General features: G+C 66.9%; 52 protein-coding genes (2 of these 52 running past the window's edge). 19 read left to right on the forward strand and 33 right to left on the reverse strand.

Annotation, left to right across the window (positions count from 1 at the left end; genetic code table 11):
* Window positions 1-1,118: the 3' portion of a dihydroxy-acid dehydratase gene (gene ilvD, locus ACODTJ_RS23160; protein ID WP_454656998.1), read on the forward strand. The gene continues 613 nt to the left of window position 1, outside the view; the window shows 1,118 of its 1,731 coding nt (coding positions 614-1,731); the start codon falls outside the window, past its left edge; the stop codon is at window positions 1,116-1,118.
* A 25-nt stretch (window positions 1,119-1,143) separates the two neighbouring features.
* Window positions 1,144-2,055: a tetratricopeptide repeat protein gene (locus tag ACODTJ_RS23165; RefSeq protein WP_454656997.1), complete on the forward strand. Its 912-nt coding sequence runs from the start codon at window positions 1,144-1,146 to the stop codon at window positions 2,053-2,055.
* 156 nt (window positions 2,056-2,211) lie between these two features.
* On the opposite strand, the gene xth is transcribed toward ACODTJ_RS23165, so the two are convergent.
* Complete coding sequence (gene xth / locus ACODTJ_RS23170; RefSeq protein ID WP_454656996.1) at window positions 2,212-2,991, reverse strand: exodeoxyribonuclease III; 780 nt, start codon at window positions 2,989-2,991, stop codon at window positions 2,212-2,214.
* Window positions 2,992-3,126: 135 nt separating this feature from the next.
* The gene (locus ACODTJ_RS23175; protein ID WP_454656995.1) at window positions 3,127-3,597 is read right to left on the reverse strand and encodes a BA14K family protein; all 471 of its coding nucleotides are present in this window, start codon (window positions 3,595-3,597) and stop codon (window positions 3,127-3,129) included.
* Window positions 3,598-3,840: 243 nt separating this feature from the next.
* Here ACODTJ_RS23175 and ACODTJ_RS23180 point away from each other — a divergent pair, with 243 nt between their 5' ends.
* Complete coding sequence (locus ACODTJ_RS23180; protein ID WP_454656994.1) at window positions 3,841-4,416, forward strand: TIGR00645 family protein; 576 nt, start codon at window positions 3,841-3,843, stop codon at window positions 4,414-4,416.
* 74 nt (window positions 4,417-4,490) lie between these two features.
* Here the strand turns inward: ACODTJ_RS23180 and trpE are convergent, their stop codons facing one another.
* Together trpE and ACODTJ_RS23190 are read right to left on the reverse strand one after the other, a co-directional pair.
* Window positions 4,491-6,005 carry an anthranilate synthase component I gene (gene trpE / locus ACODTJ_RS23185; protein ID WP_454656993.1) on the reverse strand — a complete coding sequence of 505 codons (1,515 nt, stop codon included), beginning with the start codon at window positions 6,003-6,005 and terminating at the stop codon, window positions 4,491-4,493.
* A gap of 2 nt (window positions 6,006-6,007) precedes the next feature.
* On the reverse strand, window positions 6,008-7,921 hold the full coding sequence (locus ACODTJ_RS23190) for a peptidylprolyl isomerase (protein ID WP_454656992.1): 1,914 nt from the start codon (window positions 7,919-7,921) through the stop codon (window positions 6,008-6,010).
* Between the two features lie 188 nt (window positions 7,922-8,109).
* Between ACODTJ_RS23190 and tpiA the strand changes: the two genes are divergently transcribed.
* The 7 genes from tpiA (at window position 8,110) to ACODTJ_RS23225 (ending at window position 14,693) form a co-directional block, all read left to right on the forward strand.
* Window positions 8,110-8,874 carry a triose-phosphate isomerase gene (gene tpiA / locus ACODTJ_RS23195; RefSeq protein ID WP_454656991.1) on the forward strand — a complete coding sequence of 255 codons (765 nt, stop codon included), beginning with the start codon at window positions 8,110-8,112 and terminating at the stop codon, window positions 8,872-8,874.
* 144 nt (window positions 8,875-9,018) lie between these two features.
* Window positions 9,019-9,432, forward strand: a complete 414-nt coding sequence (gene secG, locus ACODTJ_RS23200; RefSeq protein WP_454658998.1) for a preprotein translocase subunit SecG — start codon at window positions 9,019-9,021, stop codon at window positions 9,430-9,432.
* Window positions 9,433-9,586: 154 nt separating this feature from the next.
* Window positions 9,587-11,215 carry a CTP synthase gene (pyrG, locus tag ACODTJ_RS23205; protein WP_454656990.1) on the forward strand — a complete coding sequence of 543 codons (1,629 nt, stop codon included), beginning with the start codon at window positions 9,587-9,589 and terminating at the stop codon, window positions 11,213-11,215.
* 331 nt (window positions 11,216-11,546) lie between these two features.
* Entirely contained in the window at window positions 11,547-11,948 is a 402-nt protein-coding gene (locus ACODTJ_RS23210) for a DUF350 domain-containing protein (protein WP_454656989.1), read from the forward strand.
* A 7-nt stretch (window positions 11,949-11,955) separates the two neighbouring features.
* Window positions 11,956-12,570: a DUF1190 domain-containing protein gene (locus ACODTJ_RS23215; protein ID WP_454656988.1), complete on the forward strand. Its 615-nt coding sequence runs from the start codon at window positions 11,956-11,958 to the stop codon at window positions 12,568-12,570.
* 1 nt (window position 12,571) lies between these two features.
* Window positions 12,572-13,741, forward strand: coding sequence for a glutathionylspermidine synthase family protein (locus ACODTJ_RS23220; RefSeq protein WP_454656987.1), 1,170 nt, complete (start codon window positions 12,572-12,574; stop codon window positions 13,739-13,741).
* Between the two features lie 70 nt (window positions 13,742-13,811).
* Window positions 13,812-14,693 carry a VOC family protein gene (locus ACODTJ_RS23225; protein ID WP_454656986.1) on the forward strand — a complete coding sequence of 294 codons (882 nt, stop codon included), beginning with the start codon at window positions 13,812-13,814 and terminating at the stop codon, window positions 14,691-14,693.
* 189 nt (window positions 14,694-14,882) lie between these two features.
* Here ACODTJ_RS23225 and mdoH read toward each other — a convergent pair whose 3' ends face one another.
* Both mdoH and ACODTJ_RS23235 read right to left on the reverse strand, forming a co-directional pair.
* Window positions 14,883-17,033, reverse strand: coding sequence for a glucans biosynthesis glucosyltransferase MdoH (gene mdoH, locus ACODTJ_RS23230; RefSeq protein ID WP_454658997.1), 2,151 nt, complete (start codon window positions 17,031-17,033; stop codon window positions 14,883-14,885).
* A gap of 20 nt (window positions 17,034-17,053) precedes the next feature.
* Window positions 17,054-18,613 carry an OpgD/OpgG family glucan biosynthesis protein gene (locus ACODTJ_RS23235; protein ID WP_454656985.1) on the reverse strand — a complete coding sequence of 520 codons (1,560 nt, stop codon included), beginning with the start codon at window positions 18,611-18,613 and terminating at the stop codon, window positions 17,054-17,056.
* A gap of 308 nt (window positions 18,614-18,921) precedes the next feature.
* Here ACODTJ_RS23235 and glmU point away from each other — a divergent pair, with 308 nt between their 5' ends.
* Together glmU and glmS are read left to right on the forward strand one after the other, a co-directional pair.
* A complete protein-coding gene (gene glmU / locus ACODTJ_RS23240) occupies window positions 18,922-20,289 on the forward strand; it encodes a bifunctional UDP-N-acetylglucosamine diphosphorylase/glucosamine-1-phosphate N-acetyltransferase GlmU (protein WP_454658996.1) in 1,368 nt (455 codons plus the stop codon).
* A 120-nt stretch (window positions 20,290-20,409) separates the two neighbouring features.
* Window positions 20,410-22,236 carry a glutamine--fructose-6-phosphate transaminase (isomerizing) gene (gene glmS, locus ACODTJ_RS23245; protein ID WP_454656984.1) on the forward strand — a complete coding sequence of 609 codons (1,827 nt, stop codon included), beginning with the start codon at window positions 20,410-20,412 and terminating at the stop codon, window positions 22,234-22,236.
* Between the two features lie 185 nt (window positions 22,237-22,421).
* Here the strand turns inward: glmS and ACODTJ_RS23250 are convergent, their stop codons facing one another.
* A complete protein-coding gene (locus tag ACODTJ_RS23250; RefSeq protein WP_454656983.1) occupies window positions 22,422-22,808 on the reverse strand; it encodes a YbaN family protein in 387 nt (128 codons plus the stop codon).
* 128 nt (window positions 22,809-22,936) lie between these two features.
* On the opposite strand from ACODTJ_RS23250, the gene ACODTJ_RS23255 reads away from it, so the two are divergent.
* Window positions 22,937-23,653 (forward strand): DUF502 domain-containing protein, encoded by a 717-nt coding sequence (locus ACODTJ_RS23255; protein ID WP_454656982.1) that lies wholly within the window; start codon window positions 22,937-22,939, stop codon window positions 23,651-23,653.
* Here the strand turns inward: ACODTJ_RS23255 and ACODTJ_RS23260 are convergent.
* Window positions 23,643-24,563, reverse strand: a complete 921-nt coding sequence (locus ACODTJ_RS23260; RefSeq protein WP_488850214.1) for an AraC family transcriptional regulator — start codon at window positions 24,561-24,563, stop codon at window positions 23,643-23,645. The two genes, ACODTJ_RS23255 and ACODTJ_RS23260, sit on opposite strands and share 11 nt — an antisense overlap.
* A gap of 33 nt (window positions 24,564-24,596) precedes the next feature.
* Here ACODTJ_RS23260 and ACODTJ_RS23265 point away from each other — a divergent pair, with 33 nt between their 5' ends.
* Window positions 24,597-25,151: a hypothetical protein gene (locus ACODTJ_RS23265; RefSeq protein WP_454656980.1), complete on the forward strand. Its 555-nt coding sequence runs from the start codon at window positions 24,597-24,599 to the stop codon at window positions 25,149-25,151.
* 6 nt (window positions 25,152-25,157) lie between these two features.
* Here ACODTJ_RS23265 and recG read toward each other — a convergent pair whose 3' ends face one another.
* Window positions 25,158-27,257, reverse strand: a complete 2,100-nt coding sequence (recG, locus tag ACODTJ_RS23270) for an ATP-dependent DNA helicase RecG (protein ID WP_454656979.1) — start codon at window positions 27,255-27,257, stop codon at window positions 25,158-25,160.
* A gap of 158 nt (window positions 27,258-27,415) precedes the next feature.
* Here recG and ACODTJ_RS23275 point away from each other — a divergent pair, with 158 nt between their 5' ends.
* Both ACODTJ_RS23275 and mfd read left to right on the forward strand, forming a co-directional pair.
* Window positions 27,416-27,712, forward strand: coding sequence for an FAD assembly factor SdhE (locus ACODTJ_RS23275; RefSeq protein ID WP_454656978.1), 297 nt, complete (start codon window positions 27,416-27,418; stop codon window positions 27,710-27,712).
* A gap of 179 nt (window positions 27,713-27,891) precedes the next feature.
* On the forward strand, window positions 27,892-31,440 hold the full coding sequence (mfd, locus tag ACODTJ_RS23280; protein WP_454656977.1) for a transcription-repair coupling factor: 3,549 nt from the start codon (window positions 27,892-27,894) through the stop codon (window positions 31,438-31,440).
* A 167-nt stretch (window positions 31,441-31,607) separates the two neighbouring features.
* Here mfd and pcaG read toward each other — a convergent pair whose 3' ends face one another.
* From pcaG to ACODTJ_RS23330, 10 genes are all read right to left on the reverse strand, one after another.
* The gene (gene pcaG / locus ACODTJ_RS23285; protein ID WP_454656976.1) at window positions 31,608-32,324 is read right to left on the reverse strand and encodes a protocatechuate 3,4-dioxygenase subunit alpha; all 717 of its coding nucleotides are present in this window, start codon (window positions 32,322-32,324) and stop codon (window positions 31,608-31,610) included.
* Window positions 32,308-33,027: a protocatechuate 3,4-dioxygenase subunit beta gene (gene pcaH, locus ACODTJ_RS23290; protein WP_488850218.1), complete on the reverse strand. Its 720-nt coding sequence runs from the start codon at window positions 33,025-33,027 to the stop codon at window positions 32,308-32,310. Before pcaH ends, pcaG begins: the two co-directional genes overlap by 17 nt.
* 13 nt (window positions 33,028-33,040) lie before the next feature.
* Window positions 33,041-34,948 (reverse strand): bifunctional sugar phosphate isomerase/epimerase/4-hydroxyphenylpyruvate dioxygenase family protein, encoded by a 1,908-nt coding sequence (locus ACODTJ_RS23295; RefSeq protein WP_454656974.1) that lies wholly within the window; start codon window positions 34,946-34,948, stop codon window positions 33,041-33,043.
* Window positions 34,949-34,961: 13 nt separating this feature from the next.
* On the reverse strand, window positions 34,962-35,792 hold the full coding sequence (locus tag ACODTJ_RS23300) for a shikimate dehydrogenase family protein (protein ID WP_454656973.1): 831 nt from the start codon (window positions 35,790-35,792) through the stop codon (window positions 34,962-34,964).
* Entirely contained in the window at window positions 35,789-36,853 is a 1,065-nt protein-coding gene (locus tag ACODTJ_RS23305) for a Gfo/Idh/MocA family protein (protein ID WP_488850221.1), read from the reverse strand. Before ACODTJ_RS23305 ends, ACODTJ_RS23300 begins: the two co-directional genes overlap by 4 nt.
* A gap of 11 nt (window positions 36,854-36,864) precedes the next feature.
* Window positions 36,865-37,314, reverse strand: a complete 450-nt coding sequence (aroQ, locus tag ACODTJ_RS23310) for a type II 3-dehydroquinate dehydratase (RefSeq protein ID WP_265059422.1) — start codon at window positions 37,312-37,314, stop codon at window positions 36,865-36,867.
* Between the two features lie 44 nt (window positions 37,315-37,358).
* Window positions 37,359-38,090, reverse strand: coding sequence for an amino acid ABC transporter ATP-binding protein (locus ACODTJ_RS23315; RefSeq protein WP_454658995.1), 732 nt, complete (start codon window positions 38,088-38,090; stop codon window positions 37,359-37,361).
* Window positions 38,091-38,158: 68 nt separating this feature from the next.
* The gene (locus ACODTJ_RS23320; RefSeq protein ID WP_454656971.1) at window positions 38,159-38,992 is read right to left on the reverse strand and encodes a transporter substrate-binding domain-containing protein; all 834 of its coding nucleotides are present in this window, start codon (window positions 38,990-38,992) and stop codon (window positions 38,159-38,161) included.
* A 49-nt stretch (window positions 38,993-39,041) separates the two neighbouring features.
* Entirely contained in the window at window positions 39,042-39,683 is a 642-nt protein-coding gene (locus ACODTJ_RS23325; RefSeq protein ID WP_454656970.1) for an amino acid ABC transporter permease, read from the reverse strand.
* Window positions 39,684-39,690: 7 nt separating this feature from the next.
* Window positions 39,691-40,359, reverse strand: coding sequence for an amino acid ABC transporter permease (locus ACODTJ_RS23330; protein WP_454656969.1), 669 nt, complete (start codon window positions 40,357-40,359; stop codon window positions 39,691-39,693).
* 326 nt (window positions 40,360-40,685) lie between these two features.
* Between ACODTJ_RS23330 and ACODTJ_RS23335 the strand changes: the two genes are divergently transcribed.
* Entirely contained in the window at window positions 40,686-41,351 is a 666-nt protein-coding gene (locus tag ACODTJ_RS23335; RefSeq protein WP_454656968.1) for a TetR/AcrR family transcriptional regulator, read from the forward strand.
* A gap of 35 nt (window positions 41,352-41,386) precedes the next feature.
* Here ACODTJ_RS23335 and aroQ (ACODTJ_RS23340) read toward each other — a convergent pair whose 3' ends face one another.
* Window positions 41,387-41,854 carry a type II 3-dehydroquinate dehydratase gene (aroQ, locus tag ACODTJ_RS23340; protein ID WP_454656967.1) on the reverse strand — a complete coding sequence of 156 codons (468 nt, stop codon included), beginning with the start codon at window positions 41,852-41,854 and terminating at the stop codon, window positions 41,387-41,389.
* Between the two features lie 180 nt (window positions 41,855-42,034).
* Here aroQ (ACODTJ_RS23340) and ACODTJ_RS23345 point away from each other — a divergent pair, with 180 nt between their 5' ends.
* Together ACODTJ_RS23345 and ACODTJ_RS23350 are read left to right on the forward strand one after the other, a co-directional pair.
* Complete coding sequence (locus tag ACODTJ_RS23345; RefSeq protein WP_454656966.1) at window positions 42,035-42,727, forward strand: GntR family transcriptional regulator; 693 nt, start codon at window positions 42,035-42,037, stop codon at window positions 42,725-42,727.
* 373 nt (window positions 42,728-43,100) lie between these two features.
* The gene (locus ACODTJ_RS23350; RefSeq protein ID WP_454656965.1) at window positions 43,101-43,883 is read left to right on the forward strand and encodes a helix-turn-helix transcriptional regulator; all 783 of its coding nucleotides are present in this window, start codon (window positions 43,101-43,103) and stop codon (window positions 43,881-43,883) included.
* A gap of 6 nt (window positions 43,884-43,889) precedes the next feature.
* Here the strand turns inward: ACODTJ_RS23350 and maiA are convergent, their stop codons facing one another.
* From maiA to fahA, 13 genes are all read right to left on the reverse strand, one after another.
* A complete protein-coding gene (maiA, locus tag ACODTJ_RS23355; RefSeq protein ID WP_454656964.1) occupies window positions 43,890-44,522 on the reverse strand; it encodes a maleylacetoacetate isomerase in 633 nt (210 codons plus the stop codon).
* Between the two features lie 14 nt (window positions 44,523-44,536).
* Window positions 44,537-45,307: an SDR family NAD(P)-dependent oxidoreductase gene (locus ACODTJ_RS23360; protein ID WP_454656963.1), complete on the reverse strand. Its 771-nt coding sequence runs from the start codon at window positions 45,305-45,307 to the stop codon at window positions 44,537-44,539.
* A gap of 13 nt (window positions 45,308-45,320) precedes the next feature.
* On the reverse strand, window positions 45,321-46,151 hold the full coding sequence (locus ACODTJ_RS23365; RefSeq protein ID WP_454656962.1) for an SDR family NAD(P)-dependent oxidoreductase: 831 nt from the start codon (window positions 46,149-46,151) through the stop codon (window positions 45,321-45,323).
* A 24-nt stretch (window positions 46,152-46,175) separates the two neighbouring features.
* Complete coding sequence (locus tag ACODTJ_RS23370; RefSeq protein ID WP_454656961.1) at window positions 46,176-46,796, reverse strand: glutathione S-transferase family protein; 621 nt, start codon at window positions 46,794-46,796, stop codon at window positions 46,176-46,178.
* A gap of 13 nt (window positions 46,797-46,809) precedes the next feature.
* Window positions 46,810-48,507, reverse strand: a complete 1,698-nt coding sequence (locus ACODTJ_RS23375; RefSeq protein ID WP_488850227.1) for an FAD-dependent oxidoreductase — start codon at window positions 48,505-48,507, stop codon at window positions 46,810-46,812.
* 10 nt (window positions 48,508-48,517) lie between these two features.
* Entirely contained in the window at window positions 48,518-49,261 is a 744-nt protein-coding gene (locus tag ACODTJ_RS23380) for an SDR family NAD(P)-dependent oxidoreductase (RefSeq protein WP_454656959.1), read from the reverse strand.
* Between the two features lie 32 nt (window positions 49,262-49,293).
* Window positions 49,294-50,007 carry an ABC transporter ATP-binding protein gene (locus ACODTJ_RS23385; RefSeq protein WP_454656958.1) on the reverse strand — a complete coding sequence of 238 codons (714 nt, stop codon included), beginning with the start codon at window positions 50,005-50,007 and terminating at the stop codon, window positions 49,294-49,296.
* Entirely contained in the window at window positions 50,000-50,791 is a 792-nt protein-coding gene (locus ACODTJ_RS23390) for an ABC transporter ATP-binding protein (protein ID WP_488850230.1), read from the reverse strand. Before ACODTJ_RS23390 ends, ACODTJ_RS23385 begins: the two co-directional genes overlap by 8 nt.
* Window positions 50,781-51,764, reverse strand: a complete 984-nt coding sequence (locus tag ACODTJ_RS23395; RefSeq protein ID WP_488850232.1) for a branched-chain amino acid ABC transporter permease — start codon at window positions 51,762-51,764, stop codon at window positions 50,781-50,783. The genes ACODTJ_RS23390 and ACODTJ_RS23395 overlap by 11 nt, the downstream gene beginning before the upstream one ends.
* A 5-nt stretch (window positions 51,765-51,769) precedes the next feature.
* On the reverse strand, window positions 51,770-52,672 hold the full coding sequence (locus tag ACODTJ_RS23400; RefSeq protein WP_257732842.1) for a branched-chain amino acid ABC transporter permease: 903 nt from the start codon (window positions 52,670-52,672) through the stop codon (window positions 51,770-51,772).
* A gap of 92 nt (window positions 52,673-52,764) precedes the next feature.
* Complete coding sequence (locus ACODTJ_RS23405; RefSeq protein WP_454656955.1) at window positions 52,765-53,973, reverse strand: ABC transporter substrate-binding protein; 1,209 nt, start codon at window positions 53,971-53,973, stop codon at window positions 52,765-52,767.
* A gap of 127 nt (window positions 53,974-54,100) precedes the next feature.
* Window positions 54,101-54,841: a GntR family transcriptional regulator gene (locus tag ACODTJ_RS23410; protein ID WP_454656954.1), complete on the reverse strand. Its 741-nt coding sequence runs from the start codon at window positions 54,839-54,841 to the stop codon at window positions 54,101-54,103.
* Between the two features lie 86 nt (window positions 54,842-54,927).
* Window positions 54,928-56,082, reverse strand: partial view of a fumarylacetoacetase gene (gene fahA / locus ACODTJ_RS23415; protein ID WP_454656953.1) — the 3' portion only. 210 nt of this gene lie beyond the right edge of the window; only the last 1,155 of its 1,365 coding nucleotides appear in the window; its start codon lies beyond the right edge, outside the window — the gene reads right to left on this strand; the stop codon is at window positions 54,928-54,930.

A 56,082-nucleotide genomic window follows, 5' to 3' on the forward strand; every position in this document is an offset into this window, starting at 1 on the left:
TCACCGCCAACACCATGGCGACTGTCGCCGAGGCGATCGGTCTGGCGCTGCCCTATAGCTGCGGCGCGCCGGCCCCCTACGATGTCCGCGACACCTTCTGCTACACCGCCGGCGAGATGGTGATGGAGCTGATCGCCCGGAACATCCGCCCGCGCGACATCGTCACCCGCAAGGCGCTGGAGAATGCCGCGATGGTCGTCGCCGCGACCGGCGGCTCGACCAATGGCGCGCTGCACCTGCCGGCGATCGCGCATGAATGCGGCATCGATTTCGATCTGTTCGAGGTCGCCGAGATCTTCAAGAAGACGCCCTATATCGCCGATCTGAAGCCGGGCGGAAAATATGTCGCCAAGGATATGTTCGAGGTCGGCGGCATCCCGCTCGTGATGAAGAGCCTGCTCGATGCCGGCTATCTCCACGGCGACTGCATGACCGTCACCGGCCGCACCATCGCCGAGAACATGGCCTCGGTGAAGTGGAACGACCAGCAGGACGTGGTCTACCGCGCCGACAAGCCGATCACGGTCACCGGCGGCGTCGTCGGGCTGCAGGGCAATCTGGCGCCGGAAGGCGCGATCGTGAAGATCGCCGGCATGCCCGAGGACCAGCTCGTCTTCACCGGTCCGGCGCGCTGCTTCGACCGCGAGGAGGACGCCTTCGAGGCCGTCCGGAACCGGACCTACAAAGAAGGCGACGTGCTGGTCATCCGCTACGAGGGCCCCAAGGGCGGCCCCGGCATGCGCGAGATGCTGTCGACCACCGCCGCGCTCTACGGCCAGGGCATGGGCGACAAGGTCGCGCTCATCACCGACGGCCGATTCTCGGGTGCGACCCGTGGTTTCTGCGTCGGCCATGTCGGGCCTGAAGCCGCTGTCGGCGGCCCGATCGGCCTGATCCGCGACGGCGACATCATCGAACTCGACGCTATCACAGGAAAGCTCGCAGTCCGCCTTTCTGATGCCGAACTTGAAGCGCGTCGTAAGGACTGGAAACCACGCAAGACCGACTACAATTCCGGCGCGCTGTGGAAATACGCGCAGACGGTCGGCTCCGCCAAAGGCGGTGCCGTCACCCACCCAGGAGGGGCGGCCGAGACCCATTGCTATGCGGATATCTAGCCCAACCATAGCATGCCTGTTCCTGTTGCTGGGCGGACATCAGGCCGTCCTGGCGCAGGACTTTTCAGGCACCAAGCCGCTGCCGCCGCGCGCCATCCCCAGCGCGGCGCTGCCGGAGCCGGACGATTCCGTGCTTGGCCCGGACGCGGCAGCCGTCGCTCCCGGCCCTGACACGCCCACGGCCCATGCCGCGCTGCCGCTCGTGCCCTTCACCAGCGCGCGCGACGCGCTCAAGGCCTGGATGCGCGATTCCACCGCCGGCAATAAGGTCGGCGCCGTCCGCGCGCTCGAGTACGCGGCTTCGCAAGGCCATCTCACGGCGCAGTACAAGCTCGGCCGGATGTATGCCGGTGGCGAGGGCGTCCCGACCAATGATCTCAAGGCTTTCGAGTATTTTTCGAAGATCGCCGACGAGAACGCCGACGCGATGCCCGGCACCGCCGACGGGCGCCTTGTCGGCAGCGCCTTCGTGGCGCTCGGCAACTATTTCTCGGACGGGATCAAGGGCAGCTATGTGAAGCCCAACCCGGACCGCGCCTTCGACATGTTCCACTACGCCGCCTCCTATTTCGGCGACCCGGACGGCCAGTACAACCTCGCCCGCCTCTACATGACCGGGCAGGGTGCCAATCGCGACCGGCGCCAGGCGGCGCGCTGGATGAAGCTGGCGGCCGAGAAAGGCCATGCGCCCGCGCGTGCCGCCTTCGGCGAGATGCTGCTGCGCGGCGGCGAGGGCGTGCCCCGCCAGCCGGTTCTCGGCCTGATGTGGCTAGCCATGGCGCGCGAGGGCGCCGATCCGACCCGTGAGGCCTGGATCATCGAGCGGCACGACGTGGCTTTCGCATCCGCCTCGGCGGGCGATCGTTCGGCGGCGCTGGCCTTGGTCGAGCGTCATCATCCGGCGAGCTCGCGCAGCGTCGTCGCCCCGCAGAACTGAGCTTTGGCTTTCAACGGACCGGCTACGTCATTCCGAGCTTGACCCGGAATCCATCATAGAACGCAACACCCTTCGATGGATTCCGGATCGGCGCCGCTGACGCGGCTTGTCCGGAACGACGGCAGCAAACGATGCTGCCGAACTTCGCGTTCGTCCTCAGTGCAAGTCGATCATCACCGGGACATGGTCCGAGGGCTTGTCCCAGCCACGGACATGCTTGGCGATCTTGACGCCCGATAGCCGGTCCGCCGCCTGCGGCGACAGCAGCAGATGGTCGATGCGGATGCCGTTGTTCCGCTGCCAGGCGCCGGCCTGATAGTCCCAGAAGGTGTAGAGCCCCGGCGCATCGGTCGTGCTGCGCAGGGCCTCGGTCAGGCCGAGATTCGTCAGGCCCCGGAAGGCGGCGCGCGTCTGCGGCAGGAATAGCGCATCGCTGACCCAGGCGGCCGGATCGCGGGCGTCGCGCGGCTCGGGAATGACGTTGTAGTCGCCGGCCAGCACCAGCGGCTCCTCATGCTCCAGCAACATCCGCGCATGGGCTGTGAGCCGCTGCATCCAGCCGAGCTTGTAGGGGTATTTCTCGGTATTGGGTGGGTTGCCGTTCGGCAGGTAGATCGAGGCGACGCGCACCACACCGTCGCCGAGCGGCAGCACGCCTTCGAGATAGCGCGCCTGCTCGTCGCCATCATCGCCCGGCAGGCCGCGCCGGACATCCTCCAGCCGCGTGCGGCTGATGATCGCGACCCCGTTGAAGGTCTTCTGCCCGTGGGTCTCGACCTGCCAGCCGGCGGCCTCGATCTCGGCGCGCGGGAAATCGGCGTCCACGCACTTGATCTCCTGCAGGCAGAGCGCGTCGGGCTCGGCCTCCCCGAGGAAGTCGAGGAGATGGCCAAGGCGCTGCCTGACCGAATTGACGTTCCAGGTGGCGATCCGCACGAGACGCTCCGATTCAGACGAGCCGCAGGATAAGCGGCACGGCCGCCGCCAAGGCAAGCCGGTTTCGACCGCAAACGAAAAACTCCCCGCATCGCTGCGGGGAGTCCTTGTCTGCGATGGTGCTGTCGCCTCGTGTCAGGGGCAGGCGCGGACGACGCCGCGCGCGGCGATATAGGTCCCGGTCTCCGGGTTGTAGCTCTTGTAGCGGCGCGAGCAGTAGGCGACCGCGTCGGTGTCCTCGACGCTGTAGCCATAGGCGCGGGGCACGGCCGGGGCATAGACCACCGGCGGCTCGACATAGACCGGGGCCGGCGGGGGATAATAGTAGACAGGCGGCGGAGGCGGGGCGGCCAAGGCGCCGGCAGCGAGCGCTCCGCCGATGACGCCAGCCGCAATGCCGGCGCCGATCGCCGGGCCACGGCGGTAGCCGTAATAGCGCGGGCCATAGCCGTAGCGGCCATAGTACTGCACGGTCTGGACGAGATCGCTGCCGGGCTGCGCCGTCGCTACGGCGGCAGTTGCAGGAGCCAGCGGGGCGGCCACGGCCGGCAGGGCGAGTAGGGTGCCACCGACAAGGGCGGCGGCGACGGCGAGCGTCCTGATCACGACGAAACTCCTCTGCGATTCCTGGCGAGCGGAACTCCGCATGTTCCCCCGTTTGGATTCGAATGTAGCGGCCCACTGACCTCAGGGGAAGTTAGCAGTCAATCCGGGCATAAATGGGCCGTCACGCTCCCGTCGCTTTTACGCTCGAAAGCAACGCCGAAGCGCTTGCGCAGACTGAATTTCCTCGCCATCTAGCGCTGCGAGCGCATAGCGACAATTTATTCGAAGGATCGGAAACCGACCATGGCGCAACCGCGCGACCCGTCCGCCCAACCCGCCGCGCTTGGCCCGATGAAGCCGCTGCCGGCCATCATCTTCAGCTCGCGCTGGCTGCAGCTGCCGCTCTATATCGGCCTCATCGTGGCGCAGTGCGTCTATGTCTTCCTGTTCCTCAAGGAGCTCTGGCACCTCGTCACCCATGCCTTTGACTTCAGCGAGCAGCAGATCATGCTGGTCGTGCTGGGGCTGATCGACGTGGTGATGATCTCGAACCTGCTGATCATGGTGATCGTCGGCGGCTACGAGACCTTCGTCTCGCGCCTGCGGCTCCAGGGCCATCCCGACCAGCCGGAATGGCTGAGCCACGTCAATGCCAGCGTGCTCAAGATCAAGCTCGCCATGGCGATCATCGGCATCTCGTCGATCCACCTGCTCAGGACCTTCATCGAGGCCGGCAATATCGGCATCGCCGGCAAGACCGCGAGCTACACCGAAGCCGGCGTGCTGCTGCAGACGCTGATCCATGTCGTCTTCATCCTCTCGGCCATTGGCATCGCCTGGGTCGACAAGATGACGGCGGCCCCCGGCAAGGCGCACTGACCCGGACGCCGAAACAGAAACGCCCCGCCGATCCGGCGGGGCGTTTTGCATTTTAGGCGGGGTCTCTGTGCGGCTTACTGGCCGCGCCCGCTGCGAGCGGCGAAACGGATCGCCTCCTCGGCGGCGCGGAACAGGGCCTTGGCCTTGTTGATGCACTCCTCCTGCTCGGAGGCCGGGTTCGAATCGTAGACGATGCCGGCGCCGGCCTGGACATGCATGCGCCCGTCCTTGACCACGGCCGTGCGCAGAACGATGCAGGTATCCATCTCACCATTGGCGCCGAAATAGCCGATGCAGCCGGCATAGGCGCCGCGCGCATCGCGCTCCAGCTCGTCGATGATCTCCATCGCTCGGACTTTTGGCGCGCCCGAGACCGTTCCGGCCGGGAAGCCTGCGATCAAGGCACCGAGCGAATCGTGCTTCGGGTCGATCTTGCCTTCGACATTCGAGACGATGTGCATGACCTGGCTGTAGCGCTCGATGAAGAACGAATCGGTGACCTTGACCGTGCCGATCTCGGCGACACGGCCGACATCGTTGCGCCCGAGATCGAGCAGCATCAGGTGCTCGGCGCGCTCCTTCGGGTCTGCCAGCAGCTCTTCGGCGAGAGCATTGTCCTCGGCTTCGGTCGCGCCGCGCCGCCGCGTGCCGGCGATCGGCCGGATCGTGACGGTGTCGTCGCGCAGGCGCACCAGGATTTCGGGGCTCGAGCAGACGATCTGGAAGTCGCCGAAATCGAGATAGCACAGGAACGGCGCCGGATTGACCCGCCGCAGCGCCCGGTAAAGCGCGAAAGGCGGCAGCGCGAAAGGCGCCTCGAAGCGCTGCGACAGCACGACCTGGAAGATGTCGCCGGCGCGGATGTACTCCTTCGCCTTGTCGACCATCTCCAGATACTCGGCCTCGCTCGTGTTCGAGGTGGTCGCCGGGACCGGCAGGTTGGCGATGTCGATCTCGGCCTCGGCGGGGAGGGCGCCTTCCAACGCCCGCACCACGGCCTCCAGCCGCTCCTGCGCTCGCTCATAGGCATGGCGCGCGCCGACGCCGGGCATGTGCCGGACCGGCGTGACGACATGGATCTCGTCGCGCACGGCGTCGAACACCACCATCAGCGTCGGCCGCGTCAGGATCGCGTCGGGCACGCCGGTGCCGGTCTCCTTCGGCTCGGGCAGACGCTCCATCAGGCGCACCATGTCGTAGCCGAGATAGCCGAACACGCCGGACGCCATCGGCGGCAGGCCCTCGGCCTCCGGAATGGCGCTCTCTTCCAGAAGCGCGCGCAGGCTCTCGAAAGCCGGGCGCGGATCGTCGAGGAAGCTCTCGCCCAGAGCCGTGCGGCAGAGCGAGGCCTGGCCGTGATGGCAGCGCCAGATCAGGTCCGGCTCCAGCCCGATCATCGAATAGCGGCCGCGCACGGCGCCGCCCTCGACCGATTCGAGCAGGAAGGCCGGGCCGGTCGTGGCATGGCGCAGCTTCAGGAAGGCGGCGACCGGCGTCTCGCAATCGCCGACCAGCACCTGCCGCAGCAATTGCGGGGCGCCGGTCTCGTAGGCCTGCGCGAAGTGCTCGAACTCCTGGAGCGGCTGCATCGTCAGTTCTGTGCCCCGCCGGTCGCGTTGCGGAAGGCGGCCTCGTTGATGCTGACGCCGAGCTCGGCCTGCCGCTTGGCGACATATTGCAGCAGGATGTCCTCGCTGACGTTCTGCGAGAGCAGACGCTCGAAATTGCCGGCCTCCTGCGTCGTGCGGACGTAAGGCGCGACGGTCGCGGAATCGACCTTGAACAGGATGCGCCCGCCATCGGTGCCGGCGGCCGAGTTGCTCTTGCCCGCGGCGGTGCCGAAGACCTGAGCGACGACCGTGCCCGGCAGCTCCGGACGCTGGTCCTGCCGGCCGAGATCCGCGGCGGTCTCGATGGTCAGCCCGGCCGAGGCCGCGACCGCGTCGAAGTTCTCGCCCTTGTCGAGGCGCTCGATGAGCTCGCGCGCCTTGGCCGAGAGCTTCGTCGCGGTCTCGTCGGCGCGCCACTGCTTCTCGACCTCGGCCTTGACCTCGTCGAAGCCGCGCTCGCGCGCCGGATCGATCTTGGTGACGTCGAACCAGACATAGCCGGAATTGCGAGGCAGGCGGATCGCCTCGTTGTCGACGCCGATATCGGAGCGGAAGATCGCCTGCAGCGTCGAATCGCCGCCCGGCAGAGCCTCCTCGCGCGAGCCGTCGGGCTTGCCGAGGCCGGCATTCATCGGGCCGGCCGTGCGCAGCGTGAGGCTGAGCTCCTTGGCGATCTCGGCAAGCGGCCTGGCCGCGGCGCGCTGATCCTCGATCTTGTCGTGCAGCTCGGTGACCTGGGCGGCGGCGCGGCTCGTCGCCAACTCCTGCTTCACCTCGGCCGCGACCTCCTCGAACGGGCGAACATGCGCGCTGTCGACCTTGGTCACGCGCAGCAGCACCGTGCCGAAGGCGCCCGTGACCGGGGCGCTGACGGCGCCTTCCTCCAGCGCGAAAGAGGCATCGCGCACGGCAGGGTCGATCATCTGCTCGCGGCTGAACGTGCCCAGCGTCAGGTCGTTGAAGGCGACGTTCCGTTCGGTCGCGATCTCGTCGAAGGTCTCGCCGCCGTCGATCTTGGCCTTGGCGGCTTGCGCCTCCTCGGCGTTCGGGAACGGAATCTGCTGCACGGTGCGCAGCTCGGCTGCGGTGAAGCGCTGGGCCTTGGTCGCTTCGTAGCGCGCCTTGGCCTCCTCGTCGGTGACCTTGGCGGGATCGGCGAGTGTCTCGGCCGTGATCGAGAGAATGGCGGCCGTGCGGAATTCCGGCGCGCGGAACGCGATCTTGCGGTCGTTGAAGAAGCTCTTGAGCTGGTCCTCGCTCGGGGCGGCGATCTCGCCGGCCGCGCTCGCCGGCATGCGAGCGAAGGTGATCGAGCGCTTCTCGTTGCGCAGGCGGTTACCGATCTCCTGCAGGGCGAGCGGGGCGGCGAGGCCGCCGACGACCATCTCCGAAAGCTGCTGGCGCAGGATCGTCGAGCGCTGGAGCGCGACATAGCTCTGCTCGGTATAGCCGTTCGAGCGCAGCAACTCGTTGAAGCGGGCCGAGGAGAACTGGCCGGAGGCGTCACGGAAGACCTGGTCGTCGAAGATCAGGTTGCGGATGGTCTCGTCGGAGACCGCAAGGCGCATGCCCTGCGCCGTCTGATCGAGCGTCGCCTCGGTGAGCAGGCGCGACAGCACCTGCCGGTCGAGGCCGAGCGCGCGCGCCATCTCGGGCGAGATCTGCCGGCGCTGCTGGCGGATCAGGTTCTGGATCTCGTTCTGATAGGCGGTGCGCATCTGCTCGAGGCCGATCTCGGTCTTGCCGACCTTGGCCACCTCGTTTCGGCCATAGCCGCGGAAGATGTCGCCGACGCCCCAGATGGCGAAGGAAATGATGAGGAAGCCGAACATGATGGCGATCACGATCTTCCCGAGGAGACCCTGACCCGCCTTGCGGATGCCCTGCATCATCATCGAAGCTGTCTTTCCCTGAACCTGTCCGTGGCGCGGAAACGGGTCCGCGCGCGTATTTGCCGGCGCTGCTTATAGGAACCGGCGGCGAAAGCCGCAATCGCCGTCGCAATTCCGATGCGGCTTCGCACGCGATTGCGGCGCCGGCCCGGCATTGCTAGAGCCGGGGAAAGGATTTCAGGAGGATCGACGTGACGCGCAGCATCAAGCCGCTGGTGGCGGGCAACTGGAAGATGAACGGCCTCAAGGCCGACCTCGCCATCGCGGCCGAGGTCGCCAAGGGCTATGACGCCGCGCTGAAGCCGGCTGTCGATCTCGCGATCTGCCCGCCTTCCAGCCTGCTCTTCGCTGCCACCGCTGCGCTGATCGGCTCGCGCATCGCGACCGGCGGGCAGGATTGCAGCACGCAAGCCTCCGGCGCCTTCACCGGCGAGGTCTCCGCCGCGATGCTGGCCGATGCTGGCGCGAACTTCTGCATCGTCGGCCATTCCGAGCGCCGCACGCTCCATGGCGAGACCAACGCCACGGTGAAGGCCAAGGCCGAGGCCGCGCAGAAGGCGCTGCTGGTGCCGATCGTCTGCGTCGGCGAGACCAGGGACGAGCGCGAGGCTGGCAAGGCGCTCGCCGTCGTCAAGAAGCAGCTCCGCGGCTCGGTGCCGGACGGCGCGACGGCTGCGACGCTCGTCGTCGCCTATGAGCCGGTCTGGGCGATCGGCACGGGCCTGACGCCGACCGCCGCCGATGTCGCCGAGATGCATGAGGCGATCCGCGCCGAACTCGGCCGTCTCCTCGGCAAGCAGGCCGCTTCCGGCGTCCGCCTGCTCTATGGCGGCTCGGTCAAGCCCTCGAACGCCGCCGAACTGATGAATGTCGCCCATGTCGACGGCGCGCTCGTCGGCGGCGCCAGCCTCAAGGCCGAGGAATTCCTGGCGATCGCCCGGGCCTGCGCCGGCTGAGCATCCTTGCGTGAATAGGCCGGCACGCAGGGGTGGCGCTGCCGGTCCACGCATGTTATGTGCCGCGCCGAATTCGCCTCGATCTTCGAGGAGGAGCGGGTGGCCCTTGGCGGCGGCCCGCGCCATGCCCATTTTCGTGAGACCATGCAGAACGTTCTCATCGTCATCCACCTGATCATCGTCGTCGCGCTCGTCGGCGTCGTGCTGTTGCAGCGCTCCGAAGGCGGCGGCCTCGGCATGGGTTCGGGCGGCGGAGGCGGCGTCGGGGGCTTCATGACCGGCCGCGGCCAGGCCAATGCCCTGACCCGGGCGACGGCGATCCTTGCCGGCCTGTTCTTCCTGACCTCGATCGTGCTCGCGGTGATGGCCAATACCGGCCGCACGCAGCGCTCGATCATCGACGGCGCGCCTGCGACCTCTGCTCCGGCCGTCCCTGGTGCGCCGGCAGGCCCGAGCGCCCCGAATGCCGGCGGTGTCCTCGACCAGCTTCGCCAGTTGCAGAACCAGAATCAGGGCGGTGCACAGCCGCCGACGCCGCCAGCGGCGCCGCAGCAGTAAGACAGGGTACGGGCCGGGAAACCGGCCCTTCTCTTTTGAGTTGGGAGAGGCCGGGCGACCGGCCTTCTCTTTTGTGGACAAGCGCGCAGGGCAAGGCGGGACTGCTCAGAACGCGCTTAGCGAATCGAACCCGTGGCGATAGAGGTGACCTCCCATGACGCGGTATGTTTTCATCACCGGCGGCGTGGTGTCTTCGCTTGGCAAAGGCCTGGCGGCGGCGGCTCTCGCAGCCCTTCTCCAGGCGCGCGGCCATACGGTCCGCCTGCGCAAGCTCGACCCCTACCTGAACGTCGATCCGGGCACGATGAGCCCGTATCAGCACGGTGAGGTCTTCGTCACCGACGACGGCGCCGAGACCGATCTCGACCTCGGCCATTACGAGCGCTTCACCGGCCGGCCCTGCAACAAGGGCGACAACATCACCACCGGCCGCATCTACATGGACATCCTGACCAAGGAGCGCCGGGGGGACTATCTCGGCGCGACGATCCAGGTCGTCCCGCATGTCACCAATGCCATCAAGGAATTCATCCTGACCGGCAACGAGGGCTATGACTTCACGCTGGTCGAGATCGGCGGCACGGTCGGCGACATCGAGAGCCTGCCCTTCCTGGAAGCTATCCGCCAGACCAACCAGCAGCTCCCGCGCGGCCAGTGCATCTTCGTGCACCTGACGCTGCTGCCCTATATCCCGACCGCCGGCGAATTGAAGACCAAGCCGACCCAGCATTCGGTCGCCGAATTGCGCTCGATCGGCATCCAGCCCGACATCCTGCTCTGCCGCACCGACCGCGAGATTCCGCGCGAGGAGCGCCGCAAGCTCGCACTGTTCTGCAATGTCCGCGAGACCGCGGTGATCGAGGCCCGCGACGTCGCCTCGATCTACGACGTGCCGCTCTCCTACCACGCCGAGGGGCTCGACACCGAGGTGCTCGCCGCCTTCGGCATGGACGCCAAGCCCGAGCCCGACGTCACCAACTGGAAGCGCATCTCCGACCGGGTGAAGAACCCCGAGGGCGAGGTCACCATCGCCGTCGTCGGCAAATATACCGGCATGAAGGACGCCTATAAGTCCCTCATCGAGGCGCTGACCCATGGCGGCATCGCCAACAATGTGAAGGTCAATCTCGACTGGATCGAGTCGGAGGTCTTCGAGAAGGAGGACCCGGCGCCCTTCCTCGAGCATGTCCACGGCATCCTCGTGCCCGGCGGCTTCGGCCATCGCGGCGCCGAGGGCAAGATCAAGGCGGCGACCTTCGCGCGCAACCGCAAGGTGCCGTATTTCGGCATCTGCTTCGGCATGCAGATGGCGGTGATCGAGGCGGCGCGTTCGCTCGCCGGCATCGAGAACGCCAACTCGACCGAGTTCGGCCCGACCTCGGAGCCGGTCGTCGGCCTGATGACCGAGTGGATGCGCGGCAACGAGCTGGAAGAGCGCGCGGCCGGCGGCAATCTCGGCGGCACCATGCGGCTCGGCGCCTATGCCTCGACGCTCGCGGCAGGCTCGAAGATCGCCGAGATCTACGGCTCGACCGAGATCTCCGAGCGCCATCGCCACCGCTACGAGGTGAACATGGGCTACCGCGAGCAGCTGGAGGCCAAGGGCCTGCGCTTTGCCGGGCTCTCGCCCGACGGCCTGCTGCCCGAGACGGTCGAATATCCCGACCATCCCTGGTTCATCGGCGTGCAGTACCATCCCGAGCTGAAGTCGCGCCCCTTCGAGCCGCACCCGCTCTTCGCCAGCTTCATCGAGGCGGCGAAGGCCCAGAGCCGCCTGGTCTGACACAAGAGGTTGTCTGGCAGTTTCGGGCGCTTTCCCGCTCGGAGCCGCCCTTGTCATTCCGGGGCTTCGCGTAAGCGAAGAACCCGGAACCCACGACCGGGCGAGCCGTTTGCAGCCGAACACATGATGTCTCACCCAGTCGTGGGTTCCGGGTTCGCGCCTGCGGCGCGCCCCGGAATGACAATCGTGTGGCGCGAAGCCGCACCGACCAAGTATCCGGCGCATCCTCTCTTTGAATGACGGCTTGTGCCGTTCTCCTGTTACCCTGAGAATAGGCTGCCTCGTCGACCTGTGGTCGGCGCGGCGGCACAGGGCAGGGGGGCAGAGCGGCATGACGATCTCGATGGCGGGCCTGCCCGCGTTCCTTCTGTACTTCATCGTTGGCGCGGCCCTGATCGCCGCCTTCGTCGCGGTCTACCTACGGATGACCGCCCATGACGAGATCGCCCTGATCCGCGGCGGCAATCTCTCGGCGGCGGTCGCGCTCGGCGGCAACACGGTCGGCTTCTCGCTGCCGCTGGAACAGGCGATCTCGCAGGCCAGCAGCATTCCCGACTGCGTGCTCTGGGCGGCTGCGGCGATGATCATCCAGTTCGCGGCCTATGGCCTGGCGCGGCTGCTGATTCCGGAGCTGTCGCGCAAGATCGAGGAGGACCGCTTGCCTTCGGCCGTCATGCTCGCCGTGATCGCCGTCGTCTCCGGGACGCTGGCCGCGGCCAGCATGACGGAATGAGGCGGCCATGAAGCGCTCCTCCCAGATTGGGCTCGCGGCCGCCGGCGTCCTCCTCGTCGCCACCGTCTGGTCGATGACATCAGAGGACCCGCAGGAGAACCTCGTCTATAACAGCCTGAGCGATTGCCGGGCGGCCGGGCAGCTGACTGCCCAGCAATGCGAGACGGCCTTTTCGGAAGCGACCGCCGCACGGCTCAAGGACGCACCGAAATTCCAGAGCCAGACCGCCTGCGAGGCGCAATACGGCGCCAATGGCTGCAGCTCCGCGACGATCGGCGGTGCGCAATACTTCATCCCGGCGCTCGCGGGCTTCATGCTGGCGCGCGGCCTCTCAGGCGGGCAGGCGCAGCCCCTGATGCCGCCGACCGCCGCCACATGCCCGCCGGGCTCGACCCAGCCCGAATGCCAGCAGGCGCGCTCGTCCTCGTCCAGCTCGTCGGGCGGCTACTATGGCGGCAGTAGTAGCAGCCGCTCGCGCGCCTATTCGACGACGTCCGGCCGCAGCATCACCGCAGCTTTCTCGCCTGGCGCCCGCGGCGGCAGCACGGCTGCGACCAGCACGGCCTCGCGCGGCGGCTTCGGCTCGATCGCGCGCTCCTTCTCCTCGCATTCCTCGTCCTGAGATGCGTCGCGTCACGCTGCCGCCACGCCCGGACTGGGTCGAGCAGGTCGAGCGCCTCGGCTTCGCCTTCCACACCATCGACGGCGAGACCTATTGGGACGAGAGCGCGGCGATCGCCTTCACGCTGGAGGAGATCGAGCGCGATATCGAGGCACCGACCGAGGCGATCGAGCAGCTCTGCTTCGCCTTCATCGAGAAGGCGCTCGACCATGAGGAGATCCTGACGAAGCTCGCGATCCCAGCCGAGCACTGGGACTATATCCGCAGTAGCTGGCAACGCGGCGAGCGCAATCTCTATGGCCGGCTCGACCTCGCCTATGACGGGCGCGGGCCCGCGAAGCTGCTCGAATACAACGCCGATACCCCGACCGCCCTGTTCGAATCGAGCGTCGTGCAGTGGGACTGGCTGGAGCAGGCGATGGCGCGCGGTGCGATCCCGCGCGGCAGCGACCAGTTCAACTCGCTGCACGAGCGCCTGATCGCGGCCTTTCAGGGCCTGCGCGAACCCTCGCCCTATCGCCTGCACCTGACCTGCGTGCAGGGCAGCCCCGAGGACAAGGGCACGGTCGACTACCTCGCCGATTGCGCCGTGCAGGCCGGGCTCGACGCCCGCTTCACCTATATCGAGGAGCTCGGCCTGCTCACCGACGGGCGCTTCTGCGATGGCGCCAACCAGCCGATCGAGACCCTGTTCAAGCTCTATCCCTGGGAATGGATGTTCCGCGAGAGCTACGGCAAGGCGCTCGCCGGCTCGGGCTGCCAGTTCATCGAGCCGCCCTGGAAGGCGATCCTGTCCAACAAGGGCCTGCTCGCCTGTCTCTGGGAGATGGAGCCCGGCCATCCCAACCTGTTGCCGGCCTTCTTCGAGGGCGATCCGCGCTGCGCCACGCACTCGCCCCGGCATGTGCGCAAGCCGCTCTATTCGCGCGAGGGCGCCAATATCACGCTGCTGGAGCGCGGCCGCGTGCTCGACAGCGACGACGGCCCCTATGGCGCCGAGGGCCATGTCCTGCAGGATGCCGCGACCAACCTGTTTTCCGCCGACGGCAACTATGCCGTGCTCGGCTCCTGGCTCGTCGCCTCGCAGGCCTGCGGGCTCTGTGTCCGCGAGGATGCCTCGCCGATCACCAAGAATACCTCGCGCTTCCTGCCGCACTATATCGAGCCCTGAACGCGCAACATCACCTCGCCCTGATCTGTGGTAGCCTTGGTTTCCGATACGCCTGTCGACGGAGCCTGCCATGCCTGCAAACGCCTCAACGCCCCGCGGTCTCGACCATCTCGTCATCGGCGTCCGCGATCTCGACGCCGCCTGGCACCTCTACGAGAAGCTCGGCTTCCGCGTCGGTGCCCGCAACCGTCACCCCTGGGGCACCGAGAACCGGATCGTGCAGTTTCCCGGCTCCTTCCTGGAGCTGGTGACGATCGCCGACGACACCGCGATCCCGCCGCATGGCGAGCGACGCTTCTCCTTCGGCGCCTTCGTGCGCGACGCGCTGGCGGGGCAGGGCGAGGGGCTTTCCATGCTGGTGCTGGAGAGCACCGACGCCAAGGCCGATGCCGCCGCCTTCAAGACGCAGGGCATCGGCGATTTCGAGCCCTTCTTCTTCGAACGCCGGGCGCGGCGCCCGGATGGCAGCGATGTCCGCGTTGCCTTCGAGCTGGCCTTCGCCGCCGATTCGCGCGCGCCGGAATGCGGCTTCTTCGTCTGCCAGCAATTCGAGCCGCAGAATTTCTGGAATCCGGAGTTCCAGCATCATCCCAACGGTGCGACGGCGCTCTCTGCCGTGGTGATGCTGGCCGAGGAGCCCGCCGTCCACCGCTCCTTCCTGACGGCCTTCAGCGGCGGCGCCGAGGTGCTGGAGGGCAACGAGGATTATGTGCTTGCGCTCCCGCGCGGGCGTATCGACGTGCTCGATCCCGAAGCGGCGCAGGGCGCCTATCATGTCGAGCCGGATACGACACCGGCCCGCTTCCTCGGATTCTGCGTGTCAGTACCCGATCTCGAAGCCGTGGCTGCGCGCCTGACCGAAAGTGAAGTGTCGTTCCAGCGTGGCGAGGAGCGGCTCTTCGTGCCGGCCGAAGAGGCGTTCGGCTGCATGGTGGCGTTCGAGCAGGGGTGAGGCGGCGGCAGCTCGCCCGGCACCACCTCTGTCATTCCGGGGCGCGCCGTGGGCGCGAACCCGGAACCCACGACTGGGCAGGACATCCAGGACCCGATTGCAGCCGGCTCACCCCGTCGTGGGTTCCGGGTTCTTCGCTGCGCGAAGCCCCGGAATGACAAGGTTGGCGCTTGGCCGGAACGGCCGGCCTCAGCCCTTCGCCTCGACAGGCGGCAGCGAGGCGAGCAAGCCGATCAGCGCCCGGTCATGCAGCACGACCATGCGCTCCTTCGGCTTCAGCCAGATCGCGGCGTCGTCGACCGTCTCGGCATCGACGAGCTTGGCCTGCGCCACGGCGCGGTCGGGCTCGATCTCGCCGCGCCGCCGCGACTGGCCATAGGGCAGCATCAACTCGTGGGCGTGGCGGAGTTCCGCGTCGCCATGCAGCGCCTTGATGCCGTCGGCCTCGTCGTAGCCTGCCTTCTCGAACTCGGCCTGCAGCTCGTTGGCGCGCGTCGCGATCGCGGGTGGGGCGCCTTCCTCCGGCGTCATCAGGAGCTTGTGGCGCTTGAGCCAGAGCCCGATGGCGAGCTGCCCCGAGGCCCAGGAGAGCGGGATCGCCAGCACGAGGCCGACGATCGTCGGCGACATCCAGGCGAAGAGCGAGGTCGCGATCATGAAGGCCGAAAGGCCGGTCACGATGCCGAGCACGGTATGGGTCCGATGCCGGCGGATGATGTCCTTCAGCGGGATCGAGCCGTCGTCGCGTCGCTGCGGGTTCCAGCCGGTGTCGCGGCCGAGCAGGATCTGGAAGACCGAGCCGGACTGGATCAGCATCATGATCGGCGCGAAGAAGGCCGAGAACAGGACCTCGATCAGCGCCGAGACGATCAGGCGGATCGAGCCGCCACCGGCCTGCCGGAGCTTGGTGTTGAACAGCGTCAGCAGGAGACCGAACAACTTCGGCGCCAAGAGGATCGCCATGGTGATCGCGAACAGGCGCAAGGCGCGTTCGGGGTCGAAGCGCGGCCAGACCGGGAAGAGCGTGAATTCCTGCGTGAAGTACTCCGGCCGCGCGTAGTTGACCTGCAGCACGATCAGGATGCCGACCACGAGCTGCATCAGCCAGAGCGGCGACGCGAGATAGCCCATGATTCCGGTGGCGAAATGCTGGCGCGTCGGCATGACGAAGCCCTTCGCGCCCATGATCCGCGAATGCTGGAGGTTGCCCTGGCACCAGCGCCGGTCACGCACGGAGATGTCGATCAGCGAGGGCGGGCTTTCCTCGTAGGAGCCCGTCAGGTCCGGCAGCATGTAGACCGACCAGCCGGCGCGGCGGATCAGCGCCGCCTCGACGAAGTCGTGGCTCAGCACATGGCCGCCGAAGGGCGGCTTGCCCTTCAGGTCCGGCAGGCCGCAATGATCGGCGAAGGCCTTGGTGCGGATGATCGCGTTATGGCCCCAGTAATTGCCGTCGCGACCGGACCACATGGCCAGACCGGTGGCGATGACCGGGCCGTAGACCCGCGCCGCGAATTGCTGGAGCCGGGCGAAGAAGGTGTTGCGGTTGATGATCAGCGGCAGCGACTGGATGATGCCGGCATCGGGATCGTTCTCCATCGCGGCGGCAAGGCGCACGATGCAGGTGCCGGTCATCAGGCTGTCGGCGTCGAGCACGACCATGTGCTCGTAGAGCCCGCCCCAGCGCGTCACGAAATCGGCGATATTGCCGGCCTTGCGATGATGGTTCTTCGGCCGGTGGCGGTAGTAGACACGGCTGTTCGGCCCGAGCCGCTCACGCAGCGCCAGGAAGGCGCGCTCCTCAGCCACCCAGACATCCGGGTTGGTGGTGTCGGAGACGATGAAATAGTCGAAATGATCGCCGAGCCCGGTTGCCTCGACCGATTCACGGATCGCCGCCACGGCCGCGAAGATGCGCGCCGAGGATTCGTTGTAGATCGGCATCACCACGACGGTGCGGTGCTTCAGCGTCTCCGCCCGATCCGCCCGGCCGGCGCCGAACAGGACGCCGAAGAAGCCCAGCAGCGCGCTGGTGAAGGCGAGCGCGATCCAGGAGAAGTTGATCGTGAACAGCACGAGCAAGGCGTACTGCAGCGAGGTCGTGCGGCTGACCGACACGACATTGTACATTTCCCAGGCGCCATAGGCGGTGAGCGCGAGCCCGCCGCCGAAGACGAAGAGGCGCTTCAGCCAGGGCGTCTTCCAGTTGGCCGGCGCTGCCGGCGCGCGGCGGTCCGAAGCCTTCCAGCTGCGGAACGACTGCACCGGCATGATCAGCGGCTCTTCCGGCGGCGTCGCCGGCTCGCGGGCCACGCTGTAGCTGCGCTGTTCCGTTTCCATGGCGTCGCGGCGGGCTGCCGTTACCAGGTCCATCGATTCAACCAAGTCTCAGAGACGGGCTGACCGCCCGATTGCAGGACGAGCCGGAGCTCGGACAGATTGTCGTTGCCGGGATCGACCTCGAAGCCGACCCGCATCAGCTTGCGCTCCGGATAAGGCCACAGGCGGACATTGTGGACCGCGCCGGGCTGGGCCGTGATCGTCGCCCGCGTCGAGGCGACGAGGGCGGCGTCGGCGAGCCGGTCGCCGGTGAACTCGACGATGAAGCGCCGACGGCGCCCCTGCGAACCCTTGCCCTGCCGCGAGCGGGTGGCGAGCGCCAATGGCGGACGCTCGGGCGGCTGCCAGCACCAGGCCTGGCGGTAGCTCAGAGAGGTCTCGCTGCCGGCCGCCAGCGGCTGCTTCGGCCGCCAATAGGTGATGATGTTCTTGTTGACCTCGGAATCGCTGGGTATCTCGATCAACTGAACCGAGCCCGCACTCCAATCCCCAAGCGGCTCGTTCCAGACGCTGGGCCTGAGCTCGAAGCGCTGGTCGTCATCCTGGAAGGCGGCGGGATCGCGCTCGCGCTGGACGAGGCCGAAACCCCTCGGGTTCTCATCGACGAAGGAGGAGACCTGCAGGGTGGCAGGATTGTTGACAGGCCGGTAGATCCATTCGCCACCGCCCGACTGCATCTGCACGCCGGACACCTCGCCGATCGAGGAGCGGATGTCGTCGAAGACGCGCCGGCTTTGCGGACCGGAGAGGAAGGTCGCGCTCGTGCAGCCGAAGCCGACATGCTCCAGCGCCTGGCGCGCGAACAGCGTCATCTCGACATCGACGAAGGTGACGTCTCCGGGGCGCAGCGTCATCCGCACGGCGCCGGCGACGCTCTCCGAATCGAGCAGGCCGTGGATGACCAGCGAACCCACGGCAGGGCTCGGCCGCTCGATCCAGAACGCCCGGAAGAAGGGCAGTTCCTCGCCGCGCGTCTCGCCGGGCCGCAGGATCAGGGCGCGCGCCATCGCGCCGAAATTCTGGCCGCGCGCCAGGGCGCGGAAGAAGGTGCCGCCCTGGAAGACGGCGACCTCGAAGGGGCGCTCCAGCCCGGCCGCGATTCGCATGCCCGAGAATTGCAGGTCGGCATTGGTCTGCGGTGGCGTGACCCGCCCGTAGTCGAACTTGCTGCGGTCGAAGCCGATGCGGCGCACCGTGCCGTCCTCGATCGTGAACAGGCTCACCGGATTGGAGAAGACGAAGCCGCGATGCAGCGGCTCGACCGTGAAGCCGCGATTCTCGCCGGCCCAGACCGTACCGCCCGGCTGCATCCGGATGCCCGCATACTGATCGGCGGGCAGGGTGGCGTAGCCTTCCGGAAGGTCGTTGATGGCCAGCGGAATCAGCGGACGCTGGGCCAGCGCCCGGGCGGCATCGACCACCAGCGCCGGGTCGAAACGCTGCCCGTCGACGAGGGAGGGGATGTTGAAGGAAGCCGCGCCCGTCGGGGTCTGTGCTGCGGCCGGGCCGGCCAGCGAGAGCAGCGCTGCGCCGCCAGCGGCGCCTTCCAGAAACTGCCTACGATTCAAGGGTTTCGACATGGGATCCAAACTACGCGGGCGACGCCCTCGCCCCTCGCGCTTCTAGAGCATTTCCAGTTCGCCTGAAAAGCCTTTCCGATCGGGAAGATGCACGCCTTTCGAATGGTGCGATCTATCGAAATCGAGCCGCGGTCAACCCGGCATGAGGGCCGTCCGCAAAAGGCGCCTTTCGCTGCGATTGAACTTTGGCAAAAGGTGCAAGGATCGGCTATCCACGGCGCCTGCAACGCAAGTATGCGTGAATTCGACTCTGATGCGCGGGCGGTGGTCCAACCATGCCTGCAGGGGAAACGAGAAACATGACCGAAATGCAGCCGGCCCGATCCTGCCTCGCGATCGTCCTGGCCGCGGGCGAGGGCACCCGCATGAAGTCGCGGGGGCCGAAGGTGCTCCATGCCGTGGCCGGTCGGTCACTGCTCGGCCATGCGCTGGCGGCGGTTTCGAAGGCCGGCGCGGATGCCGTCGCCGTCGTGATTTCCTCGGAACGCCCCGAAGTCGGTGAAGCGGCGCGCAAGCAGCTTCCGCATGTGCAGATCGCGATCCAGCACGAGCGCCTGGGCACCGCCCATGCCGCCCTCGCTGCGAAGGCCGCCATCGCGGCTGGCCATGACGACGTCATCATCGCCTTTGGCGACACGCCGCTCGTGCGTCCCGAGACCTTTGCGGCCCTTCGCCGCGGCTTGAGAGAGGGCGCTGCCGTCGTCGCGCTCGGCTTCGAAGCCAAGGACCCGACGGGCTATGGCCGCTTTGTCGAGAAGGACGGTCATCTCGAGGCGATCGTCGAACACAAGGATGCCACCCCGGAGCAGCGCGCCATCACGCTCTGCAATGCCGGGCTGATGGCGCTCTCCGGCGAGCACGCCCTCTCGATCCTGGAAGCGATCGGCAGCCACAACGCCCAAGGCGAATTCTATCTCACCGATGCGGTCGAGGTCGCGCGCAAGCGCGGGCTCGACGCCATCGCGCTGCGGGCGCCCGAAAGCGAGGTCCAGGGCGTCAACGACCGCGTCCAGCTCGCCGCCGTGGAAGCGGATTTCCAACGTCGCAAGCGCCTCGCCGTGATGCTCGGCGGCGCGACGCTGACCGCGCCGGAGACGGTCTTCTTCAGCTATGACACGCAGATCGGCCGCGATGTCGTGATCGAGCCGAATGTCGTGTTCGGGCCAGGCGTGCGTGTCGATGACGGCGCGGTGATCCACGCCTTCTCGCATCTCGAAGGCGCCACGGTGGGTGTCGATGCCAGCGTCGGCCCCTATGGCCGCCTGCGGCCGGGCGCGAAGCTCGCGGAGAAGGCCAAGGTCGGCAATTTCGTCGAGGTGAAGGCGGCCGATATCGGCCCGGGCGCCAAGGTCAGCCACCTGACCTATATCGGCGATGCCTCGATCGGCGCTGCTGCGAATATCGGCGCCGGCACGATCACCTGCAATTATGACGGCTTCAACAAGTCCAGGACGACGATCGGCGCCAATGCTTTCGTCGGCTCGAACTCCTCGCTGGTGGCCCCGGTGACGATCGGCGAGGGCGCCATTATCGGCTCCGGCTCGGTCATCACCAGCGACGTCGCACCCGACGCGCTCGCCCTTGGCCGCAGCCGCCAGGTCGAGAAGGAAGGCTGGGCAACCACCTTCCGCATCGCCGCTGCGGCCAGGAAAGCAGCCAAGAAAGCGGCCGAATAGTCTAAAATCGGGGCGGATCGGGCCATCCACCGTTCACAGTTCGTCATGTAGATTGATTGGGCAGGCGCGCCGATCGCGGCTATGCGCTTTGCCGACAGCAATGGCTTGAGGGGTTCGTCCATGTGCGGCATCGTCGGGATTCTGGGCAAGGAAGCAGTGGCGACGCAGGTCGTCGAGGCCCTGCGGCGGCTTGAATATCGCGGCTACGACTCTGCCGGCGTCGCGACGCTGGAAGCCGGCCAGCTCACCCGCCGCCGCGCCGAGGGCAAGCTCAAGAATCTTGAACTCCGCCTGTCGAACGAGCCGCTCGAAGGCCTGGTCGGCATCGGCCACACCCGCTGGGCGACCCATGGCAAGCCGAACGAGACCAATGCCCATCCGCATGCGACGCCGAAGCTCGCGGTCGTCCATAACGGCATCATCGAGAATTTCCGCGAGTTGCGTGCCGAGCTTCAGGCCGACGGCTACGTCTTCGAGACGGAGACAGACAGCGAGATCGTCGCCCATCTCGTCACCCGCGAGCTCGATCGCGGCAAGTCTCCGGCAGATGCGGTCGCCGCGAGCCTCCCGCTCCTGCACGGCGCTTTCGCACTCGCCTTCCTGTTCCAGGGCGAGGAAGACCTGCTGATCGGTGCCCGCAAGGGCTCGCCGCTGGCGGTCGGCATCGGCGACGGCGAGATGTATCTCGGCTCGGACGCACTGGCGCTCGCGCCCTTCACCAATCTCATCGCCTATCTCGATGAGGGCGACTGGGTCGTGCTCCACCGTCGCGGCGCGACCTTCTACGACAAGACCAACAAGCAGGTGAAGCGCCGCTCCCAGCGCGTCGCCGCCGGCGCCTTCCTGGTCGAGAAGGGCAATCATCGCCACTTCATGGCCAAGGAGATCTACGAGCAGCCCGAGGTCGTCGGCCACACGCTGACGCAGTATCTCGACATGGCCAATGGCAAGGTACGTCTGCCCTTCGGCGACCAGATCGACTGGAAGGGCCTGTCGCGCCTGACGATCAGCGCCTGCGGCACCTCCTATTATGCCGGCCTTATCGCGAAATACTGGTTCGAGAAGCTGGCGCGCCTGCCGGTCGAGATCGATGTCGCCTCAGAGTTCCGCTATCGCGAGGCGCCGCTGCCGGACCAGGGCCTGGCGCTCTTCGTCTCGCAGTCCGGCGAAACCGCCGACACTCTGGCCGGGCTGCGCTATGCCCGCCAGAACGGGCAGGTCATCCTTTCGGTCGTCAACGTGCCGACCTCGACGATCGCGCGCGAGAGCGATGCCGTCGCGCCGACCCTTGCCGGCCCGGAGATCGGCGTCGCCTCGACCAAGGCCTTCGTCTGCCAGCTCGCGGTTTTCGCCTCGCTCGCGCTTGCCGCAGCCCGCGCCCGCGGCACGCTCTCAGCCGAGGACGAGGCCCGTCATGTACAGAATCTGATCGCGCTGCCGGGGTTGATGGCCCGCGCGCTGCAGCTCGAGCCGCAGATCGAGCAGCTCGCGCAGAAGCTCTCGCGCGCCAAGGACGTGCTCTATCTCGGCCGTGGCACCAGCTTCCCGCTGGCGCTGGAAGGCGCGTTGAAGCTCAAGGAAATCAGCTACATCCACGCCGAAGGTTATCCGGCGGGCGAGCTGAAGCACGGCCCGATCGCGCTGATCGACCAGGACATGCCGGTCATCGTCGTCGCGCCTCATGACGCGCTGTTCGAGAAGACCGCCTCCAACATGCAGGAGGTCGCGGCGCGCGGCGGCCGGATCATCCTCGTCACCGACGCGAAGGGCGCCGCCGAATGCGGCATCGAGCCGGAGGCGACGATCATCATGCCGGATATGGACCCGACCTTCGCGCCGGTCGTCTACGCCCTGCCGATCCAGATGATCGCCTATCAGACGGCGGTTTTCATGGGCAAGGACGTCGACCAGCCACGCAACCTGGCGAAATCCGTCACGGTGGAGTGAGGCGAGGCCTCAACAACACTCCTTAGTCCGAAAACACGCGGGTCATCCCGGACAAGCAGCGAAGCCGCGCTGATCCGGGATCCATGCCTGAGCCTCCATCGGAAGCGTTCCGGCATGGATCCCGGGTCTTCGCTTCGCTACGCCCGGGATGACGCGGTGGTGGTCTTGAGAGCGACTTGCTTGGCTCAGGCCTCGGGCCGGCTCGCCACGTAGAGGCCCGCACCAACCAGACACAGCGCCGCCGTCGCGACAGCGATCGGTGGCGCACTCGTTTGCGTCAGCAGGATAAGGCTCAGCGCCATCGAGCCGCAGGCGAGATATTTCGCGCGCCGGGCGATGGCGCCGGTCTGGCGCCAGCGCAGGACATGCGGCCCGAGTTTCGGATGGCCGATCAGCCAGACCTCGAATCGCGGCGAGGATTGCGAGAAGCACCAGGCCGCGGCGATCAGGAAGATCGTGCCGGGCATCAGCGGCAGGATGAGCCCGATGACCCCGAGCGCCGTGCACACCCAGCCCACAGTAAACAGCAGCGGCCGCGACCATCGGCGTCGCGGCTGATCGGGCTCGGTCACGGCCTCATCCTTGCTTGTCCTAAATGCGGGGCTGGCCGATAACGCTCCCTCGCTTATCGTGTCATATCACGGCGCAATGTCGCGTCCGCAAGCGGGAGCGAGGTCGCACCGGTGGGGTGAGGAAACGAATGACAGCCGGCCCGCCCGACCCGCGCCTGATCCTGACGACGGAAATCCTGCGCCCGACCTGGGGTGCGCGGCTGCGCCGTTATTTCCTGACCGGGCTCGTCATTGCCGCGCCGCTTGCCATCACGGCCTCGGTGACATGGTGGTTCATCAATTTCATCGACGGGCTGGTGAAGCCCCTCATCCCGAATTCCTACCTGCCCGATGCCTATCTGCCCTATCCGATTCCGGGATTCGGGCTCGTGATCGCGCTGGTCGGGCTGACATTGCTCGGCTTCCTCACCGCCAATCTCGTCGGGCGCTCGCTCCTGAATGCCGGCGAAGCGATCCTCGACCGCATGCCGGTGGTGCGCAGCCTCTACAAGGGCGTGAAGCAGGTCTTCGAGACGATCTTCTCGCAGTCGGGCACCTCGTTCCGCAAGGTCGGCATGGTGCAGTTCCCGCAGCCCGGCATGTGGTCGATCGTCTTCATCGCGCAGGACGCGGCGCCCGAGATCGCCGGGCGCCTGCCGGATGGAGACGAGCAGATCGGCGTCTTCCTGCCCTGCACGCCGAACCCGACCACCGGCTTCTTCTTCTACCTGCCGCGGCGCGAGGTCGTCGAACTCTCGATCTCCGTCGAGGATGGCGCCAAGCTCATCATGTCGGCCGGGCTGATCCGGCCCGGCGAACAGAACGGCAAGCCGAAGCTCGAAACGAAGCCGCCGGTCAACGCTTGAGCGGCACCCAGATCTCGACGGTGCCGTTGCCGGTCGTGCCGTCGAAGCGCTCATCCATGCGCTCCAGCGTGACGCCCATCGCGGGCTCGCGTCCGGATTTCGGGAACCAGTCCTGCCAGATCGCCTTGTAGGTCTGGGCGATGCCGGTGATGTGGCCCTTATGCTCGAACACCGCGCAGAGCTGCTCCGGCACGCTCAGCCGCGCGAACTCGTCGGTAAGATCCCCGAAGGACGAGACCTCAGCCCCTGCGATGTAGTCGAAGACGCCGTTCTCGTCGCAATTATAGTTCGCGCCATAGGCGACATGGCCGCGCTGGCCGGGGATATGGCCGAAATACTGAGCGATCTTCTGCCAGAGCAGCGGGATACCTTGCGTCTTGTCCATCGAGAAATGGCCGCTGAACCCGGCGATCAGCAGGGGCTTGCCGGTGACGATGCGTGGCTCGGTGATGGGGGCAGGGGTGATGTCATGCATGTTCAGTGACTCCACGAGGGCGAGCGATGAGAGGTCGCGCCTTGCGCGCAGCTCTTCCGGCGTGAGGCCGAACTGCTCGCGAAAGGCGCGGGTGAAGGCTTCGTGGGAGCCATAGCCCCAGTCGAGCGCGACCGAGAGGATGTCGGGCGCACCATCGGCGAGCTGGCGCGCCGCCTCCGACAGCCGGCGCTCGCGCACATAGCGCATCACCGAACGACCGGTCGCCGCGCCGAAGGCGCGGCTGAGATGGAAGCGCGAGACGCCGCTGACCTCGGCGATCTCGTCGAGCGTGAGTTCAGCGGTGAAACGGCTCTCGATGCACCAGATGGCTGCCTTGACCGGGTCCATGTTCTCTCCACGAAGCGTCGGCACCATGGCGCAGGCAAGACCGCCGCGCTTGATCAGGATTGCTGCAAATCCAGCATCACGGTTCACAGATTTTTTCTACCGACGACATAGGCTTTCGGGATGACGAGGCAATCTTACGAAGCTTGGCTCAACGCCTCGAACATCACCGCCTTGCTGCTCGTCGGGCTGGTCGTGGTCGAGGTTGCTGCGGTGCTGACAGCCGGACTTTGGCAGTCAGCCACCCAAATGCCATGGAGCGCTGGAAGCTGTGCGCATCTGATCGGCATGTGGCCGGACAGGGGTGCGCTTGCGGACTTGCTGTCGAGAGCCGACGATGCGTCACAGGCTGCCCTTTGCACGGTGGGGCTTTTCCCAAGAATTTCCTGCGTTTTGGCTCTGCCTATCGGCCTGATCTGGATGACGACGTACTGGGTAATTAGGGTGAGTCAGACAGGTTCTGCTTTCGTGCTGGGCGACGATTTCATTCGATTGTTCTTCATCGCCGTTTGTGTCGGCAAATTTGCAACCGGGCCATATTCAGCTTTGATTTCCGGGGACATCAGCTTGGGTGTGCTGATCGCAGTTTATCTTCTTGCTTCCCTAGTGCAGGTGTTCGTTGTTTTCTTGTTCCAGAGGAGGTTGAACGAGTTGGTGTTCATCTCCCTGCGAGATTGAAGTACTTTAGCCTGCCCGCAGCAGCCGGATCGCGACGTCACGCTCGAACAGATAGAGCAGCACGCGGATCGCCTGGCCGCGCGGCGTCTCCAGATGCGGATCGCGCTCGATCAGTAATCGTGCATCGTCGCGCGCCGCCGCCAGCAGGTCGCCATCGATCTCCGGCCGGGCGATGCGCCAGTCCGGCGAGCCCGATTGCTTGGTGCCGAGCACCTCGCCCTCGCCACGCAGCCGCAGGTCTTCCTCGGCGATGCGGAAACCGTCCTCGGTCTCCCGCATGATGGTGAGCCGCGCCTCGGCGACCGGGCCGAGCGGCCCCTTGTAGAGCAGCAGGCAGGTCGAGGCGGCTTGCCCACGCCCGATGCGCCCACGCAGCTGATGAAGCTGGGCGAGGCCGAAGCGCTCGGCATGCTCGATCACCATGACGCTGGCATTGGGCACGTCGACACCGACCTCGATCACCGTGGTCGAGACGAGGATGCGGGTCTCGCCGGCGACGAAGGCGGCCATGGCGGCGTCCTTGTCACGGCCGGGCATCTGGCCGTGCAGCAAGCCGACCTTGTCGCCGAAGATTTCGCGTAGTGCCTCGTAGCGCTCCTGCGCGGCGGCGACGTCGAGCGTGTCGGATTCCTGCACGAGCGGGCAGACCCAATAGGCCTGCGCACCGCTCTCGACCGCACGGCCGATGGCCCCGACGACCTCGTCATAACGCTCGGAGGAGACGGCGCGGGTGACGATCGGCTTCCGGCCCGCCGGCTTCTCGGAGAGGATCGAGATATCCATGTCGCCGAACCAGGTCAGCGAGAGCGTCCGGGGGATCGGCGTCGCGGTCATCACCAGCACGTCCACCGCCTCGCCCTTGGAGCCGAGCAGCAGGCGCTGATGCACGCCGAAGCGGTGCTGCTCGTCGACCACGGCGAGCGCCAGATCGCGGAAGGCGACACCTTCCTGGAACAGCGCGTGGGTGCCGACGGCGATATCGATCGAGCCATCCGCCAGTCCGGCGAGCACCTGCTTGCGTCCGGCGCCCTTCTCGCGCCCGGTCAGCAGGGCGAGCTTGAGCCCGGCCTTCTCGGCCAGCGGCGCCAGGCGCTCGGCATGCTGGCGGGCGAGGATTTCGGTCGGCGCCATCAGGACGGATTGCCGTCCCGCCTCGGCGGCCGCCGCCATCGCCATCAGCGCGACCACGGTCTTGCCGGAGCCGACATCGCCCTGGAGCAGGCGCAGCATCTTCTCCGGCTTGGCCATGTCGGAATGGATGTCGGCGATCGCCTTGCGCTGGCCCTCGGTCAGCTCGAAGGGCAGGGCGGACTGGATGCGGAAGCGCACGCCACCATCGCCCGTGGTGGCGCGGCCGGCGATCTTCTTCTGCTGGCGGCGCACGAGGGCGAGCGCGATCTGGCTCGCAAGCAATTCGTCATAGCCGATCCGGCGTCGCGCGACCGTATCGCCCTCGGCCGCCTTGCGATCGACCGGGTGGTGCAGGGCTTCGATCGCCTGATGGAACGACGGAAAGTCGCTCCTGGCGAGGAAGGCGGGGTCCTGCCATTCCGGCATTTCCGGGCAACGCTCGGCCGCCGCCTGCACGGTCCGCATCATCATGCGCTGGCCGATGCCCTCGGTCAGCGGATAGACCGGTTCGAAGGCGGGCAGGGTCGCCGCGAGCTTGGGGTCGAGGATGCGCTCGGGATGCACCATCTGGCGCATGCCCTCCCAGAGCTCGAGCTTGCCCGAGATCAGGCGATAGGCGCCGATCGGCAGGGTCTGCGCGAGATGCCGGGAATCGGCATGGAAAAAGACGAGCGTGACGTCGCCGGTCTCGTCCTCGACGATGATGCGATAGGGCGCCTTCTTGCCGGCGGGCGCCGGACGATGCTCGCTGACGCGGGCGGTGAAGGTCGCGACATCGCCGATCGGCGTATCCGCGATCGAGGGGCTCGGCCTACGGTCGACCGCGCCGGTCGGGAGCTGGAATAGCAGGTCGACGACGCGCGCCGGCCTCGTCTCGTCGCCAAGAAACTTGTCCAGCACCTTGCCGAGCTTGGGCCCGACGCCGGCAAGCGTCGTGACGGGGGCGAAGAGCGGATCGAGGATCGAGGGGCGCAAAAACGTCTCGCGAAACTGTCAGGAGCGCGAAGATCGCGGCCGCTTCGCCGCTGACTTCGCCGGGTTGCGTCGCTATATAGCCTGCTCAGGCAGGCTCCGCGACGGGGCCGACCCTATGATCATTGCGCCATCCCCCAAGGTTTTTGCCCGAGGTTCTCATGTCCGGCTCGACCCGCTCCAGCGCCGATCTCGACCCGCGCCGCCGCAAGATCCTGTTCCGTGCCTGGCATCGCGGCATGCGCGAGATGGACCTGATCATGGGTCGCTTCGCCGACGAGGCCATCGCCGGCTTCAGCGATGCCGAGCTCGACGAGTTCGAGCGGCTGATCGAGGTGCTGGACCGGGACCTGCTGAGCTGGGTGACCGGGGAGGCGCCCGTGCCCGCGAATTACGACACGGACCTGTTCCGCAAGCTCAAGGCCTTCCACCATCACGACAAGCCGATTCATGTGTGAGGGCTCGGCCGGCCTCCACCGTTGTCATTCCGGGGCGCGCCGCAGGCGTGAACCCGGAACCCACGACTGGGTGCGACTGCGGTGTTCGGTTGCAAGCAGCTCACCCAGTCGTGGGTTCCGGGTCCTTCGCTGCGCGAAGCCCCGGAATGACAAGCGATAGTCAGAACTGAAGCGTACCGATGAGCATTCCTCCTCCCAGCCAGATCGCGAAGCCCCAGCTCGACCGCCTGCTCGATGCGCTCAACCGCGGCGACAAGCCGACGCTCGCCGGCGTGCCGGATGGCTTCGACGCCGTCGTGCTCGCCGACCTGACTCGCGCCCGCGCCAAGAAGGCCGAGGGGGCAGCGCTGCTCGTCTTCATCGCGCGTGATGGCCAGCGCCTGCAGGTCCTTGAGAACGCGCTGCAATTTGTCGCGCCGGATCTCGAGGTGATGAGCTTCCCGGCCTGGGATTGCCAGCCATATGACCGCGTTTCGCCCGCGCCTGCCATCGTGGCGCACCGGATGACGACGCTCTCGCGCCTCGCCAAGACCAAGTCCGGTGACCGGCCGCGTCTGCTGCTCACCACCGTCAACGCCGCGCTCCAGCGCGTGCCTGCTTTCGGCAAGGTCGCCTCGGAGAGCTTCTCGGCCGCACCCGGCAACGTGGTCGATACCGAGCAACTGGCGCGCTGGCTCGACATCAACGGATATCTACGGACCTCGACCGTGCGCGAGACCGGCGAATTCGCCGTGCGCGGCGGCATCGTCGACCTGTTCCCGCCGGGCATGCCGGCGCCGATCCGGCTCGACTTCTTCGGCGACACGCTGGAATCGATCCGCACCTTCGATCCGGAGACGCAGCGCACCACCGGGCAATTGCGCGGGCTCGATCTCGTGCCGATGTCCGAAGCGCAGATGACGAGCGAGAGCATCCGCCGCTTCCGCCAGTCCTATATCTCGACCTTCGGGACGCCCGGCCGCGACGACACGCTCTATGAAGCCGTCAGCGAAGGACGCCGCCCGGCCGGTCTGGAGCACTGGCTGCCGCTGCTGGCGGAAAAGCTCGACACGCTCTTCACCTATCTGCCCGACGTGCCGCTGGTGCTCGACCATCAGGCCGAGGATGCGGTCGGCGAGCGCATCAGCCTGATCAAGGACTATTACGACGCCCGCAAGGCGGCGCTGGAGCAGGGCGGGGGCGGCGGCATTCCCTACAAGCCCTTGCCGCCGGACGCGCTCTATCTCTCGCCTGCCGACTGGCGCGCGGTGATGGATATCTCGGGCGTCGCCAGCCTGACGCCGTTCCAGTTGCCCGATAGCGAGGGCAAGCTGATTCTCGATCTCGGCGGCAAGCAGGGCCGCAGCTTCGCGGCCGAGCGCACCGCCGATGCCGGCGGCGTCTTCGATGCTGCGGTCGCCCATGTGAAGGCGCTGGAGGCGGACGGCAAGCGCGTCATCCTCGCCGCCTGGTCGGAGGGCTCGCGTGAGCGGCTGGCGCATGTGCTGGCCGATCACGGCCTCAAGAGCACGCAACTGACCGGCTCGCTGCGGGCCGCCTTCGACCTCAAGCCCGGCACGATCGCGCTCGCGGTCTGGGGCTTCGAGACCGGCTTCGAGGCCGGGCGGCTCGCGGTCATCGGCGAGCAGGATATCCTTGGCGACCGCCTCGTCCGTCCGCGCCGCAAGACCAAGCGCCCGCAGGACTTCATCGCCGAATTGTCCTCGCTCGCGCCGGGCGACCTCGTCGTCCATGTCGATCACGGCATCGGCCGCTTCATCGGCCTGCAGACGATCACGGCGGCAGGCGCGCCGCATGACTGCCTCGAAATCCATTATGCCGGCGATTCCAAGCTCTTCCTGCCGGTCGAGAACATCGAGCTTCTGTCCCGCTACGGCTCCGAGGATACCGAGGTCCAGCTTGACCGCCTCGGCGGCGGCGGCTGGCAGGCACGCAAGGCCAAGCTCAAGCAGCGCATCCGCGAGATGGCCGGCAAGCTCATCCAAATCGCGGCGGCCCGCGCGCTCAAGGATGCGCCGCGTCTCATTCCGCCGGACGGTGTCTATGACGAGTTCTGCGCCCGCTTCCCCTATGAGGAAACCGAGGACCAGCAGAACACGATCGACGCCGTGCTGGACGATCTAGCGGCCGGGCGCCCGATGGACCGGCTGGTCTGCGGCGATGTCGGCTTCGGCAAGACCGAGGTCGCGCTGCGTGCCGCCTTCGCCGCGGCACTGAACGGCAAGCAGGTCGCGGTCGTGGTACCGACGACGCTGCTGGCGCGCCAGCATTACCGCAACTTCGCGGATCGCTTTGCCGGCTTGCCGGTCCATGTCGGGCAGGCCTCGCGCTTCGTCGGCTCGGCCGATCTGAAGGCGGTGAAGCAGGGCGCCAAGGACGGGACGATGGACATCGTCGTCGGCACCCATGCGCTGCTCGGCAAGGGCGTCGACTTCAAGGATCTCGGCCTCGTCATCGTCGACGAGGAACAGCATTTCGGCGTCGCCCATAAGGAGAAGCTGAAGGAATTGCGCGCTGAGGTGCATATGCTGACGCTTTCGGCGACACCGATCCCGCGCACGCTCCAGCTCGCCATGACCGGCGTGCGCGAGCTTTCGATCATCGCGACGCCACCGGTCGATCGCCTCGCGGTCCGCACCTTCGTCACGCCCTTCGACCCGCTGATCGTGCGCGAGGCGCTGCTGCGCGAGCGCTATCGCGGCGGGCGCAGCTTCTATGTCGTGCCGCGCATCGAGGACATCGCCGACGTCAAGGACTTCCTCGACAAGCAAGTGCCGGAGTGCAAGGTCGGCATCGCCCATGGCCAGATGGCGGCCGGCACGCTGGAAGATGTGATGACGGCCTTCTACGAGGGCCAGTACGACATCCTGCTCTCGACCACGATCGTCGAATCCGGTCTCGATATCCCGACCGCGAACACGCTGATCGTGCATCGCGCCGACATGTTCGGCCTCGCCCAGCTCTATCAGCTGCGCGGCCGCGTCGGCCGTTCGAAGACCCGCGCCTATGCGCTCTTCACCGTGCCGGCCAATCGCAAGCTGACCGAGCAGGCCGAGAAGCGGCTCAAGGTGCTGCAATCGTTGGACACGCTCGGCGCCGGCTTCCAGCTCGCCAGCCACGATCTCGACATCCGCGGCGCCGGCAACCTGCTCGGCGACGAGCAGTCCGGCCATATCAAGGAGGTCGGCTACGAGCTCTACCAGCAGATGCTGGAAGAGGCCGTGGCGGCGCTCAAGGCCGGCATCGAGTTCGAGACCGAGGCGCAATGGTCGCCGGCGATCCAGGTCGGCGCTCCCGTCATGATCCCCGAGCACTATGTCGCCGACCTGACGCTGCGGCTGACGCTCTACAAGCGGCTCTCGACCATGGACGACGATGCCGAATTGCAGTCCTTCGGCGCCGAATTGGTCGACCGCTTCGGCCCGCTGCCGGAGGAGGTCAACCAGCTCCTGGAGATCGTCGCGATCAAGGCACTCTGCAAGCGCGCCAATGTCGAGAAGGTCGAGGCCGGGCCGAAGGGCATCATTGTCGCCTTCCGCAACAATGAGTTCGCGAATCCGGAAGGGCTGGTTTCCTATGTCGCGAAGATCGGCACGCTGGCGAAGGTCCGCCCTGACATGCGCGTCGTCTTCATCGACGATTTCGACACTGTCGAGCAGCGTCTCAAGGCGACGCGCCGGCTGCTGACCGATCTCGCGCGGATCGCGGAACGGAAGAAGGCGGCCTGAGCGGGCGGCGAACTTCTCCCGTCATAGAAATCCCTCGCGGGTCATCCCGGACAAGCGGCGAAGCCGCGCCGATCCGGGATCCATGCCGGAGCCTGTCGAATAGAGGCTCCGGAATGGATCCCGGGTCTCCCTTCGGTCGCTCGGGATGACCCGCGTTGGGTCATTCTCTAAAGGTCGAAGAACACCGTCTCGTTCTCACCGGCGAGGTTGATGTCGAGCCACCATGTCCCGTCCGGCTTGTGCTGGGCGATCAGGGTGTGGCGGCGCGCCTCGGGCACGAGCGCGAGGATCGGGTCGGTCTCGTTGCCCTCGCCATCGGCGAAATAGAGCCGGGTCGGCAGGCGCTTCAGCAGGCCGCGGCCGAAGACCGAGAGCGCGATATGCGGCGCCTGAAGGCTGTTGCCGGGGCCGGGCACGCGGCCGGGTCGGATCGTGCGGAAACGGTAGACGCCGTCCTTGTCGGTCGAGGCGCGACCGAACCCGACGAAATGCCGGTCGAGCGCCACATCCGCGCGGTCGTCGTCCGGGCTGGCATAGCGACCCTTGGCGTTAGCCTGCCAGATCTCGATCATCGCGTCTTCGATCGGCTTGCCGTCGGCATCGTAGACGCAGCCGGCGAGCGCGATGACCTCGCCCTCGGGTTGACCTGAGACATTCGAGCCCGAGAGCAGGAAATGCCCCGGCGGCATCAGGTCGGGGCGGGCGCCCATCTCGGATCGGCCAACGAGATCGGCGCCACCCTTCCAGGGCAGGCCGTAATGGAAATAGGGGCCGACCGTCTGCCACGGCGTCTGGCCGAAGATCGACGGGTCCTGGCTGTCCTGCCGCGGCGCGGCGTTGCGGGATTCCAGATCAGTGATTGCTAGATCAGTGGTCGTCGTCATGGTCGTCCTCGAACGGCGTCTGATCGCGGCCCTTGAGCACGATGTCGAAGACATAGCTCAGCGCCCAGTTCGGCTCGGTGGTGCCGATGTCGAAGCGCGAGACCATGCGCTGGCGATAGGGCATCGGCACGGCATTCGCGATCGGGTCGATCTCGATCAGCGGATCGTCGGGGAAATACATCTGCGTGACCAGCCGCGTCGCGAAAGCGGGGCCCAGCAGCGAGAGATGGATATGGGCCGGGCGCCAGGCGTTCTTGTGGTTGCCCCAGGGATAGGCGCCGGGCCGGATCGTGACATAGCGATAGCGGCCCTGCTCGTCGGTGATCACCCGGCCGACGCCGGTGAAATTCGGATCGAGCGGGGCCGGCCAGTCGTCCTTGGCGTGGATATAGCGGCCGGCGGCGTTCGCCTGCCAGATCTCGACGACGGTGTTCGGCACGGGCCTTCCGTCCTCGTCAAGCACGCGGCCGGTTACGACGATGCGCTGACCCTGCGGCTCCGCCTTGTGCTGGGTGGTGAGGTCGGCCATGGCCGGGCCCATCAGGCGCGACCAGTCGGTCGGCCCGGTCACCTCGGTCAGCGTCTGCGGGATCGCGATCGGGGCCTGGCGCGGGCTGCGCGCCACGGTCGAACGGTAATCCGGGGAGAGCGAGGCCGGCTGTCCGGCATCGAGCCCCGCATAGGGAAGGATCAGGCTGCTCATGCGGCTTCTCTCCTCAGCCATGGCTCGGCGCGGGAACGCTGATCGGGCGCGCGAGCCTTGATTGCGCGGTGAGCCGGATGCCGGCATTGGCGGCGCCATATCCGGCATAACCGTCGCGCTGGACGATCTCGAAGAACAGCCCGCCATCCAGCGTCTGGGTATAGGCCTGCCGGAACGCGCCGCCGGCATCGCTGTCATAGAGGATGTTCAGCGCCTTCATCGCGTCGATCTCCTCGCCCGTCAGGTCGGAGCGGGCTTCGAGGTCGTCATAGTAGTTCTCGGGGATGGGTAGCATGGCGACACCATTGGCAACCAGCCGCTTGACGGTCGCGGCGATGTCGTCGGTCGCGAAAGCGATATGCTGCACGCCGGAGCCGAAGAAATCGGTGATGAAGCGGGCCGAGAGTGTGCGGTGGCTCTGCGAGCCGTTGAGGATGAGCCTGAGGCCATGGCCGTTCCTGCCATCTAGGCCGCTCTCGATCACCTGGCTCTGGACCACGCCGCCGGGATCGAGCACGGCCTGGCTCGGCGTCTTCCGCGTCTCGAACAGCGAGGAGTAGAACAGCAGCCAGGTCAGCATCTCCTCGTATTGCATGCTCTGCGAGACATGGTCGACGCCGGTCAGCCCGGCATGATCAGAGGCTTCACCGGTCGCCTCGAAATCGACCTCCGCCCAGCGGCCGAGCGCCGAGGTGTGGTCGAGGAAATAGAGCAGGCTGCCGCCGAGCCCGCGCACGGCCGGAATGTCGAGTTCGCCCGGCCCGACAGCGCTGGCATGCGGCACATCGAGCAATGCGGTAGCGCGCGCGATCGCGGCCTGCGCATCCGGCACGCGCAAGGCCAGCGCGCAAACCGAGGTGCCGTGCGTGATCTGATAGCTATGGGCGAAGCCGTCGGCCTCGCTGTTCAGGACGATGCGGATATCGCCCTGTTTCCAGAGATCGACATCCTTGGAGCGATGCGCGCCGGCGCGTGCGAAACCGAGCGCCCGCAGCAGCCGCTCGAAACCCGGCCGCTCGGCCTCCGACACCGCGAACTCGATGAATTCGACCGCCTCGACCGGAGCCGGCGGCGGCATCGGCACGGCGCCGGGCACCGACTTGCCGACCTGTCGCGCGGTCTCATCGAGCAGCCAGATCAGCGAGCGATGACCATCGAGCGCGACGGAACGGGCCGAGCCGGCGCGGAAGCGATCGTTGAAGATTTCCAGCGAGAGCACGCCGTCATAGCCCGTCGCGGCCAGCGCGCGCATGAAGCCGGAGAGGTTCAGGTCGCCCTGTCCCGGCAGGCAGCGCCAGTGCCGGCTCCAGGAGAGCGGGTCCATCTGCAGCAGCGGCGCATCGGCCATCTGCACCATCGCGATCCTGTCGCGCGGAATCGTGCCGATCGCCGCGAGGTCGAGCCCGCGCGCCAGGATATGGAAGGAATCCAGCACGATCCCGACCTCCGGCCGGTTGGCGCGGCGCACGATCTCCCAGGCGTCGCGATAGTCGAAGACATGCCGCCCCCAGGCCAGCGCCTCGTAGCCGACACGCAGGCCGCGGCGCCCCGCACGCTCGCCCAACTCGGCGAAATCGGCGGCGAGCCGGTCGATGCCGGGCAGGGCTTCCGGCGAAACGCTGGAGCAGACGAAGAGCAGGTCCGTGCCCAATTCCTGCAAGAGATCGAACTTGCGCTCGGCCCGGTCGAAGACGCGCTGGCGGCGCCCCTCGGGCATGCCCTCGAAATCGCGGAAGGGCTGGCAGGTCACGATCGTCAGGCCGAGATCGGCACAGATGCGCCGGACTTCCGTGGGTGAGCCGGGGAAGGCGATCAGGTCATTCTCGAAGATTTCGACGGCTGTGAAGCCGGCGGCGGCGATGGCCTCGAGCTTTTCCTGGAGCGTGCCGGAAACGCAGACGGTGGCGATCGATGGAATCACGAGATGCCTCCTCTCAAGCCAATTGCGCGACGGCCCGCAGGTCTTCGGCCGTGGTCGAAGGCAGGCCGAAGAACTCCAGATAGGCGGGTATCTGCTCGAACAGCATGTCGGTACCGACTTGCACGGCGCAGCCGCGTGCGCGGGCCGCGGCGAGGAAGGGCGTGATCTCCTGCGCCATCACGACTTCGCCGACGAAGGCGGAGGCGGACAGGCGAGAAACCTCGACCGGCAGCGGATCGTCCGGCTTCATGCCGAGCGGCGTGGCGTTGACAACGAGGTCGAAGCCATCGGGGTCGTTCGAGCCGGTAGCGACGCGAAGGGCAGGGTAGTGCGCCGTCAATCGCTGGCTGAGTTCTTCGGCTGCGGATGCCTGCCTGTCGAACAGGCCCAGCTCTGCCACACCGGCCTTCGCCAGCGAGGCGGCGATTGCCGAGCCGACGCCACCCGCGCCGACGACGAGCGCGCGGGCGCCATCTAACTTATGGCCCTTGCGCAGGACGCCGCGCACGAAGCCCTCGCCGTCGAACATGTCGCCACTGAGCCGGCCATCGGCTTCGAGCTTCACGGCGTTGCAGGCGCCGGCGATCGCGGCGGTCGGCGAGAGCCTGTCGACGAGGCCGGTCGTGGTGACCTTGTGCGGCATCGTCACCAGCGCGCCATGGGCGTTGGACAGGCGGAAGAACAGCTTCAGGAAATCAGGGTAGTCCGCGCTGCGGCAGCCCATCGGCACGACGACGGCATCGATCCCCTCGCGCTGGAAATAGGGGTTGTAGATCATCGGCGCCTTGAAGCTCTCGGTCGGGTAGCCGAGATGGCCGATCAATCGCGTCGTACCCTTGATCATGCGCCAGCCCTCGCAGGCGCCGGCTCGGGGGCGATCTCGACCGGAGCGCCGCTGCGCGCCGCCCGCTTCACCGCCTCGATGACGGCGAGCGTCGCCAGGCCTTCGCGGCCGGAGACGAGCGGAGCCTCCTCGCCGCGGATCACCGCACAGAAATGCCGGACCTGCGCCTGCAACGGGTCTTCGGGCACGAAGGGAATGCGTTCGCGCCTGAGAGGCTCCCACCAGCCACGCTTGTCGCTATGGCTCCAGAGTTCGAGCGCAGGGATCGTCAGCGAACCATGCGTCCCGCCGATCTGGTAGCAGGACTGGTCCTGACGCGGATAGGCGGGGTTCTCGCCGGTGGTCAGCTCCCAGCTCCAGGGCGAAACGACGGTGTCGGAGGCGCTGACTGTGCCGAGCGCGCCATTGGCGAAGCGCAGGATCGCGACGGCCGTCTCCTCGGCCGGATTGCCGCGCACGGCGTTGGAACTCAGCGCCTGCACGCCGGTAATCTCACCGCAGAGATAGCGGAACAGGTCGATATCGTGGATCAGGTTGATCAGGATCGGGCCCGCGCCCTCCTGCCTGCGCCAGTCGACGTCGAAATAATCGTCCGGCTTCACCAGCCAGAACTGTCCGTTGAGCGTCAGGATGCGGCCGAGCCGACCGGCATCGATCGCCTCGCGCGCCTTCCGAATCATCGGGTTGTGGCGGCGGTGGTGGCCGACGAGGAGCGGCACGCCCGCCGCCTCGGCAGCTTGGACGAGCTTGCGGGCGCTATCGACGCTGTCGGCCAGCGGCTTCTCGACCAGCATGGGAATGCCGGCCGCGAACAGCTCCAGCCCGTTGGCGACATGAAGCTGGTTCGGCGTCGCGACGATGACGCCATCTGGCTTCTCGGCGGCGGGGAGGGCGTCGAAACCCGGATACCAGGCGACGCCGATCTCCTCCGCGAAGGCCTTGCCGGCCGGGGCCGGGTCGATGATCGCTGACAGGACAGCGCCGGGCTCGGCCCGGACATGGGCGGCATGACGCTTGCCGATAAGGCCCGCCCCCATCACCGCGATTTTCACCGGAGCCATCGGGGCGTTCCTCACGCGGCCTGATCGTCGATGAGCTTGGCAATGCGCCGCAAGCCGAGCTGATAGCCTTGCGTGCCGAAGCCGGCGATGACGCCGTCCGAACGCAGGGAGACATAGGAGTGATGGCGGAAGGCCTCGCGCTTATGGACCTGCGAGATATGGCACTCGATCACCGGCCCCTCGAAGGTGTTGAGCGCGTCGAGCAGCGCGACCGAGGTATGCGTGAAGGCGGCCGGGTTGATGACGATGCCGGCGCCATCCTCGCGCGCCTCGTGAATCCAGTCGATCAGTTCGTATTCGCGGTTGGACTGGTGAAAGCGCAGTTCCAGCTTCAATTCCTCGGCGAGCTTGCGGCAGTCGCGCTCGACATCGGCCAGCGTCTCGTGCCCGTAGATATGCGGTTGGCGCTTGCCGAGCAGGTTCAGGTTCGGGCCGTTCAGGACATAGACGAGGCGTGACATCGTTCGCATTCCGTTGAGGTGCCCGGCGGGGCCGGACGGGTGTTTCAGTGCTTGCGCAGGATTTCGCCGAGGAATTGCCGGGTCCGCTCATGGCGGGGATTCTGGAAGAACGCTTCGGGCGGGGCCTCTTCGACGATGGCGCCGGAGGCCATGAAGATGACGCGGTTCGCCACCTGTCGGGCGAAGCCCATCTCATGAGTGACGCAGATCATGGTCATGCCCTCCTCGGCGAGCGCGATCATGGTGTCGAGCACCTCCTTGACCATCTCGGGATCGAGGGCCGACGTCGGCTCGTCGAAGAGCATGACCTTCGGCTTCATACAGAGCGCGCGGGCAATCGCGACGCGCTGCTGCTGGCCGCCCGAAAGCTGCGCTGGATACTTCTCGGACTGTTCGAGGATTTTCACGCGGCCGAGCAGTTGGCGGGCGGTGGCCTCGGCTTCCGCCTTGCTGGCGCCAAGCGAGCGCATCGGCGCCAGCATGCAGTTCTCCAGCACGGTCATGTGCGGGAACAGGTTGAAATGCTGGAAGACCATGCCGACCTCGCGGCGCACCGCGTCGATGGTCTTCGCGTCGTCGCCGAGCCTCGTGCCGCCGACCCGGATCTCGCCCTTCTGGTAGCTCTCCAGATGGTTGATGCAGCGGATCAGCGTCGACTTGCCGGAGCCCGACGGCCCGCAAAGCACGATGCGCTCGCCTTTGCGGACCGACAGGTTGATGTCGGTCAGGGCCTGGAACTCGCCATACCATTTCTCGACATGCATCATGGCGATCATGGCGTCCGCCGAGGCGGCGTTCTGGACGGCTGGCTGGTTCATGACCCTGACCTCGTCTCGTCGCGCGCTCAGCCCGCGGTGAAGGTGATGCCTTCGAGGCTCTCCGGGAACTTGTGCACCGGCACCTTCATCCACTTGTCGTAGACCTTCTGCAGCTCGCCATTGGCCTTGATCTTGTCGATGAAGCTGTTGATCGCGGCGTTGATCTCCTTCTCGCCGAGGCGGGTGCAGGCGCCGTTGTAGAGGTTCTGGAATTCGAGCTTGTTCTCGAACTCGCCGGGGCGGCCCTGCTCGATGCGCTGCATGTAGAAGATGTTGCCGCCGAGCGCCTGAACCTGGCCGGAGACCAGCGCCTGGATCGAGGGCGCATCGCCGTCATAGCGGCGGATGGTGGTGTTGGCCGGGGCGTTCTTGGTCACCTGCGTGTCCTGCGCCGCGCCCTTGGCGACGCCGATCGTGTAGCGGCCCATATCCTCGTTGGTGGTGATCTTGTCCTTCTTCGGGCCGATCAGCACGATGGTATTGGCGACATAGGGCTTGGAGAACTGCACGGCCTTGGCGCGCTCGGGCAGCATCGCCATGGTCGCGAACAGCACGTCGACGCGGCCGGTGGTCAGGGCCGGAATGCGGTTATTGACCTCGAGCGGCACGAACTCCACCTGCACGCCGAGTTCCTTGGCGAAAAGCGTCGCGATATCGGCGTCGAGGCCCTCCTGCTTGCCGGCCGAGTTGACGAAGCCCCACGGGGGATTATCGCCCTGGATGCCGACGACGATCTTGCCCTTGGCCTTGATCTCGGCCGGGGTGACGGCGAAGGCAGGGGTGCTCAGTACGGCCGGCATAGCCAGCGCGGCAGCGCCGGCGACGAGCAGGCTGCGGCGGGTGGTTTTCATCTTCGTCATGTTTCTCTCCCTCTTCGTGTTTGGTTGGTTCAGGCGGTGAACGGGGTGGTCAGCGCGCGGCGATGGCCATGCGGCGCTCGAGATGCGAGCCGTAGAGCGAGAGCGGCCAGCACAGCAGGAAATAGAGGATGCCGACGATCCCGAAGACGAGGAGCGGCTGGAAGATCTGGTTGGAGACGATGTTCCCGGCCCGCGTCAGCTCGGTGAAGCCGACGATCGCGGCGAGCGAGGTGCCCTTGATCAGCTGGACCAGGAAGCCGATCGTCGCCGGCAGCGAGATACGGATCGCCTGCGGCAGGATCACGTCGCGCATCCGCGAGGTATAGGACAGGCTCAGCGCCTTGGCGGCCTCGGTCTGGCCCTTCGGTACGGCCTCGATCGAGCCGCGCCAGATCTCGCCGAGATAGGCGCTGGCATGGAGCGTGAAGCCGATCGCGACCGCGACCCATGCATCGAGCTTCAGCCCGACCAGCGCGAGGCCGTAATAGACCACGAAAAGTTGCATCAGGAGCGGCGTGCCCTGGAACAGCGCGATATAGCCTGCCGTGATGCGCTCCATCAGCGGCCGCTCGGAGACCCGCATCAGCGCGATCGCGAGCCCGAACACGCCGCCGCCGACGAAGCCGACCAGCGAGAGCAGCACGGTCCATTTCAGGCCGGTGAGCAGGAAGAGGAATTCGTTCGTTCCCATCGCGCCCTCACTTCACCGGATAGCTGAAGTAGCGGGTCGAGATCGCCGTAAAGAAGCGCATCATCACCCAGGAGATCACGAGGTAGAACAGCGTGATCGTGCCGTAGACCTCGAAGGAGCGGAAACTGTCGGATTCGATCCGCTGCGCCACCGAGGTCAGCTCATAGGCCGAGATCGCCGAGGCGATGGAAGTCGTCAGCGTCAGCAAGACGAACTGGCTGGTAAGCGAGGGGAAGATCGCCCTGAGCGCCGGCTTCAGCACAATCAGGCGGAAGACCTGGGCCTTGTGCAGGCCGAGCGCGAGGCCGGCCTCGATCTGGCCCTTGCCGATCGACTGGACGCCGCCGCGGATGATCTCGATGGCATAGGCGCCGCCATTGATGCCGAGCGCGATGATCGCGGTCGGCGTCGGGTCGAGCCTGAGGCCCGCCAGCGGCAAGGCGAAATAGATGAAGAAGATCTGGACCAGGAACGGCGTGTTGCGGATGATCTCGACGAAGGCCTTCACGAGCCAGCGCACCGGAGCGATCCTGGAGTCGCGCAGGATCACGCCACCGATGCCGATGACGATGGCCAGCGCCATGCCGCTGATCGCGAGCAGGAAGGTGCCGAGGCAGCCCATCAGCAGGGCTGGCATCCCGTCGATCACCGGCGTGAAATCGAGCTTGTAGTTCATGGCGCTCCCTAGATCATCGCGCGCCCCAAGGGGCGCGAGAACGATGATCTATCTCCTTGGTGTTGCATCGGATTCATCCGAAAAGTGGAAGCCACCTTTCGGTCCGATGCAGTCTCGGTCGACCTTCTCAAAGGGGTCGATCCGGTTCCCGTCCGCAGTCGCGACACCTCTTTTCGGGTGCCTTTGTCTTCTGGCTCGCCGGCTTGCGCTCTGCCGACGACATGTTAAATGTACCGGATAGTTCATTTGGTCAAGCGCAATGTACCGCCTTGTCCATTTCGATGCGTTCGCCCGGGCTTCCGGGTTGGTTCTCTTGTGGGTGAAGCATGAGCAAGGCAGCGTCGGTGCCGAAGGCAACGGGCCGCAAGCCGGCGTCCTGGACGCAGGACCCGGAAGGCGTCCGCCGCAACATCCTGACTGTCGCGAAGGAGGAATTCGTCGAGAACGGCCTGAGCGGCGCGCGCGTCGACGAGATCGCGGCGCGGACCGCGACCAGCAAGCGGATGATCTACTACTATTTCGGGGACAAGGAGGGGCTCTACCGCGCCGTCCTCGAGGAGATGTACGAGCGCATCCGCGGCTTCGAGCGCAGCCTCGACCTCGCCAGCCTGCCGCCGGTCGAGGCCATGACGCTGCTGGCTGGCTTCACCTTTGACTACCACGCCGAGAACCCGGATTTCGTGCGGCTCGTCATGGTCGAGAACATCCACCACGCACGCCATCTCGCGACTTCCGACCGGATCGCGACGCTCAACCTCTCGGCCATCGACATGATCCGCGAAGCCTATGAGCGCGGCGTGGCGGCCGGGCTGTTCCGGCCGGGCATCGAGGCGCTGGACATCCATCTGACGATCAGCGCGCTGGCCTTCTACAACGTCTCCAACCGCGCCAGCATCCGCCAGGTCTTTGGCCATGACATGGGTGCGCCCGAGGCGCTGGTGCGCCGCCGCGCCGCCGCGATCGACACGGTGCTGCGCATGCTGCGCGCCTGAAGCCTTGAGGGGCAGGGCAGGCGAAGGCATCGCCGTCAGCTCCGCGCCGCGACGAGGCCTGCCATCGCCTGGATGGCGAGTTCGTAGCCGGCTGCTCCCAGGCCGATGATGATGCCGGTCGCGGTCCGCGAGACCAGAGAGTTGTGATAAATGCTCTCGCGTGCATGCACATTCGAGATGTGCAATTCGATCTTCGGGCCATCGAACATCTTGAGCGCATCGAGCAGCGCGACGGACGTGAAGGTGTAGCCGGCCGGGTTGATGATGATCCCACAGGCCTCCTGCCGCGCCTGATGCACGCTCTCAACCAGCTCGCCCTCGAAATTGGTCTGGCGGAAGTCGACCGCGAAACCGAGCGAAGCCGCCTTCGCCTCGCAGCTTTCCTTGATCTCCGCCAGCGTGGTCGAGCCGTAGATATGCGGCTCGCGCTGCCCGAGCAGGTTCAGGTTGGGGCCGTTCAGGATGAAAATCCGGCGTGATGCCGCAGCTTCCGTGTCCGCCATGACATCCTCCCAGGCGAAGCTCTGATGGCCTCGTTCGCAGCTCGTGAGTGGAGCGTGATGCAGGATGAAAGACAGATCAACTGATAATTTATCGATCATCAGTTGATTTATGTGAACATGAGAGCCAGGCTTGCGGGCAGCCTCGCTTCCTGACAGGAACGCGCGAGGGCAGGGAGCAGCATGACGGACGCGGCATTCGAGATCGGCGGCGAAGAGATCCCGGTTCTCTCGACCGGTGAGCAGGCCTATGAGCGCATCAAGCACGACATCGTCTTCGGCGTGCTCCAGCCCGGCCAGCGCCTACCACTCGATCGGCTGAAATCCGTCTACGGCGTCGGCATCAGCACCTTGCGCGAGATCCTGAACCGGCTGGCGCCGGAGGGGCTCGTCGTCGCGGAGGGGCAGCGCGGCTTCCAGGTTGCGCCCTGTTCGGCGACGGACCTCAGGGAGCTCGCCGACCTGCGCCTGCTGATCGAGAGCCATGCGCTGGCGCAGTCCTTCGAGGCCGGCGATGTCGAGTGGGAAGGGCGCGTCGTCGCCGCCCATCACAAGCTCGCCCGGATGGAGCAGCGCCTGCTCGCGGGCGACGAGTCCGGCACGCAGGCCTGGAAGCGCTACGATTTCGAGTTCCATCAGGCGCTGGTCTCGGCCTGCGGCTCGAAGGCGCTGCTCGATCTCCATGCCGGCATCTATGACCGTTACCTGCGCTACCAGATGGTCTTCTTCATCTTCTGGGGCCCGACCTCGACCGAGGACCACAAGGCCCTGCTCGACTGTGCGATGCGCAGGGACGCTGCCGGGGCGCAAAAGCTGCTGCACGGCCATATCCATGGCTGCATCGATGTCGCGCTGGAGCGTGGTCTGGTCGGCTGAAGGCGTCTTGATTGGGAGATCATCCCAGTCTGGAACCACCCTTGTCATTCCGGGGCGTGCCGCATGCGCGAACCCGGAACCCACGACTGGGTGAGACACGAAACAGTCAGTTGCAAGTGGCGGCCCCAGTCGTGGGTTCCGGGGTCTTCGCTGACGCGAAGCGCCGGAATGACAATCGTAGGGCACGAAGCCGCCATGAGCCTTATCGACGGAACAGGTCCATCATGCGGGTAGGGCGCCGCCCTTGGAAAACCGGCCTCGTCTCGTCCGAAAGTTTGCATGCGAAGTTGGATACTGTTAACGCTGTGAGCCTGAAACGGCCTCCGCCGCCGGCTGCAAGCCGGACCGAAAGAGGGGCCGGCGGGAGGTTTGAATGCAGCTTGTGGCCATCCAGCAGGCCGTAGCCGCGCGCAGTATCCTGGCGACCATGCCGCGCGTGATCGAAAGCGTCGGCCGCTCCGATTTTTCCAGCGGCCTGTTCGATATCGCCCGCCGCTTCACCGGGACCGAGATCGTGACCGCCTTCGTCGCTGCGCCTGACGGCGAGGTGCATACGCTGCTGGCCGAGAACCACTACAATTCCGGGCAGCCAGCGCTCGAGATTGCCCGCCGGTACGTCTCCCGGCATTGGAGCGCGGATCCGGCCAACGCGATCCCGCTCGACGATAGCGAAGAGGCCGATTGCTGGGGCGTGCGGATGAAGGCGGCCGACATCGAAAGCTCGGCCTATCGCAGCGAATGCTATCTCTCGGTTGGGCTGTCGGAGCGCTTCTCGCTCTTGCAGCGCCGCGAGGCCGGCACGCTGCGGCTCAGCATCTACCGCCGCCGCAAGGAGAGCTTTGGCGAGGCTGAGATTGCGAATCTCGTCGAAAGCGCGCCGCTGCTGATGGCGGCGCTCTGGCGGCACTACGAGGTGACGAAGCCGGCAGGTGGCCGTGGCGCGGCGCGGGATTTCCATGCCCGATTGGAAAAGGCAGCGCCGGAGCTGTCGAAGCGCGAGCGGGATGTCTGCGCGCTCGTCGCTGCCGGCCTGACCTCGGAGGGCATCGCGCTGGAACTCGGCGTCGGCATCAATACCGTGCTGACCTATCGCAAGCGCGCCTATGCAAGGCTCGGCATCTCCTCGCAGAACGAGTTGATGCGCATCCTGATGTGAGCCGGCTCACACCGCGTCCGGCTGCTGGTCTGGCCTTGCCGCGATGAAGGCGGGCAGGGTGGCGCAATGCGCGTCGATCGCGACGAGCTTCGGATAGGGCGATAGATCGATCCCGTAGCGTCGCGCGCTGCCGATCTGCGGCACGAGGCAGATATCGGCCAAGGTCGGTGCACCGCCGAAGCAGAATGGACCGGGCTGGTCCCGGATCAGCGTTTCGCAGGCGCTCAGGCCTTCGTTCATTGCAACAGCGAGCCAGTCCTGCACGTCGGCTTCCGAAAAGCCCTTGGCGCGCAGGCGCTTCTGGATCTTCGGGTTCTGGAAGGGGTGGGTTTCGCAGGCGATGACCAGCGCGAAGGCCTCGACGCGGGCGCGCAGTGCATTATCGGCCGGAACGAGCGGCGGCTGCGGCACCTCGCGGTCGAGCCAGCCGATGATCGCGAGCGACTGTGTCAGCACCGTGCCGTCGTCGAGTTCCAGCGCCGGGATCAGCTTCTGTGGGTTGATCGCCGCATAGGCCGGCTCGTTCTGGGCGCCGTCGCGCAGGTTATGGATCACGCTCTGCGGCGTCACGCCCTTGAGATTGAAGGCGATGCGCGTGCGCCAGGCGGCGGAAGAGCGGAAATAGCCGTGCAGGATCATGTTGGGCTCCCTCGTCAGGCCATGCGGTAGCCGCCATTGACGTCGATCGTCGCGCCGGTGATGTAGGAGGCCTGCTCGGACAACAGGAAGGACACGGCCCCGGCAATGTCCTCCGGCGTCCCGAGCCGGCCGAGCGGCACGGCCTGCGCCAGCGCATCCATCGAGCCCGGCGCGGCCGAGCGCGGCGTCGCCGCAGTGAGCATCGGCGCGTCGATCACGCCCGGTGCGACGCAGTTCACGGTGATGCCGAGCGAGGCGAGCTCGCGCGCCATCGCCTTGGTGAAGCCGAGGATCGCGGATTTCGACGAGATATAGCTGGCCGAGCCGCGATAGCCGCCAAGCTCCGCCGCGACCGAACTGGTCGTGGTGACGCGCCCGCCTTCGACCGGCAGCGCCCGGCGGCGGCGCGCATAGGCGCGGATACTCAGGAAGACGCCTCGGGTGTTGACGGCATGGGTCTTCTCCCAGTCGTCCAGCGTCATGTCGAAGATGGTCGGCCGCTCGCCATCGGCCGCCATCAGCAGCACGCCGGCATTGCAGACCAGCCCGGTGACGGGGCCATGGGCGGCCTCGACCGCATCGAACAGCGCCTCGACGGAAGCTTCGTCGGAGACATCGACCGCCCAGCCGCTATGGCCGAAACCGGGCAGGGCGGCCGCGACCGCTGCCGCCGGCTCTTTCGTGAGGTCGCAGACCGCAACGCGCCAGCCATCGGCCGCGAGCTTATAGGCGATGGCCGCGCCGATGCCGCGGCCGGCGCCGGTGACGAGGGCGAGCTTGCTCATGTCGGTCTCCGGGTCATTCGCTGTAGACGCCCTGCGCGAGCAGGGCCTTGGACGAGAAATCGCGGCCATGGCCACGCGTGAAGAAGCCGGCCGAGACGCCGCCATCGGCCATGATCAGCGCGCCGTTGACGTAGCTCGCGAGGTCCGAGAGCAGGAAGAGGCAGACCGAGGCGACCTCCGAGGGCTGGGCCAATCGCCCGAGCGGCGTGCGGTCCTCCATCACGCCGGCGACGAAGCTCTCGGGAATGCCGCGGCGGATCATCGGGGTGTCGGTCGCGCTCGGGCCGATGCAGTTCACGCGGACGCCATGCGAGCCCCATTCGACCGCGAGATCGCGCGTCAGCCCGACGACGCCGGCCTTCGAGGCGCAGTAATGCGCCCGGCCGGACTGGCCGCCGAGCGAGGAGACCGAGCCGATCGTGACGATGGCGCCGCGTCCGCGCGCGACCATGCGCCGGCCCGCCGCCTGGCAGGAATAGAAGGTGCCGGAGAGATTGACGCCGATCACCGCCTCCCAGCTCTCGGCGGAGAGTTCGGTCGCCGGAGCAGGGCGGGAGATGCCGGCCGCCGTGATCAGCCCGTCGAGCGGGCCGAGATCGCGTTCGATCGCCTCGACCGCGGTTTCGGTTGCGGTCGGGCTGCGCACGTCGAAACTGGCCACGGCGGCACGGGCGCCAAGCGCCGCGATCTCGCAGACGGTGTCCGTCGCGCCCTGCTCGTTCGCATCGGCGATCGCGACGGCGGCGCCTTCGCGCGCCAGCGCCAGCGCGCATTCCCGCCCGATTCCGGAGGCACCGCCGGTGATCAGGACGATCCGGCCGGCAAGCCCGAGATTCGCACCCATCGCCGCCTCCCGCTTGCCTGAGCCTCAGCCGAGCTTCTGGCCGCCGAAGGCGGGACGTTCCGCGATCTTGGCGAACCAGGCTGCAGCCTGCGGCCGGCCCTCGCGCCAGTTCAGGTCGGCGAAGCGCAGGTCGAGATAGGAGAGCGCGCAGTAGAAGGTGATCGTGCCGATATCGACGCGCTCGCCGAAGCCGGCGGCCTTGCCCTCGATCAGGTCGAGCGTGGCATGGACCTTGGCGAGCTGGCCGTCGATCCAGCGCTGCCAACGCTGTTCCTCGCTGCGCAGCAGGCCCTCGTAGCGCGCGGCCAGCGCCGCATCGAGCAGGCCGTCGCCATAGCTCTGCTCGGTCAGGGCGTTCCAGCGCGCCTTGGGCTCGCCCGGGAACAGCCGGCCACCGCCGAGCCCATCGAGATATTCGCAGATGACGCGGCTGTCGGCTATCGTCGTGCCATCCGCGAGCAGCAGGGTCGGCACCTGGCCGAGCGGGTTGGTCTTGATGATGTTCTGCTCGCGCGCCAGCGGCCCGCCGGATTTGTACTCCTGCGAGACGTCGAGCATCTCGATCCGGTCGAGGAGGCCAAGCTCGGCGGCAGCGATCCGGACCTTGAGCACGAAGGGCGACGTGGCTGACTGGTAGAGCTTCATCGGAATGCCTCTCTTAGCGCGGCAGGCGGTCGGACTCGGAAGCCAGCGCCCGCCCGGCGATGAAGCCGAAGGTGAGCGCGGGGCCGAGCGTGATGCCGGCGCCGGGATAGGCGCCAGCCATGATCGAGTTCATGTCGTTGCCGCTGGCATAGAGCCCGGCGACCGGTCCTCCGTCGCGGCCGAGCACGCGGGCCTGCGGATCGCAGGTCAGGCCGGTCGCGGTGCCGATATCGCCGGGCCAGACCTTCACGGCATAGAAGGGCGCGGTCTCGATCGGCCCGAGGCAGGCATTGGGCTTGTGGTTGGGGTCGCCGAGATAGCGATTGTACTCACTCGAGCCCTTGCCGAAGGCGGCATCCGTGCCGGAATGCGCCGCAGCGTTCATGTCGGCCACTGCCTCGGCCAGCGTCTCGGCCGGCACGCCGATGCGTCCGGCCAGCGCGACGACGCTCTCGCCTTCGAACAGATAGCCGGCTTCGACGAAGGCCTTCGGCGTCTTCAGGCCGGGATGAACAAGGCCGAGCCCATATTTGCGCAGGAAATCGCTGTCGCAAACGAGGAAGGCGGGCACGGCTCCGCTCGCATGCATCGCCTCGACGAAGCCATGATAGGAGGTCGCCTCGTTGACGAAGCGGCGGCCCTGGCCGTCGACCGCGATCAGGCCGGGCTTGGCGCGGTCGAGGATCAGGTGCGGGAACTGCACCTCGCTGCCATCAGGCTTTTTCAGCACGGAAACCGGCGTCCAGAAGGCCGCGCCGATATTGTCGTCGCGTAAGGTTCCGCCGGCCGCGAGGCCGAGATTGATCCCGTCGCCGGTATCGGTTTTCGGTGCCATCGAGCGATGCACATCCGCATGCGGCATGTGCTCGCCGCGCATCACGGCATTGGCCGGGAAGCCGCCGCTCGCCAGCACGACGCCGCGCCGTGCGCCGATGCGGCGCTCGCCTTGGGGGCCCTTGATGGTAAGGCCGATGACAGTGCCATCCTTCACGATCAGCGCGCCAGCCGGCGTCTGGGTGCGGATGTCGACGCCCGCCTGCCGCGCCGATTTCAGCAGGCGCCCGGCGAGCGCATTGCCCATCAGCAGCCGCGCCCCGCGCGGATGGCGCAGGCGGTCGAGCCCGTACTGGATCAGGAGCTTCGCGCTGTGCCTGAAATTCGCGAGATTGCGGAAGCGGCCGACCAGCGCGTCGATATCCCGACGGTTGACCATCATGCCGCCGAGCACGGTGAATTCCTTCAGCGGCGGGCGCAGCAGGGCGAAATCGGCGCCAAGCTCGTTGCCGTCATAGGGGGCCGGGTCGATCGTGCGGCCCCCCTTGGAGGCGCCGGGCTGCTCGGGCTGGTAGTCCGGCGAATAGGCCCGCGCCTCGAATTTCAGCGCCGTCTCGCGCTCGAAGAAGCTGACCATCTCCGGACCGTTGTCGAGGAAGGCTCGCATCAGGTCCGGCCGCAGGCGATTGCCGAGAACCGCTTCGAGATAGGTCATCGCCGCTTCGCGGGTGTCGGCATGGCCGGCTTTCGCCGCATGCGGGTTTTCCGGCACCCACATCGCGCCGCCCGAGACGGCGGTGCTGCCGCCGACATACTCGCTCTTCTCGATCAGTAGCACGTCGAGCCCGGCCTTGGCGGCGGTGATCGCCGCCGACATCCCCCCGGCGCCCGAGCCGACCACGACGACGTCGCGGATTTCGTCGAAGCTCTCGCTCATCGCCACGCCCTCAGCCGCCCATGCCGCCGCCGAGCGACTTGCCGCCGTCGACAAGCAGGACCTGGCCGTAGATGAAGTTGGTGCGCGGCGAGGCGAGGAAGGCGACGGCGTTGGCGATGTCCTCTGGCGCCGCGAGCGCCCCGGTCGGCTGCTGGGCGAGCAGGGCGGCGCGGGCTTCCTCAGACTGCTTCGCCACCATCTCGGTCGCGACTCCGCCCGGCGCCACCGCGTTGACGGCGATGCCGCGCGGCAAAAGCTCCATCGCCATCGCCCGCGTCAGGCCAACGACGGCGGCCTTGGACGCGACGTAATGGGCGTGGTTGCGGGCGCCCAGGAAGGTGCGGGAGGCGATGTTGACGATGCGCCCGCCCCTTTCCATCCGCCGTGCGACCGCCTGCGACAGCAGGAAGAGCGCGGTGACGTTGACATCCATCATCCGGCCGAAATCGCTCGCCCCGAGATCGAAGAACGGCTTGTTCTCGAAGATGCCGGCATTGTTGACCAGCGCCTGCGCCACCGGCAGCCGCTCTGCCAGCGCGGAGAGGCCGGCGTGATCAGCGAGATCAACCGGCTCGAAGAAGACGCTGTGACCCTGCGCCTCAAGCTCCTTAACCAGCGCGGTCGCGATTTCCGCCTCGCGGTCGAGGATGCCGACCGCAAAGCCGTCGGCGCAGAGCCGCTCGACGATGGCTCGGCCGATCCCGCGAGCGCCGCCCGTGACGAGGGCGATGGGTTTGTCTTGCTGCGCAGCCATCAGCCGAATTCCTGTTCGTGTCGCGTCCCGGCTCAGCCGCCGAGATAGGTGCGGCGGACGCTGTCGTCCTGCCGCAGTTTTGCGGATTCCCCTTCGAGGGCCATCTCGCCGTTTTCGAGGATGTAGGCATAGGTCGAGCAGCCCAACGCGATCGCCGCGTTCTGCTCGACCAGCAGGATGGTGAGCCCGTCCTTGTTCAGCCGCTCGATGATCGCGAAGATCTGCTGCACCAGCACCGGTGAGAGCCCGAGCGAGGGCTCGTCGAGCAGGAGGAGGCGCGGGCCCGCCATGAGGGCCCGGCCGATCAGCAGCATCTGCTGCTCGCCACCCGAGAGCGTGCCCGCCTTCTGCTGGAGCCGCTCCTTGAGCTTGGGGAAATATTCGAACACACGGTCGAGATCGCGCCTGATGCCGGCGGCGTCGCTGCGGCGATAGGCGCCCATGTCGAGGTTTTCGCGCACGCTCATGTCGCGGAAGACCTCGCGGCCCTCCGGCACCTGCAGCACACCGGCCGAGACGACCTTGTGCGAGGCCCAGGACTGGATCTCCTCGCCGGCGAAGCGGATGCGCCCCTTCGTCACCGGCACGAGCCGCGAGACGGTGTTCAGCGTCGTGCTCTTGCCGGCGCCGTTCGAGCCGAGCAGGGCGACGATCGCCCCCTCCGGCACCTTGAGCGAGACCTCGGAGAGCGCCTGGATGCGGCCATAGGCGGCGGAGATGCCGTCGATTTCGAGGAGGTCAGCCATGGTTCGCCTCCCCGGCGGTCGCCGCATCGCGGCCGAGATAGGCTTCGATGACGGCCGGATGGGCGCGCACTTCCGCGGCCGTCCCCTCGGCGATCTTGGTGCCGAAGCTCAGCACCGTGATCTTGTCCGAGATCGACATGACCAACTGCATGACATGCTCGACCAGGAGGATCGTGATGCCGTCGCGTTCGCGCAATTCGCAGAGCAGGCGGTCGAGCGCCGCGATCTCGCGGTTGCGCAGGCCGGCGGCCGGCTCGTCGAGCAGCAGGAGTTTTGGGCGGATGGCGAGCGCGCGGGCGATCTCGACCATCTTCTGGTGGCCGAAATCGAGATTGCGCGCCTTGGTCTGGGCGTAGGAGGTCAGGCCCGTACGCTCCAGCAAGTGCTCGACATGCTCGACGATGCCGCGCGGGCGGGCGCTGATCGCGTCCCGCCAGGAGCGGCCGGCATGGACATGGGCGCCGATCAGCACGTTCTCGAAGACGGTGAGCTCGCCGAAGAGTTCGAGGTTCTGGAAGCTGCGGGCGATGCCGAGGCCCGCCATCTCGCGGGCCGGCATGCGGGTGATGTCGCGCCCGTCATAGGTGATGCGCCCGGCGCTCGGCGTGTAGAAGCGCGAGATGCAGTTGAAGGTCGTCGACTTGCCCGCGCCGTTCGGGCCGATCAGCGCATGGATCGAGCCCTTGGCGACAGCCATGTCGAGCCCGCCGACCGCAGTGAGCCCGCCGAAGCGGATGGTCAGCCCCTCAACATTCAGGAACGGAGCGGCGCTCTCAGCGAGCATGGCGCGCCTCCCGGATACGGTCGCCGATGAAGGCGAAGAGGCCGCGCGGCGCATACATCATGAACAGGATCAGGATCGCGCCGTAGATGATCTCCTGGTACTGCGGCGCCTGGCGCAGCACTTCCGAGATCAGCCCGAACACGATCGCTCCGCCGATGGCGCCCGCGATCGAGCCGAGCCCGCCGACGACGACCATGGTGAGCACGAGGATCGTGGTCTGGAAGCCCAGGCTGTCCGGGTGGATGAAGGTCTGGAACAGGCCGAACATGCCGCCGGCAAAGCCTGCGATCGCAGCCGAGAGCCCGAAGGAGACGATGCGGGCGCGGCGGACATCGATGCCCATCGCCATCGCCGCAACTTCGGATTCCCGCACGGCTCGGAAGGAACGGCCGAGCCGCGAGCGCGAGATCGCCACGGTGAGCCCGATCATCACCAGGCAGAAGAACAGCACGAAGGGGTAGGCCTGCTTGTCGCTGAGGATCTCGATCGGGCCGAAGCGGGCGGGGCTGATGCGCAGGCCGTTCGGGCCGTTGGTGACGCTGTCCCAGTTGGCGAAGACCCATTGCATGGCCTCGCCGAAGGCGAAGGTGGCGAGCGCGAGATAGATGTCGCGCATCCGCAGCGCGAGCGCGCCGATGAACAGGCCGACCGCGCCGGCGACCAGCGCGCCGAACAGCATGGCGACGGGGTAGGGCAGGTCGACCGCCCGGTTGGCGAGCGCGCTGGCATAGATGCCGATGCCGTAGAAGGCGGCATGGGCCATCGAGAACTGGCCGGTCTCGCCGATGACGATGTGCAGGCCGAGGCAGAGCACCACGAAGACCAGCAGCAGGTTGGCGATGTAGACGACATAGCCCGAGGTGAAGACGGGTAGGGCGATGGCGACGATCACGGCCGCCACAAGCCCGATCAGGGCAGTGCCGGAGAGCGCGCGCCTTGTTGGCACTGGTGATGCGAGAGGAGGCGACGACACGGGCTTCAGACCTTCTTGATCGTCAGCTTCCCGCCGAACAGGCCCTGCGGACGCAGGACGAGCACGATCAGGATGGCGAGGAAGGGGGCGAGCACGATGGCGCGCGACGAGATGAACAGCCCGACCATGTTCTCGACGATGCCGATGACGAAGCCGCCGACCACGGCGCCGGGCAGGCTGGAGAAGCCGCCGACGATCGCCGCCGCGAAGGCGAGCATGACGATCGAGCCCATATCGGCGGTCATCAAGATCTTCGGCGAGATCAGCAACGCCGCTATGGCGGAGATCACACCCGACAGGCCCCAGATCAGCATGTGGCAGCGGCGCAGGTCGACGCCGACGAGTTGGGCGGCCTTGGGGTTCATGCCGACGGCCCGCATCGCCCGGCCAGTCTTGGTGTAGTTGAACATCCAGAAGAAGGCGGCCATCACGGTGACGGCGGTGCCGAAGATGGCGAGATCGAGCATCGTCACCGAAGCCTGGCCGATCATGATGGAATCGGTCGGCACCAGCGCCGGGAAGGAACGCGGCGTGTCGCCGAAACCGGTGCGGCGCACGAGGCCCTTCAACACATAGGACAGGCCGAGCGTCGCGATGACGAGATAGACGAGGTCCTTGGCCGATTTCGCCACCTGATCGAGCACGAAGCGGCGGAACAGCGCCATGGCGAGGAAGGCCACGACCAGCGTCGCCGGCAGCACGACCCAGATCGGCATCTTCTGGAAGACGAACAGGTAGAGCGCGACATAGCCCGCCGCCATGAAGACCTCGCCCTGGGCGAAGTTCGGCACGTCCGAGGTCTTGAAGATCACCACGATGGCGAGCGCCAGCAGGGCATAGACGCTGCCGGAGACGAGGCCCGAGGCGATGCCTTGCTGCAGGAAGATCAGCGCGAGTTGCAGGTCCATATCCGGCCCGATGCTCAGGTCAGGGAAGGGCGGCGGCGCCAAGGCCGCCGCCCGGTCTCATGAGGGAGGGCCGAACGGCCCGTCCGTGGCGATCACTTCGCCTGATAAGTCCAGCGGCTGGTGAAGACGCCCGGCAGCGGGGCCATGGTCGTGCCGTCATACTTGATGAAGATCGTCGAGCGGTTGGCGGCGCGCTGCTCCGGGCCGAACTGCATGCGGCCGGCCATCACGCCCGAGTCGAAATCCTGCGTCTTCATCGCAGCGAGCACCTTCTCGCGGGTCGGGTTCGGACCGGCATCCTGCAGCGCCTTGACCAGCGACATCGCCGGGGGAATGCCATAGGGCATGTAGGTCTGCGGATGGTCGGGCTTGGCCGCGAGTTCCGGATAGGCCGCCTTGTACATGTCGTAGATCGGCTTCAGCTTGGCGCCGCCGGGTGAGTCGATCATCACTTCCTGCGTGTAGAAGTTCTTGAGCGCGTCCTTGCCGACGTTCTCGGCGAGCTGGTTGAGGCTGGCCGTGCCGGTGACCGAGAGGATGATCGGCTTGTTGAAGCCCATCTCCGCCGCCTTCTTGATCAGCAGCGCCGCGGGGCGGGCATAGGTGACCAGCAGGATCGCATCGGGGTTGGCGGCGCGGACCTTCAGGAAGGGCGCGGTCACATCGTTGATGCCGGGATTGATCGACTCGACCGAAAGCTTCACGCCGTTGACCTCAGCGTCCTTCTTCGAGCCTTCGAGGTTCCAGGCGCCATAGGCGTCGTCATGGTTGATATAGGCGACGTTCTTCGCGCCGAACTGCTTGGCCGCGAACTCGACCATCGCGCCGCCGACGGCGTATTGCGAGATCGAATACGCACCGAAGATGTAGTCGGTCGGCGGGAAGAGCGCGCCGTCGCCCGAGGCATTCAGCATCAGGTAAGGCACTTTGTTGCGGACGACATAGTCCTTGGCGGCGACGACGGCGGCCGAGCACGAGCCGCCATTGAGCATGAACACATTTTCCTGCTCGACCAGCTTCTTCACCGCTGCGACCAAATCGTTGGCATTGCAGCGATCGTCCTCGACGACATACTCGATCTTGCGGCCGTGGATGCCGCCTTCCTTGTTGATCTTGTCGTAGTACATCTTCGCCGCGTTCACGACGTCGAAGCCATAGGCCATGTTCGGACCGGATAGCGGGCCGAAGATACCGATCTTGATCGCCTTGTCGGTGATACCCGGTTCCTGGGCGCCGGCGGCGGCCCCGATCAGCAGGCTGGCGGCCAGCGTCAGGCCGGCTGCGGTCTTGTTCACGCTCATGGTCTCTCTCCCTGGTCGTCGGTTTGTTGTGTCGTTGAGGTCGTCGGCGCGTGGTGGCCCGATCCTGCAGGGATCATAGCGGGCCCGCGGCGGGCATCTGTCACAGCGGCGTGGGACATCGCGGCGGCTAACCTTCCGAGCCGTGCAGGGGCGCCAGCGAGGGCGCGTCATGGGCAGGGTAGGAGAGCTCGCGGAAGATGTGGAAGGTGCGCATGATGTGCTTGCGCATCGCCTGCTCGGCCCGGTCGCCGTCGCGCGCCAGCAAGGCCTGCAGGATGGTCTCGTGATCCTCGTTGCTGAGCCGGAACTCGGCCGGCGAGGTCATCCGGGCGACCGAGCCGTTGAAGTAGAACCGGCCTGAACGCAGGATCGCGTCGCGCAGCTTCTCGTTGCGAGCGGCGTTGACGATGATTCCGTGGAACTCGCGGTTGGTCTCGACGCGGGTCCTGTCGTCGGCCGGATCGCTGGCGATGCGGCGGGCATGGACGGCCGCGACCGCCGCGATCTCGTCATCGGTCGCCCGTTCGGCGGCAAGCCGCGCGGCATAGCCCTCCAGCGCCGCACGGACTTCCGAGTTGTCGCTCGCCTCGACCGCGGTGATCTCGCGCACGGCCCAGCCGCGGCGGCGCGGCACGATCAACTGCTCGACGGCCAACCGTTGCACGGCCTCGCGCACCGGTGTGCGGCTGACGGCGAGCGCGGCCGCGATATCGGCCTCGATCAGCGGCTCGTTCGGGCGCATTTCCCCGGAGAGGATGGCGTTGCGCAAGGTCTCATAGACATCGCCGGAGCGCCGCCGGCCGAGCGCGCCCTTCTCGGCGTCTCCCGGCGGCTGGTCCGAAGCGGCGAGTGTGAAGCGCTTCTGCATGCGATCCCCGAAGGCAGCGACAACCCGATGATGCCGAAGCCATAGCGCGTCCGCTGTCACCAGAGCAGGGGACAACGGCGGCGGTTTCAGCCGCGCGCCGGCAGCACCTCGGCCCGGCATTCACCGAAGCCGATCGAGGCGAAGCCCTCGCGCCGGGCGCTGGCGCGCATCAGGATCGCGTCGCCATCGACGAGATAGGTCCGGCTTTCGCCATTGGACAGCGCGATCGGCTCGCGGCCGCCGCGCGTGATCTCCATCAGGCTGCCAAAGGAGCCGGGGTCGCGGCCGGAGATCGTGCCGGAGCCGAAGAGATCGCCCGGTTCGAGGTTGCAGCCGTTCGAACTGTGATGCGCGACGAACTGGGCCGGCGTCCAGTAGAGGTCGCGCGTACTGCCGAGCGAGAGCCGGTGCGGCGCCAGGCCGTTCGCGCGCATGGAAGCAGTCTCGATGAAGACCTCCAGCGTGATGTCGAGCGCATGGGGCGCCTCGGCATCGGCCGGGCTCAGGTAGGGCAGGGCCGCCGGATCGCTTTCCGGACGCGGCGCCTGGGCCTTCCGGAAGGGCGCCAGCGCCTCCGGCGTCACGATCCAGGGCGAGATCGTCGTCGCGAACCCCTTGGACAGGAAGGGGCCGAGCGGCTGGTATTCCCAGGCCTGGATATCCCGCGCCGACCAGTCGTTGAGCAGGCAGAACCCTGCGATCCGGTCATCGGCCTCGTCGATCGGTATGGCTGAGCCCTGCGCATTGCCGGGGCCGATCCAGATGCCCAGTTCCAGCTCGTAGTCGAGATTGCGGCAGGGGCCGAAGCCGGGCTCTGCCTCGTCCGGCCGCTTGCGCTGGCCGTTGGGGCGCGGGAAGGGCTCGCCGGATGGCCGGACCGACGAAGTGCGGCCGTTATAGCCGATCGGGATATGCTTGTAGTTCGGCAGCAGCGGATTGTCCGGCCGCAGCAGCGAGCCGATATTCAGGGCGTGCTGGATGCCGGCATAGAAATCCGTGTAGTCGCCGATCCGGGCCGGCAGGCTGAGCGTGCAATTCCGCGCCGGATGCAGCATGGATTTGAGCGCAGCCTGCGCGGACGAGCCTTCCGCCAGCAGGGCCGAGAGGCGCTCCCGCAGTTGCTTGCGCGCAGCCGCTCCCAGCCCGAGAAAGCCGTTCAGGCTCGGCGCAGCTGCCGCCGCGACGATCTCCGCGATGTCGGCGCAAAGACCGGATGCGGCGAGCGCAGCCAGGTCGAGAAT

This window comes from Allobosea sp. FG18 (assembly GCF_057809495.1).

What these genes read in the sequence shown, in the direction of transcription:
- ACODTJ_RS23190 (WP_454656992.1), bottom strand. Translation starts at nt 7,921, where the DNA reads ATGATGATGCAGGGCATCCGCAAGGCGGGTCAGGGTCTCCTCGGGAAG.
- glmU (WP_454658996.1), top strand. Translation starts at nt 18,922, where the DNA reads ATGCAGCCGGCCCGATCCTGCCTCGCGATCGTCCTGGCCGCGGGCGAG.
- ACODTJ_RS23315 (WP_454658995.1), bottom strand. Translation starts at nt 38,090, where the DNA reads ATGATCGCCATGATGCATGTCGAGAAATGGTATGGCGAGTTCCAGGCC.
- aroQ (WP_265059422.1), bottom strand. Translation starts at nt 37,314, where the DNA reads ATGTCACGCCTCGTCTATGTCCTGAACGGCCCGAACCTGAACCTGCTC.
- ACODTJ_RS23255 (WP_454656982.1), top strand. Translation starts at nt 22,937, where the DNA reads ATGACAGCCGGCCCGCCCGACCCGCGCCTGATCCTGACGACGGAAATC.
- ACODTJ_RS23350 (WP_454656965.1), top strand. Translation starts at nt 43,101, where the DNA reads ATGCAGCTTGTGGCCATCCAGCAGGCCGTAGCCGCGCGCAGTATCCTG.
- ACODTJ_RS23400 (WP_257732842.1), bottom strand. Translation starts at nt 52,672, where the DNA reads ATGGACCTGCAACTCGCGCTGATCTTCCTGCAGCAAGGCATCGCCTCG.
- ACODTJ_RS23410 (WP_454656954.1), bottom strand. Translation starts at nt 54,841, where the DNA reads ATGCAGAAGCGCTTCACACTCGCCGCTTCGGACCAGCCGCCGGGAGAC.
- ACODTJ_RS23235 (WP_454656985.1), bottom strand. Translation starts at nt 18,613, where the DNA reads ATGTCGAAACCCTTGAATCGTAGGCAGTTTCTGGAAGGCGCCGCTGGC.
- ACODTJ_RS23325 (WP_454656970.1), bottom strand. Translation starts at nt 39,683, where the DNA reads ATGGGAACGAACGAATTCCTCTTCCTGCTCACCGGCCTGAAATGGACC.
- ACODTJ_RS23320 (WP_454656971.1), bottom strand. Translation starts at nt 38,992, where the DNA reads ATGACGAAGATGAAAACCACCCGCCGCAGCCTGCTCGTCGCCGGCGCT.
- ACODTJ_RS23225 (WP_454656986.1), top strand. Translation starts at nt 13,812, where the DNA reads ATGCCTGCAAACGCCTCAACGCCCCGCGGTCTCGACCATCTCGTCATC.
- ACODTJ_RS23360 (WP_454656963.1), bottom strand. Translation starts at nt 45,307, where the DNA reads ATGAGCAAGCTCGCCCTCGTCACCGGCGCCGGCCGCGGCATCGGCGCG.
- mdoH (WP_454658997.1), bottom strand. Translation starts at nt 17,033, where the DNA reads ATGGAAACGGAACAGCGCAGCTACAGCGTGGCCCGCGAGCCGGCGACG.
- ACODTJ_RS23330 (WP_454656969.1), bottom strand. Translation starts at nt 40,359, where the DNA reads ATGAACTACAAGCTCGATTTCACGCCGGTGATCGACGGGATGCCAGCC.
- ACODTJ_RS23380 (WP_454656959.1), bottom strand. Translation starts at nt 49,261, where the DNA reads ATGGCTGCGCAGCAAGACAAACCCATCGCCCTCGTCACGGGCGGCGCT.
- maiA (WP_454656964.1), bottom strand. Translation starts at nt 44,522, where the DNA reads ATGATCCTGCACGGCTATTTCCGCTCTTCCGCCGCCTGGCGCACGCGC.
- secG (WP_454658998.1), top strand. Translation starts at nt 9,019, where the DNA reads ATGCAGAACGTTCTCATCGTCATCCACCTGATCATCGTCGTCGCGCTC.
- pcaG (WP_454656976.1), bottom strand. Translation starts at nt 32,324, where the DNA reads ATGACGACGACCACTGATCTAGCAATCACTGATCTGGAATCCCGCAAC.
- ACODTJ_RS23375 (WP_488850227.1), bottom strand. Translation starts at nt 48,507, where the DNA reads ATGAGCGAGAGCTTCGACGAAATCCGCGACGTCGTCGTGGTCGGCTCG.
- mfd (WP_454656977.1), top strand. Translation starts at nt 27,892, where the DNA reads ATGAGCATTCCTCCTCCCAGCCAGATCGCGAAGCCCCAGCTCGACCGC.
- ACODTJ_RS23385 (WP_454656958.1), bottom strand. Translation starts at nt 50,007, where the DNA reads ATGGCTGACCTCCTCGAAATCGACGGCATCTCCGCCGCCTATGGCCGC.
- ACODTJ_RS23370 (WP_454656961.1), bottom strand. Translation starts at nt 46,796, where the DNA reads ATGAAGCTCTACCAGTCAGCCACGTCGCCCTTCGTGCTCAAGGTCCGG.
- ACODTJ_RS23180 (WP_454656994.1), top strand. Translation starts at nt 3,841, where the DNA reads ATGGCGCAACCGCGCGACCCGTCCGCCCAACCCGCCGCGCTTGGCCCG.
- ACODTJ_RS23365 (WP_454656962.1), bottom strand. Translation starts at nt 46,151, where the DNA reads ATGGGTGCGAATCTCGGGCTTGCCGGCCGGATCGTCCTGATCACCGGC.
- ACODTJ_RS23390 (WP_488850230.1), bottom strand. Translation starts at nt 50,791, where the DNA reads ATGCTCGCTGAGAGCGCCGCTCCGTTCCTGAATGTTGAGGGGCTGACC.
- ACODTJ_RS23265 (WP_454656980.1), top strand. Translation starts at nt 24,597, where the DNA reads ATGACGAGGCAATCTTACGAAGCTTGGCTCAACGCCTCGAACATCACC.
- pyrG (WP_454656990.1), top strand. Translation starts at nt 9,587, where the DNA reads ATGACGCGGTATGTTTTCATCACCGGCGGCGTGGTGTCTTCGCTTGGC.
- ACODTJ_RS23345 (WP_454656966.1), top strand. Translation starts at nt 42,035, where the DNA reads ATGACGGACGCGGCATTCGAGATCGGCGGCGAAGAGATCCCGGTTCTC.
- ACODTJ_RS23405 (WP_454656955.1), bottom strand. Translation starts at nt 53,973, where the DNA reads ATGAGCGTGAACAAGACCGCAGCCGGCCTGACGCTGGCCGCCAGCCTG.
- ACODTJ_RS23300 (WP_454656973.1), bottom strand. Translation starts at nt 35,792, where the DNA reads ATGATCAAGGGTACGACGCGATTGATCGGCCATCTCGGCTACCCGACC.
- ACODTJ_RS23220 (WP_454656987.1), top strand. Translation starts at nt 12,572, where the DNA reads ATGCGTCGCGTCACGCTGCCGCCACGCCCGGACTGGGTCGAGCAGGTC.
- glmS (WP_454656984.1), top strand. Translation starts at nt 20,410, where the DNA reads ATGTGCGGCATCGTCGGGATTCTGGGCAAGGAAGCAGTGGCGACGCAG.
- ACODTJ_RS23215 (WP_454656988.1), top strand. Translation starts at nt 11,956, where the DNA reads ATGAAGCGCTCCTCCCAGATTGGGCTCGCGGCCGCCGGCGTCCTCCTC.
- ACODTJ_RS23335 (WP_454656968.1), top strand. Translation starts at nt 40,686, where the DNA reads ATGAGCAAGGCAGCGTCGGTGCCGAAGGCAACGGGCCGCAAGCCGGCG.
- ACODTJ_RS23275 (WP_454656978.1), top strand. Translation starts at nt 27,416, where the DNA reads ATGTCCGGCTCGACCCGCTCCAGCGCCGATCTCGACCCGCGCCGCCGC.
- aroQ (WP_454656967.1), bottom strand. Translation starts at nt 41,854, where the DNA reads ATGGCGGACACGGAAGCTGCGGCATCACGCCGGATTTTCATCCTGAAC.
- pcaH (WP_488850218.1), bottom strand. Translation starts at nt 33,027, where the DNA reads ATGAGCAGCCTGATCCTTCCCTATGCGGGGCTCGATGCCGGACAGCCG.
- ACODTJ_RS23305 (WP_488850221.1), bottom strand. Translation starts at nt 36,853, where the DNA reads ATGGCTCCGGTGAAAATCGCGGTGATGGGGGCGGGCCTTATCGGCAAG.
- ACODTJ_RS23210 (WP_454656989.1), top strand. Translation starts at nt 11,547, where the DNA reads ATGACGATCTCGATGGCGGGCCTGCCCGCGTTCCTTCTGTACTTCATC.
- trpE (WP_454656993.1), bottom strand. Translation starts at nt 6,005, where the DNA reads ATGCAGCCGCTCCAGGAGTTCGAGCACTTCGCGCAGGCCTACGAGACC.